This is a genomic window from Saccharopolyspora sp. NPDC049357 (assembly GCF_040677225.1).
Taxonomy (GTDB): Bacteria; Actinomycetota; Actinomycetes; order Mycobacteriales; family Pseudonocardiaceae; genus Saccharopolyspora.
The window spans coordinates 1-45,607 of record NZ_JBFAQJ010000052.1 but is presented as its reverse complement, the minus strand read 5'-3'; the positions used below and the strand labels follow the sequence as shown (position 1 = coordinate 45,607).

The 45,607-nt window shown below is 68.8% G+C and carries 60 protein-coding genes; 30 read left to right on the top strand and 30 right to left on the bottom strand.

Features of this window, described 5'->3' with window-relative positions; translation table 11 throughout:
- Positions 1 to 61: 61 nt before the first annotated feature.
- Both AB0J91_RS29580 and AB0J91_RS29575 read right to left on the bottom strand, forming a co-directional pair.
- Positions 62 to 319 (bottom strand): hypothetical protein, encoded by a 258-nt coding sequence (locus tag AB0J91_RS29580; protein ID WP_363875397.1) that lies wholly within the window; start codon positions 317 to 319, stop codon positions 62 to 64.
- On the bottom strand, positions 320 to 1,219 hold the full coding sequence (locus AB0J91_RS29575) for a helix-turn-helix transcriptional regulator (RefSeq protein ID WP_363875394.1): 900 nt from the start codon (positions 1,217 to 1,219) through the stop codon (positions 320 to 322).
- Between the two features lie 366 nt (positions 1,220 to 1,585).
- On the opposite strand from AB0J91_RS29575, the gene AB0J91_RS29570 reads away from it, so the two are divergent.
- The 6 genes from AB0J91_RS29570 to AB0J91_RS29545 all read left to right on the top strand — a co-directional run bounded on the left by AB0J91_RS29570 (position 1,586) and on the right by AB0J91_RS29545 (position 4,788).
- A complete protein-coding gene (locus AB0J91_RS29570) occupies positions 1,586 to 1,810 on the top strand; it encodes a hypothetical protein (RefSeq protein ID WP_363875391.1) in 225 nt (74 codons plus the stop codon).
- Positions 1,807 to 2,277, top strand: coding sequence for a hypothetical protein (locus AB0J91_RS29565; protein ID WP_363875388.1), 471 nt, complete (start codon positions 1,807 to 1,809; stop codon positions 2,275 to 2,277). The genes AB0J91_RS29570 and AB0J91_RS29565 overlap by 4 nt, the downstream gene beginning before the upstream one ends.
- 40 nt (positions 2,278 to 2,317) lie before the next feature.
- A complete protein-coding gene (locus AB0J91_RS29560) occupies positions 2,318 to 2,491 on the top strand; it encodes a hypothetical protein (RefSeq protein WP_363875385.1) in 174 nt (57 codons plus the stop codon).
- Positions 2,492 to 2,634: 143 nt separating this feature from the next.
- Positions 2,635 to 3,738: a radical SAM protein gene (locus tag AB0J91_RS29555; RefSeq protein WP_363875382.1), complete on the top strand. Its 1,104-nt coding sequence runs from the start codon at positions 2,635 to 2,637 to the stop codon at positions 3,736 to 3,738.
- Between the two features lie 6 nt (positions 3,739 to 3,744).
- Positions 3,745 to 3,876, top strand: a complete 132-nt coding sequence (locus AB0J91_RS29550) for a hypothetical protein (RefSeq protein WP_363875379.1) — start codon at positions 3,745 to 3,747, stop codon at positions 3,874 to 3,876.
- Between the two features lie 99 nt (positions 3,877 to 3,975).
- Positions 3,976 to 4,788: a hypothetical protein gene (locus AB0J91_RS29545; RefSeq protein WP_363875376.1), complete on the top strand. Its 813-nt coding sequence runs from the start codon at positions 3,976 to 3,978 to the stop codon at positions 4,786 to 4,788.
- A 65-nt stretch (positions 4,789 to 4,853) separates the two neighbouring features.
- Here the strand turns inward: AB0J91_RS29545 and AB0J91_RS29540 are convergent, their stop codons facing one another.
- The 13 genes from AB0J91_RS29540 to AB0J91_RS29480 form a co-directional block, all read right to left on the bottom strand.
- Positions 4,854 to 5,138: a hypothetical protein gene (locus tag AB0J91_RS29540; protein WP_363875373.1), complete on the bottom strand. Its 285-nt coding sequence runs from the start codon at positions 5,136 to 5,138 to the stop codon at positions 4,854 to 4,856.
- A 53-nt stretch (positions 5,139 to 5,191) separates the two neighbouring features.
- Positions 5,192 to 6,391 (bottom strand): ArdC-like ssDNA-binding domain-containing protein, encoded by a 1,200-nt coding sequence (locus AB0J91_RS29535; protein WP_363875370.1) that lies wholly within the window; start codon positions 6,389 to 6,391, stop codon positions 5,192 to 5,194.
- Between the two features lie 5 nt (positions 6,392 to 6,396).
- Complete coding sequence (locus AB0J91_RS29530) at positions 6,397 to 6,585, bottom strand: hypothetical protein (protein ID WP_363875367.1); 189 nt, start codon at positions 6,583 to 6,585, stop codon at positions 6,397 to 6,399.
- Between the two features lie 13 nt (positions 6,586 to 6,598).
- Positions 6,599 to 7,057: a hypothetical protein gene (locus AB0J91_RS29525; protein WP_363875365.1), complete on the bottom strand. Its 459-nt coding sequence runs from the start codon at positions 7,055 to 7,057 to the stop codon at positions 6,599 to 6,601.
- The gene (locus AB0J91_RS29520) at positions 7,054 to 8,289 is read right to left on the bottom strand and encodes a DnaB-like helicase N-terminal domain-containing protein (protein WP_363875362.1); all 1,236 of its coding nucleotides are present in this window, start codon (positions 8,287 to 8,289) and stop codon (positions 7,054 to 7,056) included. The genes AB0J91_RS29525 and AB0J91_RS29520 overlap by 4 nt, the downstream gene beginning before the upstream one ends.
- Positions 8,286 to 8,528 (bottom strand): hypothetical protein, encoded by a 243-nt coding sequence (locus AB0J91_RS29515; protein ID WP_363875359.1) that lies wholly within the window; start codon positions 8,526 to 8,528, stop codon positions 8,286 to 8,288. Before AB0J91_RS29515 ends, AB0J91_RS29520 begins: the two co-directional genes overlap by 4 nt.
- A 12-nt stretch (positions 8,529 to 8,540) precedes the next feature.
- Positions 8,541 to 9,056: a hypothetical protein gene (locus AB0J91_RS29510; RefSeq protein WP_363875356.1), complete on the bottom strand. Its 516-nt coding sequence runs from the start codon at positions 9,054 to 9,056 to the stop codon at positions 8,541 to 8,543.
- A 23-nt stretch (positions 9,057 to 9,079) separates the two neighbouring features.
- A complete protein-coding gene (locus AB0J91_RS29505) occupies positions 9,080 to 9,664 on the bottom strand; it encodes a GGDEF domain-containing protein (RefSeq protein WP_363875353.1) in 585 nt (194 codons plus the stop codon).
- 4 nt (positions 9,665 to 9,668) lie between these two features.
- Positions 9,669 to 10,097 carry a hypothetical protein gene (locus AB0J91_RS29500; RefSeq protein WP_363875350.1) on the bottom strand — a complete coding sequence of 143 codons (429 nt, stop codon included), beginning with the start codon at positions 10,095 to 10,097 and terminating at the stop codon, positions 9,669 to 9,671.
- Positions 10,094 to 10,303 (bottom strand): hypothetical protein, encoded by a 210-nt coding sequence (locus AB0J91_RS29495; protein ID WP_363875347.1) that lies wholly within the window; start codon positions 10,301 to 10,303, stop codon positions 10,094 to 10,096. Before AB0J91_RS29495 ends, AB0J91_RS29500 begins: the two co-directional genes overlap by 4 nt.
- A gap of 46 nt (positions 10,304 to 10,349) precedes the next feature.
- Positions 10,350 to 11,375: a peptidoglycan DD-metalloendopeptidase family protein gene (locus AB0J91_RS29490; protein ID WP_363875345.1), complete on the bottom strand. Its 1,026-nt coding sequence runs from the start codon at positions 11,373 to 11,375 to the stop codon at positions 10,350 to 10,352.
- Positions 11,372 to 11,746, bottom strand: coding sequence for a hypothetical protein (locus AB0J91_RS29485; RefSeq protein WP_363875342.1), 375 nt, complete (start codon positions 11,744 to 11,746; stop codon positions 11,372 to 11,374). The genes AB0J91_RS29490 and AB0J91_RS29485 overlap by 4 nt, the downstream gene beginning before the upstream one ends.
- A gap of 137 nt (positions 11,747 to 11,883) precedes the next feature.
- A complete protein-coding gene (locus tag AB0J91_RS29480) occupies positions 11,884 to 12,168 on the bottom strand; it encodes a helix-turn-helix domain-containing protein (RefSeq protein WP_363875339.1) in 285 nt (94 codons plus the stop codon).
- Between the two features lie 363 nt (positions 12,169 to 12,531).
- On the opposite strand from AB0J91_RS29480, the gene AB0J91_RS29475 reads away from it, so the two are divergent.
- Genes AB0J91_RS29475 through AB0J91_RS29440 form a run of 8 tightly spaced genes read left to right on the top strand, consistent with a single transcriptional unit; the run spans position 12,532 to position 20,465 of the window.
- Positions 12,532 to 13,002, top strand: coding sequence for a DUF6668 family protein (locus AB0J91_RS29475; RefSeq protein WP_363875336.1), 471 nt, complete (start codon positions 12,532 to 12,534; stop codon positions 13,000 to 13,002).
- Between the two features lie 2 nt (positions 13,003 to 13,004).
- Positions 13,005 to 13,292 (top strand): hypothetical protein, encoded by a 288-nt coding sequence (locus AB0J91_RS29470; protein ID WP_363875333.1) that lies wholly within the window; start codon positions 13,005 to 13,007, stop codon positions 13,290 to 13,292.
- On the top strand, positions 13,289 to 14,011 hold the full coding sequence (locus AB0J91_RS29465) for a hypothetical protein (RefSeq protein ID WP_363875330.1): 723 nt from the start codon (positions 13,289 to 13,291) through the stop codon (positions 14,009 to 14,011). Before AB0J91_RS29470 ends, AB0J91_RS29465 begins: the two co-directional genes overlap by 4 nt.
- A 1-nt stretch (position 14,012) precedes the next feature.
- Complete coding sequence (locus tag AB0J91_RS29460; RefSeq protein ID WP_363875327.1) at positions 14,013 to 15,317, top strand: hypothetical protein; 1,305 nt, start codon at positions 14,013 to 14,015, stop codon at positions 15,315 to 15,317.
- A 5-nt stretch (positions 15,318 to 15,322) separates the two neighbouring features.
- Positions 15,323 to 16,834 carry an SCO6880 family protein gene (locus tag AB0J91_RS29455; RefSeq protein ID WP_363875324.1) on the top strand — a complete coding sequence of 504 codons (1,512 nt, stop codon included), beginning with the start codon at positions 15,323 to 15,325 and terminating at the stop codon, positions 16,832 to 16,834.
- 3 nt (positions 16,835 to 16,837) lie between these two features.
- Positions 16,838 to 18,280, top strand: a complete 1,443-nt coding sequence (locus tag AB0J91_RS29450) for a hypothetical protein (protein WP_363875321.1) — start codon at positions 16,838 to 16,840, stop codon at positions 18,278 to 18,280.
- A complete protein-coding gene (locus tag AB0J91_RS29445; RefSeq protein WP_363875318.1) occupies positions 18,277 to 20,031 on the top strand; it encodes a TraM recognition domain-containing protein in 1,755 nt (584 codons plus the stop codon). Before AB0J91_RS29450 ends, AB0J91_RS29445 begins: the two co-directional genes overlap by 4 nt.
- The gene (locus AB0J91_RS29440; RefSeq protein ID WP_363875315.1) at positions 20,031 to 20,465 is read left to right on the top strand and encodes a DUF4913 domain-containing protein; all 435 of its coding nucleotides are present in this window, start codon (positions 20,031 to 20,033) and stop codon (positions 20,463 to 20,465) included. The genes AB0J91_RS29445 and AB0J91_RS29440 overlap by 1 nt, the downstream gene beginning before the upstream one ends.
- Positions 20,466 to 20,538: 73 nt before the next feature.
- Here the strand turns inward: AB0J91_RS29440 and AB0J91_RS29435 are convergent, their stop codons facing one another.
- From AB0J91_RS29435 to AB0J91_RS29425, 3 genes are read right to left on the bottom strand one after another with little or no spacing between them, the layout of a single operon-like run.
- Entirely contained in the window at positions 20,539 to 22,020 is a 1,482-nt protein-coding gene (locus AB0J91_RS29435) for a DNA translocase FtsK (RefSeq protein WP_363875312.1), read from the bottom strand.
- Positions 22,001 to 23,536: a relaxase/mobilization nuclease domain-containing protein gene (locus tag AB0J91_RS29430; RefSeq protein WP_363875309.1), complete on the bottom strand. Its 1,536-nt coding sequence runs from the start codon at positions 23,534 to 23,536 to the stop codon at positions 22,001 to 22,003. Before AB0J91_RS29430 ends, AB0J91_RS29435 begins: the two co-directional genes overlap by 20 nt.
- Positions 23,533 to 23,961: a hypothetical protein gene (locus tag AB0J91_RS29425; protein ID WP_363875307.1), complete on the bottom strand. Its 429-nt coding sequence runs from the start codon at positions 23,959 to 23,961 to the stop codon at positions 23,533 to 23,535. Before AB0J91_RS29425 ends, AB0J91_RS29430 begins: the two co-directional genes overlap by 4 nt.
- Before the next feature lie 198 nt (positions 23,962 to 24,159).
- Here AB0J91_RS29425 and AB0J91_RS29420 point away from each other — a divergent pair, with 198 nt between their 5' ends.
- Positions 24,160 to 24,531 (top strand): hypothetical protein, encoded by a 372-nt coding sequence (locus tag AB0J91_RS29420; protein ID WP_363875304.1) that lies wholly within the window; start codon positions 24,160 to 24,162, stop codon positions 24,529 to 24,531.
- 72 nt (positions 24,532 to 24,603) lie between these two features.
- Here AB0J91_RS29420 and AB0J91_RS29415 read toward each other — a convergent pair whose 3' ends face one another.
- Together AB0J91_RS29415 and AB0J91_RS29410 are read right to left on the bottom strand one after the other, a co-directional pair.
- Entirely contained in the window at positions 24,604 to 25,680 is a 1,077-nt protein-coding gene (locus tag AB0J91_RS29415; protein ID WP_363875301.1) for a DUF2637 domain-containing protein, read from the bottom strand.
- Positions 25,681 to 25,831: 151 nt separating this feature from the next.
- On the bottom strand, positions 25,832 to 26,905 hold the full coding sequence (locus AB0J91_RS29410; protein WP_363875298.1) for a hypothetical protein: 1,074 nt from the start codon (positions 26,903 to 26,905) through the stop codon (positions 25,832 to 25,834).
- Between the two features lie 228 nt (positions 26,906 to 27,133).
- Between AB0J91_RS29410 and AB0J91_RS29405 the strand changes: the two genes are divergently transcribed.
- From AB0J91_RS29405 to AB0J91_RS29395, 3 genes are read left to right on the top strand one after another with little or no spacing between them, the layout of a single operon-like run.
- Positions 27,134 to 27,412, top strand: a complete 279-nt coding sequence (locus tag AB0J91_RS29405; RefSeq protein WP_363875295.1) for a hypothetical protein — start codon at positions 27,134 to 27,136, stop codon at positions 27,410 to 27,412.
- The gene (locus AB0J91_RS29400) at positions 27,409 to 27,816 is read left to right on the top strand and encodes a type II toxin-antitoxin system VapC family toxin (protein ID WP_363875292.1); all 408 of its coding nucleotides are present in this window, start codon (positions 27,409 to 27,411) and stop codon (positions 27,814 to 27,816) included. The genes AB0J91_RS29405 and AB0J91_RS29400 overlap by 4 nt, the downstream gene beginning before the upstream one ends.
- 34 nt (positions 27,817 to 27,850) lie before the next feature.
- On the top strand, positions 27,851 to 28,432 hold the full coding sequence (locus AB0J91_RS29395) for a hypothetical protein (protein ID WP_363875289.1): 582 nt from the start codon (positions 27,851 to 27,853) through the stop codon (positions 28,430 to 28,432).
- Positions 28,433 to 28,860: 428 nt separating this feature from the next.
- On the opposite strand, the gene AB0J91_RS29390 is transcribed toward AB0J91_RS29395, so the two are convergent.
- Positions 28,861 to 29,442 carry a hypothetical protein gene (locus AB0J91_RS29390; RefSeq protein ID WP_363875286.1) on the bottom strand — a complete coding sequence of 194 codons (582 nt, stop codon included), beginning with the start codon at positions 29,440 to 29,442 and terminating at the stop codon, positions 28,861 to 28,863.
- A gap of 169 nt (positions 29,443 to 29,611) precedes the next feature.
- On the opposite strand from AB0J91_RS29390, the gene AB0J91_RS29385 reads away from it, so the two are divergent.
- A complete protein-coding gene (locus AB0J91_RS29385) occupies positions 29,612 to 29,992 on the top strand; it encodes a GNAT family N-acetyltransferase (RefSeq protein WP_363875283.1) in 381 nt (126 codons plus the stop codon).
- A gap of 50 nt (positions 29,993 to 30,042) precedes the next feature.
- The gene (locus AB0J91_RS29380; RefSeq protein WP_363875280.1) at positions 30,043 to 30,327 is read left to right on the top strand and encodes a hypothetical protein; all 285 of its coding nucleotides are present in this window, start codon (positions 30,043 to 30,045) and stop codon (positions 30,325 to 30,327) included.
- A 45-nt stretch (positions 30,328 to 30,372) separates the two neighbouring features.
- Here the strand turns inward: AB0J91_RS29380 and AB0J91_RS29375 are convergent, their stop codons facing one another.
- The 4 genes from AB0J91_RS29375 to AB0J91_RS29360 all read right to left on the bottom strand — a co-directional run bounded on the left by AB0J91_RS29375 (position 30,373) and on the right by AB0J91_RS29360 (position 31,877).
- Entirely contained in the window at positions 30,373 to 30,732 is a 360-nt protein-coding gene (locus AB0J91_RS29375; RefSeq protein ID WP_363875278.1) for a hypothetical protein, read from the bottom strand.
- A gap of 171 nt (positions 30,733 to 30,903) precedes the next feature.
- A complete protein-coding gene (locus tag AB0J91_RS29370) occupies positions 30,904 to 31,236 on the bottom strand; it encodes a hypothetical protein (protein ID WP_363875275.1) in 333 nt (110 codons plus the stop codon).
- A gap of 119 nt (positions 31,237 to 31,355) precedes the next feature.
- Positions 31,356 to 31,646: a hypothetical protein gene (locus tag AB0J91_RS29365; RefSeq protein WP_363875272.1), complete on the bottom strand. Its 291-nt coding sequence runs from the start codon at positions 31,644 to 31,646 to the stop codon at positions 31,356 to 31,358.
- Positions 31,647 to 31,751: 105 nt separating this feature from the next.
- Positions 31,752 to 31,877, bottom strand: a complete 126-nt coding sequence (locus AB0J91_RS29360; RefSeq protein ID WP_363875270.1) for a hypothetical protein — start codon at positions 31,875 to 31,877, stop codon at positions 31,752 to 31,754.
- A 255-nt stretch (positions 31,878 to 32,132) separates the two neighbouring features.
- On the opposite strand from AB0J91_RS29360, the gene AB0J91_RS29355 reads away from it, so the two are divergent.
- From AB0J91_RS29355 to AB0J91_RS29345, 3 genes are all read left to right on the top strand, one after another.
- Positions 32,133 to 32,363, top strand: a complete 231-nt coding sequence (locus AB0J91_RS29355) for a hypothetical protein (protein ID WP_363875267.1) — start codon at positions 32,133 to 32,135, stop codon at positions 32,361 to 32,363.
- 617 nt (positions 32,364 to 32,980) lie between these two features.
- Positions 32,981 to 33,814, top strand: coding sequence for a ParA family protein (locus AB0J91_RS29350; protein ID WP_363875264.1), 834 nt, complete (start codon positions 32,981 to 32,983; stop codon positions 33,812 to 33,814).
- Positions 33,815 to 34,004: 190 nt separating this feature from the next.
- Positions 34,005 to 34,337: a hypothetical protein gene (locus tag AB0J91_RS29345; RefSeq protein WP_363875261.1), complete on the top strand. Its 333-nt coding sequence runs from the start codon at positions 34,005 to 34,007 to the stop codon at positions 34,335 to 34,337.
- A 79-nt stretch (positions 34,338 to 34,416) separates the two neighbouring features.
- On the opposite strand, the gene AB0J91_RS29340 is transcribed toward AB0J91_RS29345, so the two are convergent.
- The 4 genes from AB0J91_RS29340 to AB0J91_RS29325 form a co-directional block, all read right to left on the bottom strand.
- A complete protein-coding gene (locus AB0J91_RS29340; protein ID WP_363875259.1) occupies positions 34,417 to 35,442 on the bottom strand; it encodes a hypothetical protein in 1,026 nt (341 codons plus the stop codon).
- Positions 35,443 to 36,290: 848 nt separating this feature from the next.
- Positions 36,291 to 37,880: a hypothetical protein gene (locus tag AB0J91_RS29335; protein WP_363875255.1), complete on the bottom strand. Its 1,590-nt coding sequence runs from the start codon at positions 37,878 to 37,880 to the stop codon at positions 36,291 to 36,293.
- A gap of 378 nt (positions 37,881 to 38,258) precedes the next feature.
- Entirely contained in the window at positions 38,259 to 38,438 is a 180-nt protein-coding gene (locus AB0J91_RS29330; RefSeq protein WP_363875253.1) for a hypothetical protein, read from the bottom strand.
- A 125-nt stretch (positions 38,439 to 38,563) separates the two neighbouring features.
- Positions 38,564 to 38,776, bottom strand: coding sequence for a helix-turn-helix domain-containing protein (locus tag AB0J91_RS29325; protein ID WP_363875250.1), 213 nt, complete (start codon positions 38,774 to 38,776; stop codon positions 38,564 to 38,566).
- 202 nt (positions 38,777 to 38,978) lie between these two features.
- Between AB0J91_RS29325 and AB0J91_RS29320 the strand changes: the two genes are divergently transcribed.
- From AB0J91_RS29320 to AB0J91_RS29305, 4 genes are read left to right on the top strand one after another with little or no spacing between them, the layout of a single operon-like run.
- Complete coding sequence (locus AB0J91_RS29320) at positions 38,979 to 39,374, top strand: helix-turn-helix domain-containing protein (protein WP_363875247.1); 396 nt, start codon at positions 38,979 to 38,981, stop codon at positions 39,372 to 39,374.
- A 44-nt stretch (positions 39,375 to 39,418) separates the two neighbouring features.
- Positions 39,419 to 39,952: an ImmA/IrrE family metallo-endopeptidase gene (locus AB0J91_RS29315; protein ID WP_363875400.1), complete on the top strand. Its 534-nt coding sequence runs from the start codon at positions 39,419 to 39,421 to the stop codon at positions 39,950 to 39,952.
- Positions 39,949 to 41,091: an MAB_1171c family putative transporter gene (locus tag AB0J91_RS29310; protein WP_363875244.1), complete on the top strand. Its 1,143-nt coding sequence runs from the start codon at positions 39,949 to 39,951 to the stop codon at positions 41,089 to 41,091. Before AB0J91_RS29315 ends, AB0J91_RS29310 begins: the two co-directional genes overlap by 4 nt.
- On the top strand, positions 41,088 to 42,272 hold the full coding sequence (locus AB0J91_RS29305; protein WP_363875241.1) for an amidohydrolase family protein: 1,185 nt from the start codon (positions 41,088 to 41,090) through the stop codon (positions 42,270 to 42,272). Before AB0J91_RS29310 ends, AB0J91_RS29305 begins: the two co-directional genes overlap by 4 nt.
- Before the next feature lie 9 nt (positions 42,273 to 42,281).
- Here AB0J91_RS29305 and AB0J91_RS29300 read toward each other — a convergent pair whose 3' ends face one another.
- Complete coding sequence (locus AB0J91_RS29300) at positions 42,282 to 42,470, bottom strand: helix-turn-helix domain-containing protein (RefSeq protein ID WP_363875233.1); 189 nt, start codon at positions 42,468 to 42,470, stop codon at positions 42,282 to 42,284.
- Positions 42,471 to 42,621: 151 nt separating this feature from the next.
- Between AB0J91_RS29300 and AB0J91_RS29295 the strand changes: the two genes are divergently transcribed.
- From AB0J91_RS29295 to AB0J91_RS29285, 3 genes are all read left to right on the top strand, one after another.
- Positions 42,622 to 43,785, top strand: coding sequence for a hypothetical protein (locus AB0J91_RS29295; protein ID WP_363875230.1), 1,164 nt, complete (start codon positions 42,622 to 42,624; stop codon positions 43,783 to 43,785).
- An 8-nt stretch (positions 43,786 to 43,793) separates the two neighbouring features.
- Positions 43,794 to 44,522, top strand: coding sequence for a creatininase family protein (locus AB0J91_RS29290; protein WP_363875227.1), 729 nt, complete (start codon positions 43,794 to 43,796; stop codon positions 44,520 to 44,522).
- A gap of 174 nt (positions 44,523 to 44,696) precedes the next feature.
- Complete coding sequence (locus tag AB0J91_RS29285; protein WP_363875224.1) at positions 44,697 to 45,200, top strand: hypothetical protein; 504 nt, start codon at positions 44,697 to 44,699, stop codon at positions 45,198 to 45,200.
- The last annotated feature ends 407 nt before the right edge of the window (positions 45,201 to 45,607 follow it).

The window sequence follows — 45,607 nt, the reverse complement described above, 5'->3', positions numbered from 1 at the left end:
ACCCGCCCCCGCAACTTCCGTGCCGGCGCCGTTCACTGTTGGTCGGTTGCGGAGACCAGGTTCAGATCAAGTGGTCGTAGCGGCCAGCCTTGGCGTCCGCGACGAACGCGGCGAGTTCGGCCGGTGTGTAGACCTGGGTGCGGGCGCGGCGTTCTTCAGGGGCGAGCTTGTCGTCCTGGATGCTGATGTATCCGCCGGCGGCTGCGATGGTGATGCAGCTGCCGCTGTTGGCGCTGGCCACGGGTTTTGCGTGCTCGGCCTCGGTGAGCTGGAAGTACAGCTCATCCGGGACTTGCTGGTACGGGTTGTGGTTGTTCATCTACTCGTCCAATTTCTTCTTTGCTGCGGCGATGACGTCGAGGGACTCGCGAGCGCTGAGCGCTTGGGCAAGCGCGGCGCTGTGCGTGTAGGTCACTGCCTTGATCGACTCTTTGTCCTCGTGGATTCCAGCACCGAGGTCGCCGTCGACCTGCACCACTTCGGTGTCCAGCTCGTCGGGAAAACCGTAGATCACGAAGCCGCCGAAACCCGGCCACGGTGCAGCCGTGAAGGGCAGCACATGGACTGCCGCGGTGCCGTTTTCGGCGACGTCGCAGAGCTTCTGGAGTTGAGCGGCCATGACCGTCGGGCCGCCGACCTGGTGATGCAGGGTGGCTTCGGCGAGGACGGCAATGAGTCCTTCGAATCCGGGTTCAGTGAGGCGCTGCTGGCGGCGCATTCGCAGCTCGACCAGGTCGTCGACGGCTGTGGGGCGCACCCACGCCCTGCCTGATTCGACGACGGCGCGAGCGTAGTCGGGAGTTTGCAGCAGCCCTTGGACGAAGATCGAGTCGTAAGTCCGCAGGTTGGTCGCGTCGTCGCCGAGCTCGACCATCAATTCCAAGGTCTCGTGCAGATACGGCGCGTACTGCCGCCACCAGCCCGGTTCTTCCGCTTGTGCCCGGAGCTCTTCCAGCCTTTGGGCGATCGCCTCGTCCGCACTGAGCGCGGTCAGCACCCGCGCGAGCTGATCCGCGTCGAGCCGGGCCGTACCCGACTCGATCTTCGACAGCTGACCTTGGCTGATCGTTGCGGACCGGTCTTGACCAGCATTGATCGCCTCGCACAACTGACCTTGGCTCAGCCGCGCTGCTTCCCGCAGCGTGCGTAGTTGCCTGCCGAGCCGCCGGGCCCGAACCGTTTTACGTGCCACCTCGTCGCGCTCCTGCCGCCTGCCCACGTCGCACCCACTCCTGCCTGTCAACACAGATCACCCGGATGGCCGACTAGCCACCCTGGAATTATTCCGACATGATTCCGCATGTGACTGGAATGGGTTCTGGTCGCAACAGTAGCGCCGGGAGCGCCCGCCGCGGCATCCCCCCAGCTAAGCGGTGTGCGGCGCTCCCGGCCTTCAAAGGCCGCAGTGCCCCGGTCGGGGTCCCCGAACCGGCCGGGGCACTGCATCCCAGGAATAGGAAGAGTGCTCGTGTTCGGACGGTCGTGTCAGCCGTGGGTGCTGACATCACGTGGCTCGGGGACGTACACGGACCCGCAGCTGAGACACCGCGGCGGTACACCCTGGACAACGGCGAAGCCACGCAGGGTGTTCGGGCTGCACCTGCACGCCGGGCAGACGATGCTGCGCTGGTGGCAGCGCACCGACCATGAGGCCTACCAGCAGGAATACGCGCTGCTGATCTGTGCGTGCGGTCAGGTTCGGGTCTGCGTCGGCCCGGCGATGAGCTCGTGGCGGCTCCCGGACGCTGCTTCGACAGCGCTCCTTGATCGTGCCGTTGCCCGCGAGCCCGTCCTGGAGGCCGCGCCGTGAGCCGCATTGAGCAGCTGATTCAGGATCTGCTCAACGAGGTGATGTCCGAACAGGACCCACCTCCGGAGGCAGCCTCATCGGCGCTCGCGCTCGCCGCTGCAGCAGTTCAACTGGCGAAATCGGCCCTGCAACAGGACCTGACCGGGGCGGTGGTGCTGCGGATGGCCCCAAGCCCCCAGACCGTGCTTGCCAGCGCTGAGCTCAGCGGGACGCTGCTGGATCTGATCGCGCAGCTTGTCCGGGTGCTCGATCCGCTGGTGTGGGCACTGGACGGCCAGGCGCTGGTCGCACAACCCACCCGCCCCGGCGAGACCGGGAATGCTCGCGCGGTCCTGCTCAAACGCCATGCCGCAAACGCTCTGAACTCCATCGGCGCCGAACTGACCGATGGGACCACCCCGTGGATGGTCGCGCAGCTGCGGCTGCTGGCCGAGGTCGAGGTTCGAAAGGACGACGAATGGCATTAGCCGATGGCGTGCTGACAGCGCACCGCGAGGGCGGTGCCTGATGCACGGCTACGACAAGCGGACGCCCGGAGAGGCGATGGACACCGAGTGCATCCCCTGGCCGCCACCTCCACCGAACGGCTGGTTCGGAGACGCCGCCGAACGGCCAGAGGGCGAGGGAACGAGTTTCGCCGACTTCTTCAGCAAGGGACCGAGTTCGTCGTCGACGGACTGATCCCCACGTCTGGACCGAACTCGGTGCGGTCACCAGGAAAAGGCGCCTGCGATCGCACCGCAGGACCCGCCCTCACCCGCACTTCCCACCACTCCCGGTGCGGGTGAGGGCGGGTGCATCACCCGCCGATCCGAGGAGGACCCGTGTACGAGGTGATCGCAACACCCTTCCTGGAGGACTTCCTGGTCATGCGGCCGGGAAAGTCCGGGGGGTTCAAGATCCCGTTTCATCGATATCAGGAGCTGCGCGACACCGCGGGTGATCGCCCCTGCCCGGAGTGGCTGGCCGCGGCCACGCGGAAGGCGTGGGGCGTGGAGTTGAGCGGCCGGTCCGCGGATGCGGTGCTGGTCCGCGAGCCGTCGTCGTACGGCTACGCCCGAGCCAGCTACGAGCTCAACCTGGGCTGCAACTACGACTGCCCGTTCTGCTACCTGGGGAAAAAGGAGTTCGAGGGCCTGGACTGGGAGGGCCGGGAGACTCTGCTCGGTGTCATGCGGGATGCCGGCGTGGTGTGGCTCCAGCTCACCGGTGGCGAGCCGCTGATCGATCCGCTGTTCCGCGAAACCTACGGCCGGGCCTACGAGCTCGGCATGATGCTGCAGATCAGCTCGAACGGCTCGCGACTGCACGACGAGCGGAATCTGAACCTGCTCACGCAGTACCGGCCATACCGGATCACGGTCAGCGTCTACGGGGCAACGGAGGAGACCTACGACCGCACGACCCGGAGGCGGGGGACGTGGCGGCAGTTCCGGCGCGGGCTCGCCGCCGCGCGCGAGGCAGGTCTGCCGCTGCGGCTGAACGTGGTGGTCGTCGACGACAACGCCCACGAGCTCGACCAGATGAAGGCCCTGGCCGATGAGCTCGAAGCCGAGCACTTCGTCTACAGCAACATCAGCCCGACCATCCACGGCGGCCCGGAAGCCCTGTCGTCGCAGTCCGACGAGCACCTCCGGGCTCGCAAGCCGTTCACCGGCTGCAACGCCGGGATCACCCACTTTCACGCCGACCCGTTCGGCCTGGCCTCGATCTGCAAGGTCGGCCGGGACGAGCAGATCGACCTGGTCGCCGAAGGAGTCGAGGGACTCGCACAGCTCCCGCCGATCGCGGACAAGCTCATGCTCCGCACCGGCGGGTGTTCGGGGTGCGCGCTGCAGGACAAATGCGGGACCTGCAGGCCGCTCGCGAAGCGGTACCAGGAGGCAAATGCGCCCCTGGTCAGCTACTGCCAGCACGGGAGGAGGTGAGCCCACGTGACCGCTGTTCTTGTGACCCTCGAACCGCCGAAGGCGGAGGTCGACGAGATCGAGTTCGTGCCGGACCTGGACGTCCTGTCGGAGTCCAACCGATGCGCCTGCACGTCCTCGGATGACAACCCGTACTGATCCGCACACGAACGGGGCTGCACAGCGTGGTGCAGCCCCGTTCGTCGTGTCGCTAACCTGATCCTGACCAGCACCAACATCGACGGGAGGACGGTGCGGATGCCGCTGGATCGCCTCAACTGGGCGCAGCTGTCGCCGGCCGTGCACGCGGCGGTCGAGGCCTGCACCGGTCCCATCCGGTCGGCCCGCACGGTCAGCGGGGGCAAGAACTCCGCGATCGCCGCGGTCGTCGACGCCGCCGGCGGCCGGGTGTTCGTCAAGGGTTTGCATCGCGGGCACGGCGGGGTGGTGACGCAGGCTCGCGAGGCCGCGGTCGCCGAGCACGTGCACGACGTCTCGCCCCGCCTGCTGTGGCGACTCGCCGACGTCGACGGCTGGGACCTGCTGGGGATCGAGCACGTCGACGGCCGTCACGCCGATATCCGGCCTGGTTCACCGGACCTGCCGGCCGTGCTCGACGTGATGCGGCGGCTCGGCAACCTCACGTGCCCGGACCTGCCGGAGCTCAAGACACCGACGCAACGCTGGCGCAAGCACGTCGACGACCAGGCCGAGCTAGCGCTCTTCGACGGCTCGTCGCTACTGCACACCGACTACAACCCCGAGAACATCATCATCGATGGTCAGGGTCGAGCGCACCTGATCGACTGGGCATGGCCCACCCGGGGCGCGAGTTTCATCGACCCGTGCGTGCTGGCGGGCAGGCTGATCGCCGACGGTCACACCCCGACCAGCGCGGAGTCCTGGATCAGCAGCACGCCCGCCTGGACCACGGCCTCGTCGGCGGCAATCGCGGCGTTCAGCCGCGCCAATGCGCGCGTCTGGGACCAGATCGCCGGCGCCGACCCGAGCGCGTGGAAGACGAACATGGCCGCGGCCGCCCGCTCGTGGGCCGATCACTGCGCCCGCTGATCAATAGCGTTCAACGAAGCCCCCGGCAGGGACTGCCGGGGGCTTTGACTACGTTCGGAGGGCGGTCAGCTCAGCGAGACGGCCGGCACCTGGCGCACGTTGACTTCACCATTGCGCAGCGACACCAGTGCCGAAGGCTCGGTAGCCAGCACGGCGAGGAGTTCTTCGGCCGCAACCTCCGCCTTTTCGGGGGTCTCGAGCATCCAGAGCTTGCGACTCTCCGGTGCAGTGCCGGATGGTCGGTCGCCGACTCGGGCTTGGGTGATGTACACACCGTTTCTGCGGATCTCAACTTCGATGATCTCGCTGCCGCGGATGTAGGTGCGTCCGTCCAGAATCCACACGCTCATGATCGGCACGGTACTGCCTGGTGCAGACAGACCGGCTTGGCGTTCACTGCGCCTTACCGCTGTAGTTCGTCGGGTTTCGCTCGCTCGTGCGGCCTCGCGAGGGCGTGGTGCGGTTGTGTGCTCGTCGACGTCGACGCCGGTGTGCTGGTGGGGGCCGCGTTCGGTACGGCTTGTCGCGCCAGCTGAACCGCTGAGGTCGCAGCGGTGGGTTCGTTGCTGCGAGCTGTGGGGCCGGCATCGGCGGCCCGGTTGATGGCGGCAGCGGCATCACGGGTGGCGCGGGCCCGGGCCATCAGGTGCTCGGAGTCGTGCTCGGAGGTGTCGACGGCGGGCTGGATGTCGTCGATGATCGAGTGAGCGGTGCTCACGACCTTGGTTGCGGTGGCGCGGACAACCTCGGTGGGGTTGTCCTTACCGGCCCATCCCGCCACGTAGGGAAATGAGTTGTCGCTGGTGTCGTAGCCGAAGTGGGAGGCGATCAGGTACGCGACGGATTCGGCCTCGATCTCGCCGATTCCCCGGTGATGAGCGGGGTCCTCGGGCGCGCGGTTGTTCGGGTCGTGCATGAGCATGTGCCCGACCTCGTGCGCGAGGGTCAGTGCTTCCTGCGCGGGCGATTGGCCAGGGGTGATGTTGATGCGCTTCTCGTGGAACGCGGTGTAGCCGTCCTCACCGATGCGGGTGGGCTCGTGGGTGAGGGTGAAGCCGTTCTTCTCGACGATGCCGACGAGCCCGTCGTAGAGGCCTTCGGGCGCGGGACCGTCGAGGGACACGGGTTCGGGGATCGGGAGCTCGGGCAGCGGCTCACCCTCGGTTTGAGCGATGTCGAACACCTTGACCGGCAGAGTGCCGACCATGCTCCGGATCGGCTTCGCACCCTGGGGGACCTGGTCTTTCTTGATGGGCTTGGTGCCGGTGACCACCGTGCCGTCCTTCTCGCGCCAGCCGGTGATCGCCATCTTCGGCGCGAGGATGGTCATGCCCACCTCGCCCTTGCGGACCTGGCGGCCGAGTCCCTGCCACTGCCGATATCCCATGACCCGGGTGGCATCGGGCCGTTGCTGGGCGATCAGCACGATGTTGTTGAACGAGTAGGTGCGGAACTGGCTGGCCACAGCCAGCCAGTTCGCCCAGTCCTCACCGGTGGTGAGGTTCTCGACGTACTCGGTGATCTGCTGGTGGGCCGCGTTGAGTTTTTCCTCGCGGGCGGCGCGGGCCTGCTCGGGGGAGCGCCGCGGTGACGACTTGGCCATGATGGTCACTCCTCACGGTCACGGCCTGGGACGCCGATGCCGGCCTGGATGACCGCGGCGCGCAACTGGTCGAGCTCCCTGGTCAGGCGCGCGACGGTGGCGGTGAGTTCGTCGATGGTGTCCTGCTGGTCGTCGACGGTGTTCTGCAGCGCGAGCACGCTGTCGCCGAGCGGAGTCGGTTGCGGGTTGGTCATGGTCTTCTCCTGTTCAGTCCGAGCAGACGTGGACGTCCTGGCCCAGGCCGAGCTCGTGGGCGATGGCCAAGAGCCCGGCCAGTTCCTCAAGTACCTCCGGGCCGTGGGGTCCGGGGATGCCCCAGCACTGCAGACGGCTGCGGCCGACGGTGCCGCCGTGCAGGCGCAGGGACCGGGCTGGGGTGGCCAGGCCTGCGGCGATCAGGGCCTGGCTCAAGGCGTTTTCGACCTGGTCACGGCGGGTTTTCCAGTCGTCCACGCCAACGGTGGTGTAGAGCATCAGGCGCCGGCTGCCGTTGGCGTAGTCCTCGACCCGGGCCAGCTCGTGGTTGTCGACGTCCTCCGCGATGTAGGTGCCGGTGCGGGCCCGGAGCGCGTTAAACCAGCGGCGCAGGTTGCGAAACCAGGACCGGCGCCGACAGGGTGCGGGGTCCGGGCACGGCTGGGTGTGGTGCAGGGGCACGGTGATCACCTGCCGATCTCATCGCGCCGCGCTGCAGCTGTACGTCCGGGCCGCAGCGGCACGGTGTTGCACACCTGCTGTGTCGGTGCCGGCGGCTTGGTCGAGGCCGGCCTGCTCGGGCTGGCTTGCTGGGCCAGGCTCGCGGCCGGGGCCGCGGTGCGCCGGGCCATGTGCACGACTGCTTCGAGCGCTTGGGTGGAGGTGTGCAGCACGTCGCCGGGCTGCAGCCCGGGATGCTGGGCGGCCTCGGCGACGGACTGGGCGGCGGTTTCGGTGAGGCGGGACAGCGATCCGCGCAGCACGTCGACGGCGCAGCGGCGGGCGTGGTTGGCGCCCAGCGGGATGGTCTGGCCGAGCTCGTTGAGCTCGGGGATGGCCAGCCCGGGACCGTGCACCGGTTCCTGGCGCTGTTGCTGCCAGGCCACGGTGACGGCATCGACGGTGACGCCGGTCGCGGTAGCTTCGGCGTGCACCGAGATGATGGCCCGGTAGGTGTTGCCCAGGTGCTCATCGCCGAAGTCCTCCGGGCGTACCCGGTCGGCGAGCTCGTCGAGCACGGGCGGATTGGCCAGCGCTTCGGAGACCAGCCCGTACTCGGCGTTGCGCTGCGCCACGGTGTCGAGAAGCTCGTTGGGGATCGCCTCGTCGAAGACGACCGACTCGCGCGCCTGCGGCACGATCTCGTGCTCGTCCCCGGTCAGGCCGGGGGCGGGGTGCAGGTCGTCCCAGCGCTGCCGCACGGCGTCGACCTCGGTGAGGGCGGTCTCGACGACCGAGAGCATCGCGGCCAGGTCGGGGCTGGTCTCGGCGGCGGCGCCGACACGCATTCCGGCGGCCTGAACCTGCCGGCGGATTGAGGATTCGAGCACGATCATCGCGTAGGCCTGCGGTTGCGCGACCCGCTCCGGCGGGGCGGTTGAGAGCAGCTGGTGCAGGCCAGGGGCGGTCAGCGCCGACGAGCGTTGGACGGAGGGGTCGCGGTCGCGCTGCAGGCGCTGCAGCATCGTCACCGCGTTCAGGCTCGGAACGTCATGCGGGGCCTGGTGGTTCCTGGCGTCGACGGCCTGGGCCGCAACGGCGGCGTCGTGCTCGCGCACCACCTCGCCGATGGTGCGGTACAGCACCTGATATCCCTGCCCGCGGAAGTCCTCAGCCTGCAGCCAGCTGAGCTCGCGGACGTGGCCGGGGGTTTGCAGCAGCGTGCCGAGCAGTGCCCGCTCGGCGAACTCGCGCGCGTTCATCGCTCCTCCTGGTCAGTGCGGGTCTGTAGCGCCTTTGCTCCGGCGGCCAGCCGCTGGGCGAACTCGTCGAGACGGGCGGCGCGGTCGGCGTCGGCGGGCTGGTAGTCGTGGGCGTCTTCGGGGATGAGCCACCAGCGACCGGCGTGGTGGACCGGGCCGGGGATGCCCTCGGGCAGCAGGGGAGTGGCCTGGCCGTCGGCGAGGTGCTCACGCATCTGCTCGGCGGTGATCGTGGTCAAGGGTGTTCCTCCTCAGTAGGTGTTTTCGCAGTAGACGCCCTCATCGGCGGCTGCCGAGTTCAGCAGCTCCAGCAGGGCCTCGGGATCGTCCTCGATCAGCTCGCGCTGGTCGAGCCACCATCCAGCCCGGTCGATCGAGCGGGCGATCTCCTCGGCCTGGTCGTAGTCGTCGGGCGCGTGTCCTTCTTCGACGGCCCAGCGATAGAGGGATATGAGGGCCTGGTGGCGCACGCGGTTCGCCCAGGCAACGGCTTTGTCGCTGCCGGTGAGCGGGGGCATGTTCGCCTCGCGGGCCCACTGCTCGGCGGCTTCGGCTTCCTCGGCGCGCTTGGCCTTGAGCCACTCGTCCTTGTCCTCGATCCACTCGCCGCCGTTGTTCCTGTCCTTCTTGAAGCAGGCCTCGCACACGCGCTTTTTCTCCAGCCATCGCGCGAAACCAGCGCGCTCGTGGGGCTTCTTCTTGGAAAGGTCCGTGGTTTCGGTGTGGCCGCACTTCAACGTGAGCGTCCACTGAGTCTTGACAGCCATCTCGGGGTGTCCTTTCTTGCCTCTTACAGGGCGTGGCGTCGTTGGTGGTGTTTTGCCTGGTACATCGCCCGGTCGGCGTCGTCGACCGCCGAGCTCGGGGTGGGGTGGCCGGGACTGCTGATGCCGAGCGAGACGCCGATGTCCAGCTCGGTGCGGCCGAGTCGCACCGGCGCTGCCAGGACGCCCGGGAGCTCGCGGCGGTGGGCGTGGGCCCACCTGGTGACGAACACCAGCTCGTCGCCGCCGTAGCGGCCGAGCACGGCGATTCCGCCGAGTGCGCGGTTGAGGCGGGTGGCGACGGTGCGCAGGACAGCGTCGCCGGCCTGGTGGCCGTACTCGTCGTTGATGGCCTTGAAGTGGTCCAGGTCGGCCAGTCCGACCACGGAGTCGTGCCGGGACCAGGCCACTGCGGCGGTGTGTTCCCAGGCGCGCCGGGTCAGTAGGCCGGTGACCTGGTCGCGTTGGGCGTGCTGCAGCTCGTGGTTGCGGGCTCGGAGACGGTGTGCGGTGGTGGCCCACCCGGTCGCCGTGGCTGCGGCGACGGCGGTGGCCGCCGTCGCCAACAGCGGGGCGCGGTGGTGCACGGGGATGCTGCGGGAGTTCCTCATGCGATCACCTGTGGTGGTGCTGCCAGCGGTGCAGGCGGCGGTAGAACCGGTCGCGGGGGACGGTGGCCAGCTCGTGGTGCAGCACGCCGGCCTGTTGCCCGGTGTCGACGTTGATGGCGCGCGCGGTCCAGGTCTGGCGGCCGATGTTGGGTACGGCGCCGCGTTCGACCTCGATGCGCACCTGCTGACCGGGCAGAGTCGGTGAGGTGTGCTCGTAGCGCCCGCCGCGGCCGAGCATCGCGAGGTCCTCGGGCACGTCCGGGGCCAGCAGCTGCCAGGTGGCGTCTTCGAGCATCGCGATCAGGTACGCGGTGGCGAGCACGGGTTCGCCCCGGGCCGAGAGCAGGCTGCCGGGCAGGATGCTCGGCACGGTGTGCGCGTCGGTGATGACGCGCTGGCAGTGGTGACTACGGGTCGGGTCGGTGGCGGTCATGGCTTCTCCAGGGGTGCCGCGGCGGTCTGGCCGGGGTTTTCACGGAGTCCGGGCTGGTCAAGATCCCGCCAGGAAATCGCGCAGTCCTGGCAGATCCATCGCGCGAGCGGTTCCGACAGCCACCGGGTCGGGCGCTGGCATTCGGGGCAGACCGGGTTCGGCGGTGGTGCGCCGGTGCCGGTGGGGCGCGGTGCGGTGCTGGTCATGATGGGTTCCTTCCTGCTATGAACTGCCTTTCCGTGGAGGTACTGCTCACCCGCACAGAGGCGGGGCGCCTTGCTGTTGGTGCCAGCTCACCGGGTTGACCGGCTCGCCGTTGACTTCGACCTGGTAGTGCAGGTGCGGGCCGGTGGACTCGCCGCGGTTGCCGATCTCGGCGATCTGCTGGCCGGCGGTGACCTGCTGGCCGACCTGCACGAGGTTGCGGTTGTTGTGGCCGTAGACGGTCACCACGCCGTCGGCGTGCTGGACCTTGACCCACAGCCCGTAGCCGGAGGCCGGTCCTGCGGCGATCACGCGGCCTGCGGAGGCGGCGAGGATCGGGGTACCGATCGGGCCCGCGAGGTCCTGGCCCCGGTGGAATTCGCCCCAGCGGGCGCCGAATCCGCTGCTGCAGCGCGCGGCGGCCGGCGTGACCCATCCGCCCGGTGCAGCGGCTCCGCCGCCGGGCTGGGGCGCGGGCAGCGACATCTCGGCAGCGAACCTGCGGATTTTCCGCACGTAGTCCTGCGTCTCAGCGAAGGGCGGGATGCCGTTGTACTCCCGCACGCGCCCGAGGCCGGCGTTGTAGGCGGCCAGCGCGAGGTCGACGATGTCGCCGGGGATGTTGGCCTCCCGGACCCCCTTGACCTGGCCACACATGTAGGCCGCCTGGGACGCGATGGCGTCGGCCGGGTTGTTCGGATCGCGCTGCCCGTCGCCGTCGCCGTCGACGCCGGAGGATTGCCAGGTCTCGGGCATGAACTGGGTCAAGCCCTGTGCCCCGGCGTGACTGACGGCGTTTTCGTCCCACTTGGATTCCTGCTGGATCTGGGCGGCCAGCAGGGGAGCGGTGATCTCCGGGCAGGTCTGGGCGGCCTTGTTGATCAGCGCCACGTATTTCTCCGGGACCGCGCCCGGTTTGAGCTGATCCCCGGCGCCCACGGTGCCGATTCCACCGGCGGCCGCGGCCTTTTGCTGGTGGGCGGCGCCGACGGCCATGACGGCCAGGACACCGGCCATGAACAGGGCGAAGAACCCGACGGCACCGCAGCCGAGTCCGGCGCTGCGCGGGCTCATGACTGGCCCGCTTCGGTGAGCTGGAGTTCGTCGACCAGCCAGCGCTCGCCCTCGCTGCGGGCGGTGCAGTAGACGGTGACCTGGGGCAGTTCCTGGCGCCATCCGCCGTCGCCGGTGGCGGTGCGGGCGATCTGGATGGCGGCGTAGGCGCGCCCCGGTTCAGGCGGCGGCGCGGGTTCGCCGATGTAGGGCACCGGGCGGGCCTCGACGCGGGCGTGGTGGGCCGCCCATTCAGTCCATTGTGATGTCGGCCTGACCGGTGAGGAGGCGGCGAGACCGCCGCGCAGGGCGGTGGTGCCCCAGCGGTCGGCGGCGCGCATCCGGGCGGCTGCCGGGTCGGTGTCGGTGCGGGTGTCCGGTGACAGCCACACCTGGGCGGTCTGGGTGCAGACCTCGATGACCTGCTGCGGGGTGGTGCTCGTCGACGGCGCGGCCGCCGGGGGAGCCGGGGTAGTGGGGGTGTTCCCGGCGCACCCGGCGGTCGCGCACGCCGCCAGCAGCGCGGCGGCTACTGCTCGCCGGCGTCGTCCTGCCCGCTGTACTCCTCCTCGGCGGGATCCCGGATCCCTAGCTGGTTGAGCAAGTCGTGCTTGGAGAACCGCCACTCCTTGCCCAGCCGGGACGCGCCGTTGATGTGTCCCTCGGAGGCCAGCCGCTGCACCGTTTTCTCGGTCATGCGCAGCACCAGCGCAGCTTCCTTGGTTTTCAGCAACGGGGGCATGGCCGCAACGGCAGCGCGCCAGCGCTGCGCGGTCATCTGGTCTGGCGCCTCCTCGGGGGGCGGCTCGCTCATCTTGCTGGCTCATTCCTGCTCGACCTCACGGACGTTGGTCATTCTCACCCCTGCTGGTCGGGATGAGGTCGTCAGGCACACCATAGAGTCACTTGGCGGCGTTTAACAACTTTTAAGGACGTTTCGCGACTCTGAAGTTGTTTGCAGGCGTCTATGGGCTAGTATGGGCGTGTGACGACGAATGAGTTCCCAGTAGCCCCGGCGGTGCTCGCACCGTTTCGGTGGGCGGCGGACAAGTCCCCCGCGGACGTCGCCGCTACCCGGGCGGGTTTGGCCGGAGTGCAGCCGCCTCCGGCCTGGCGCCAGGTGCGTAGCTGGTCCGGCCCTGTCCCGCAGTGGCCGGATGCCGGGAACCCCAATCCGATGTATTGGCTGGTCGGGCTGCATGGCGGTGCGGGCGTGTCGACGCTGACCGCGGCCTGGCCGGCGGCCGGTGACGCCCGGCGGCTTCTGCCGTCCGGCCAGCCGGCCCAAGCGCCCTACGCGATGGCCCAATCCCCCTACGCGGTGGCGGTCGCCCGCACCCACCGCGAAGGCCTGACCCATGCCCAGGACTTCGCCCGCCAGGTCGTGTGCGGGCTGGTGCCGAACGGCGTGCAGGTGCTCGGCCTGGTGTTGGTCGACGACGCCGAGCGGCGGCCCGACAAAGAGGTCCGCCAGTTCGCCCGGGTCGTAGCCAGCGCCTATCCGCGCTGCTGGCGGGTGCCGTGGCTGCACGAGTGGCGCAACCAGCGCCCCACGCCGCCGAATCTCCCGCGGGCCGTGCAATCGATCGCCGACGATCTTGACGAACTCACCGGCCACGCACGACCGGCCAACGGAAAGGACAGCTGACCATGCTGGTGCACACCTCGATCGAAGTGCTCACACAAATCCCGAACCCGGGAAGTCCTATCGCTCCTCCCGGATCGGGCGGAGTGATGACGATCCTGCGCTGGGTTCTCTGGTGCGTATTCGCCCTCTGCTTCGCCGGTACCGCAGTCATCGCCGGGAAAATGGCGCTGGACCACAACTCCCCGCACGGCGGCGGGCAGGCCGTGGCAGGCCTGTGGAAGCCCCTGGCCGGGGCGATCATCGCCACCAACATCACCGGCATCCTGGCGGGGGTGGCGACGTTCGGATGAGTACCTCGCCGTCTTCTGACCAGCGCCCGCGCCTGGGATGGCGCCACATCGGCGGCATTGCCGCCGTGGTGTTCCTGGCGGTGATCGCGGCCGTGGCCGTCACGGTCGCGGTCATCGGTCCGTCGAACTCGGAGCAGCAGCGGCCGGCGCCCCCGTCCCGGCCGAGTGCTCCGGCACCGCCGGCCGACCGGCCTCCGCAGGGCAATCAGGCCCTGCCCACCGCCGCACCGCCGGTGCAGTGGGAGCTGGTGCAGCGCATCGCTGTACCCGTCTCGGCCGAAGCGGGCCCGTACGTGCACAACGGCGCGGTCGCCTCCGGCTTCCAGCGCTCCCCGGTGGGTGCGCTGGTGGCGGCTACGCAGATCAGCACCCGTTACCTGGTCTCTCCGGGTGACGGGTGGCGGCAGGTCACCGAGCAGCAGGTCCTGCCCGGTCCCGGCCGTGACCTGTACATGCGGGCCCGTGCGGCGGCCGGCGACGACCTGGGCGATGCCATCACACAGCTCGCCGGGTTCCGGTTTGTCACCTACAGCCCCGACGTCGCGGTGATCCAGCTGGCCAGCAAGGCGCCCAACGGCGGGCTGGTCGGCACGACGGTCACCGTGCGCTGGGCGGGCGGTGACTGGAAGTTGGAGCTCCAGCCCAACGGCGGCGTCTCCCCGGCCTCCGCACCTCTGGCCGATCTCACCTACTACACGGCGTTTTCGGGGGTGAACTGACATGGGCATGTGCGACACCCCGGAAATGGCGGTCGTCTGCGCAACCAACCCCGCGGTCGCGGGCGCCAATCTCATCGGGCAAGGCGCCGCGAGCGTCGCGGGCTCGGCGTTCAACCAGTGGGTTCAGGGCATGGCCGATGCGCTCCTGGACGCGATGGGCAAGATGCTCGGGTTCCTGTGGACCTGGTGGGTGCACATCCCCACCCCGGGGATTTCGGCCACCGCCGGGCCCGTTTCGCAGGTCCAGCAGCATCTGGCCTGGTACATGATGGTCGCGGCCGGGATCGGTCTTCTCGTCGGCGCCGGGAAACTCGCGCTGTCGACCAACGGCGGAGAGCAGCTGCGCGACACCGGGCTCGGCTTGGGCCGGTGGGTGTTGCTCTCGACCGCCGGCACCGCCGGTGTCGGACTGCTGGTGCAAGCCGGGGACGAGTTTTCGACCTGGATCATCCAGCGGGCCGCGGGCAAGGACCTCGCCGCAGCCGTCGGTTCCTACCTGGCGTTTTCCGCCCCCGGCACGCCCGGAATGACGCCCACGCTGGTGATCATCCTGGCGATTATCGCGATCTTCGCCGCGTTCATCCAGGCGGCGCTGATGTTCGTGCGCGCCGGGATGCTGGTGCTGTGCGCCGGGGTGCTGCCGCTGGCAGCGGCCGCCGGCATCGGCGGCGGAGCCGCGAAGAAGACCCTCGACAAGCTGCTGTCGTGGATGATCGCGTTTGTCCTGTTCAAGCCCGTGGCCGCGGTGGTGTACGCGGCCACGTTCTGGACGATCGGCGCCGCTGACGCCAACGCCCAGATCGCAGGGCTGTTCATGCTCGTGCTGGCGTCGTGCGCTCTGCCCGCGCTGATGCGGGTGATCACCCCGCAGGTGGAGAGCCTGACCAGCTCCGGCGGTAACAGCGGTGCGGGCATGGCCGCCGGGCAGGCCGCCGCCAGCGGCGCTCGGATGCTCACCTCCGGATCCGGGCGCACCAACGGCGCTTCGGCGCCCTCGCGGGGCGGCAGCTACCAGCCGGGCCTGGCCTCCCCAGGCGGCGCCAGCGGCTCCGGCCCCCGCGGTCCGGTCGGTCCGGCCGGAAGCGCCGGCCTCGGTGCCGCCGGTGGCGGAGCAGCCGGTGCAGGAGCCGGTGCCGGCGCGGCCGCCGCTGGCCCGGTCGGCGCGGCCGCGGCGGGCGGTGCGAAGACCGCCGGTGCGGTCAAGCAGACCGTGCAGGGCGCGGCCGAACGCGGCGCCAATCCCAATGACCAGCAGAACCCGCCCTCCGGCGGGTCGCAGAACCCGCCCGGCGGGTCGAGGAGGTAATCCCGATGACCACCACCCACAACGACACACGCGCCGCCGCGGTGGCCTCCGAACCCCGCTATGGAAACTGGCGCAAGCCCCGCAGTTTCGGGCTCCTCGGGCTCTCGTTCGCACCCACCATCGGGGCGTTCGTGTGGCTGCTGACCAGCTTCGTGGTCATGATGATCGCGTTGCCGCTGGGCTGGGCCATGCTCGGCCTCGGTGCGCTGGTGCTGGCCCCGCTCGCGGTGCGGGTCCGCGGCCGCACCCTCTACTCGCTGCTGCTGGCCCGGGTGGCGTTCAACCGCGGCCGCCGGCACCGCCAGCACCTGCACCTGGCCGGGCCGCTCGGCGTCATCCCGGGTGCGACCCACCGGCTGCCCGGCCTGCTGGCCAGCACGAACCTGCACACCGCCCAGGACTCCTACGGCCGCGAGTTCGGGCTGCTCGAACACGTCGGCACCGGCCAGTTCTCCGCCGTGCTCCGCGTGGACCCGGAAGGCTCCGGGCTGGTCGACCAGGACACGATCGACCAGTGGGTCGCCGGGTGGGGCGACTGGCTGGCGCGCCTGGGCCAGGTGCCCGCACTGGAGGGCGTCCAGGTCACCGTCGAAACCGCCGGTGACTCCGGTCAGCGCCTGGCCGCCGAGGTCGACCGGCTCACCAGCCCCGACAGCCCGCAGCTGGCGCGCGACGTGCTCACCGAGACCGCCACGTCCTACCCGTCGGCGGCCGCGGCCGTGCACACCTGGGTGGCCATCACCTGGCGTGCGGCGGTCACGCCGGGCGCCAAGCCGCGGCCACTGGCCGACATGGCTGCCGAGATCGGCGCGCGCCTGCCCGCGCTCGGCCAGGACCTGGCCTTCACCGGTGCCGGGTCGGCGCGGCCGATGACCGTCCGCCAGCTCACCGATCTGGCGTTCGTGGCCTACAACCCCGAGCAGGCCGATGACCTCGACCGCGCACGCGGCGAGCACGACATCACCTGGACCAGCGCCGGACCGGCCGGCGTCGCCGTGGAAAAGCGCGACCGCTACCTGCACGGCGGCGCCGTGAGCTTCGTGGAGACGATGGAGGAAGCCCCGCGCGGCGCGGTGCTCTCCAGCGTGTTGAGCGATCTGCTGGCTCCGCATCCGGACTTCACGCGCAAGCGAGTCGTGCTGCACTACCGCCCGCACGACCCGGGCACCAGCGCCCGCATCGTCGAGCGCGACCTGCGCAACGCCCGCAGCAACGCCACGCAGCGCAAGAACATGCACGCCCGCGACGACGCGGACGTCCGCGCCGCCCAGCAGCAGACCGATGAGGAAGCCTCCGGCGCCGGCCTCGTGTCCTTCGCCCTGATCGCGACCGCGACGGTCCTCGATCCCGACCAGGTCAGGGTTGCTGAGGCGACCCTGCACAACAACGCCGCCGCGTCCCGGCTTGCGCTGCGGCGGGCTTACGGCGCCCAGACCGCCACGTTCGCCGTGGGTCTCGGCCTGGGCCTGCAGCCCGACGCCGTGGCCACCCTCGGCGGCCTGACCGAGGGGGAGTAACCGATGCCCACCACGATCCAGCCGACCCGCACGGGTTTCCGCGGTCCTCTCGCCGGTCGCGCGTCCTATGTGGAAGCTCCGCCGATGTGGCGCGCAACGTCGGTCCAGGCGTGCGGCTTGTGGCCCTTCGGTGTCGCCTCCGGCGCGCCGACCATCGGCACCCCGATCGGCCGCCACATCGACAACGGCGCCACGGTGTGTTTCGACCCGATCTCCTGGTTCTCGCGTGCGCAGCTGATCTCCACGCCGATCGAGTACATCCTGGGCAAGCCCGGTTTGGGCAAGTCGACGTTCGTGCGCCGTCAGGTCATCGGCGCCGCAGCCCAGGGCGTCACGCCCCTGATTCTGGGGGACCTGCGCCCGGACTACGTCGACGTCGTCCGGGCGCTCGGCGGCCAGGTGCTGCAGCTCGGCCGCGGGCTCGGCTCGCTCAACCCGTTGGATGTCGGCGCGCTCGGCGCGATCATCCCGCAGCTCGACGAGCGGGCCGCCGACCAGGTCCGTGCCGAAGTGCACGGCCGCCGGCTGCACATGGTCGCCTCACTGGTCGAGCTGGTGCGGGGCAACCGCGTCAGCGACCACGAGGAGACGATCCTCTCGGCCGCGATCCGCATCCTCGATCGCCGCTTCGAGGGCCACTCCGCGCCGCTGCTGAGCGATCTGATTGCCCTGATCGACGAAGGCCCCGACGAGCTGCGCCGCTACACCCTCTCGCGGGGTTCCGATGAGGCCTACCGGGCGGCGGTCGATCCGCTGCACCTGTCGCTGCTGGCCACCATCGACGGCGCGTTCGGCGACGTCTTCGCTCGCCCGTCCACGGTGCACATCGACGCCGACGCGACCGCGGTGTGCATCGACGTCAGCGCGCTTCCGCTGCACGACAAGCGCCTCACGGCCGCGGTGCTGCTCGCCTCCTGGAACCACGGGTTCGGTGCCATCGAAGCGAGCAACAAGCTCGCCGATGCCGGCCTGGCCCCGCAGAAGCGGTTCTTCGTGGTCATGGACGAGTTGTGGAGGGTGCTGCGACACGGGCTCGTGCAGCGCCTGGACGAGATGACTCGCATCAACCGCGAGTGGGCGACCGCGTGCGCCTACATCACCCACTCCTCGCTTGATGCCGAAACCGCAGATCGTCCCGAGGACCGCGCGGCCGCGCGCGGGTTCATCGAGCGCGCCGGTGCTGTCGTCGAGTTCGGGCTTCCGCGCCGCGAGGTCGACGACCTCGGGCAGATCGTCGACCACTCCAGCGCCGAACGCCGGCGCCTGACCGAGTGGTCCGCTCCCGGGGCGTGGAACCACGCCGAAGGCACCCAGGAACCCCCGCCAGGCCAGGGGAAATGCCTGATCAAGGTGGGATCGAGGCCAGGGATTCCGACGCAGGTCATGCTCACCGAGGCCGAGAAGCTCGCCGGGGTGCACAACACCAACCGGAGGTGGCAGGAATGAACGCGCGGCGACCCGCGACCCCGGGGCACCCGATGGTGCCCCTGGCGCTGCTCGGCACCTACGTGGCGATCTCAGGCCTGCTGTGGCTGGCCGCCGGGCTCGGCGGCCTGCTGGCCGGCACCGGCTGGACCGGCGGCACCCCGATCACCGTCGTCGTCGACCTGGCGCGGGGCACCGCCACCTGGCCCGGCACCTACGGCTGGATCGCCCTGGCCGGAATCGTGCTGGTGCTGGCCGCCCCCGCAGTCCTGATCGGGCTGGGGATCGCGCGTCGCCGGAAGGGCCGCAAGCGCGTCGACACCGCCACCCGGCACCTGGCCACGTCCGATGACTTCGCCGCCTACTCCCCGGCCGGCGTCGCTGACTCCGCTCGCCGACTGCGTCCCTCCTCCACGATCAGCGACGACCCGGCCGACCACGGCATGTTGGTCGGCGACGCGCTGCCCAGCAACACCGAGATCCGCTCCAGCTGGGAAGACGTTTCCACCGTCATCGCTGGTCCCCGAACCGGTAAGTCGACCTCGCAGGTCGTTCCCCAGATCGTCGAGGCGCCCGGGCCGGTTCTGGCCACCTCGAACAAGCGTGACATCCACGACGCCACCCGTGGAGTGCGCGAGCAGCACGGCACTTGCTGGGTCTTCGACCCGCAAGGCGTCGCCGATGCGGAGCCGTCGTTCTGGGTCAACCCGCTGCGGCGGGTCACTGGACCGCGCAGGGCCGCCGAGCTCACCAGTCACTTCGCCGCCAACAGCAGGTCGGCCGATGCCAAAACAGACGCCTACTTCGACGGCGAGGGTGAAAACCTCTGCTCGTACACGATGCTCGCTGCTGCCCGTGCCGGCCTCACCTTGACCGAGGTCTACACCTGGTGCGCCGACCACCGCCGTGCCGAGCGCGCCGTCGAACACCTGGAAACCGCCGGTGACAAGCTCATCGCCGTCAAACTCCAGAGCTTGATCGACGCCCCGGAAAAGCAGCGCCAAGGTGTTTTCGCCTCCGCGCTGAAGCTGTTGAAGTGCCTGGAAGAACCGGACGTGCTGCGCTGGGTCACCCCACCAGCAGACGGCGAGGAACGCCCGGAGTTCGACCCCTACGCCTTCGTGCGCTCGCGCGACACCGCCTACCTGCTCTCCCGGGAAGGCGTCGGATCCGCTGGGCCGCTCACCGCGGCCATGAGCGCCGACATCCTCGAAGCCGTCAACGAGATCGGTGCTCGCTCACCCGGCGGCCGCATCGACCCGCCACTGCTGCCGATTCTCGATGAGGCCGCGAACGTCGTACGCATCCGCGAGCTGCCCGACCTCGTTTCTCATCTTGGGTCGCGCGGCGCCCCGTTGAAGATCATCCTGCAGAGCTGGGAACAGGGTGTGGAAGCCTGGGGCCGCTCCGGGATGCAAAAGATCTGGGACGCCTCCAACGTCCGCATCTACGGCGGCGGTTCCGCCGACGCCGAATTCCTCGAGAAGCTCTCCAAGCTGATCGGACCCTACGACGACATCGTGTGGTCGGTCTCGGTCGACCGCACTGGCGGCGGCACGAAGTCCAGCTCGGTCCGGGAACGCCGCATCCTCGAAGTCAGCGACCTGCAATCACTTGAGCGCGGCAGAATGATCGCGTTCCCGTCCGGGTCGCGGCCGATCCTGCTCGCGACGCGGGCGTGGATGAACGGGCCGCACGCGGGAAGCATCCGCTACAGCTTGGCCCGGTACGAACCTGGCCGCGCCGACGATGACGCTGAGGGAGCAGCCTGATGACCGACGAGTGGGACGAAGCGCTCATCGAAACCGACGACGACGGCGGCGGCGGCGAGGAAGCCGACTCCGGCGACCAGCCCGAACCGAAGTACCCGAACGTCGAGGAGTGGGTCATCGGCTGGTTCGCGCCGATCATCCGGCGGCGGCTCACTGGTGACCACTGCTGGTGTCCGCAGTGGTGGCAGCATCCCGAGGTCATCAGTCGTCTCGACGCGCTGTGGCGCTCATGGGAAGCCCTGCGCCTCGACCCGACCACGGGGATGAGCGTGTGGTGGCGCGATCACTTTGGCCCGCACTGGGCCGAGCTGGTCGACCGTGACCGTTCGCCCATGAGCAGGTGCGGCACCGAGGCCGGCCACGTCGGTGAACACCCGGAGCTGGTGGTCGAGCGCGCTCCCGCCGGCACCTGGGGCCCAGACACCGAAGCCTGACCGACCTCAGTAGCACCGAACGTGACTGCGCCCCTCGGGAGATGTTCCCGAGGGGCGCAGCGCTGTGCGGGGGTCAGTCGCCGCGCTCGTGGTCGTGCAGGCGGTTCATCCACGGCCGGTGCCGCGGGTGTCGTGCGCCGTCGCTGCCGGTCGCCGATTCGGGTAGCTGCTGGCGGGTGAGGTCCAGGTCGTCGGGGGCGGCTTCGCCGGCCAGCCGGGCGGCTTCGGATCCGCCTGCCCACCGATCGCCCTCGGTGTTCTTGGCGGCCTCGTCGACGTCGGCCGCGGTGGTCGGGTCGACGTAGATCGTGCTGCCGCCGTCGCCGGGATCGACCTCGACGACGTCCTGCTCCGGACTCCCGTCGGCGGGGTCCGGCCGTTCGATGGTGATCCGCGTGTGCGTCACCGAGACCTGGCTGGTGTCGGCTGGTGCCGGCGGGGCGCCGTCGAGGTGACGATCCACGGTCGCCGGGGTCACCAGCACCTCGCGCGCCCGAGTTCCGTCCCGGGGCCCGACGATGCCGCGGGCGTGCAGCGCTTCCATCAGCTGGTCCGCCTCGGAGAAGCTGACACGGAGCTTGCGCTGCAGCATCGAGGTCGAACCGAACTGGCTGTGCGCGACCAGCCGTGCCGCATCGCGCACCAGCGGCGGCTCGTGGGACTGCTCGACCGGCTGTGTGCCGACCGGTTGTGTCCCGGCCGGTTGTGTCTCGGCCGCCGTCTGCGGACTCGCTGCGGCGATGCGCGCTTCGAAGGCCTCGGGCGTCAGCGTCGCATCGGGTGCCGGGTGGGTGTTGAGGTGGCGTTCCATCCGCCAGTGCAACACCGCGCCGATGTCCTTCGCCTGCCCGGCGACGTCGGTGGAGTCCAGCGGGCGCTGCTGGCGCACGTGTTCCAGCAGCAGCTCCGGGCTGTATCCGCTGTCGGCGGCCCGGTCCATGCTCTGCTGCAGCGCACCCCATCCCTCGGAGTGCAGGACCTGCTCGGCCTCGTCCTCGTCCAGCGCGGCGGCCACGCGCTGCACCTGGAGATCAGTGACCGGGTCGCCGGTGGCGTAGAAGTCGGCGAGGTCACCGCCGGCCTCCTGGGTGTTCGCAGCCTTGCCGTTCTGCTGCTGGCGGGTCTCTTCCTCGCGTTGAAGCAGCAACATCATCGCGGCGTAGTCGTCGCTGGTGCGCTGGTGCTCCTGGTTGGGCTGCCAGTGCACACCGACCTTTTTCAACTGCTGCTGCACGCCGGTCACCGCGCGGGCCGCACGGGTGTCGAACGGTGCCCACACCGCTGCTGAGGCCAGCGCCTGGCCGAGCTCGCGAGGGTCTCCTTCCAACGTGCGCAGACGCCGCCAGCTCACGGCAGCCATCTCGCGCTCGGCGCGCAACCGCTGCTGCATCTCCCGGGCTCGGGCTTCGGATTCAGCCGCGGCTTCCTCGGCCCGGCGGGCCTGGATCTGCATCGCGATCTCGGCCGCCGACAGCGCCATCGAGGCGACCACCGCGACTTTCCGCGCCGTGGTGCCGACTGCTTCGGTTGTCTCGTCACCGACCATGTCCGCCATCCCTTCCTCGGTCCTGGTCGACGCCGCGGGGCTGTTCGCCGCGACGTTCGCGTTCCTGTCGTTCGCGCACTTCCCGTTCCTGTCGTTCGCGCTCCTGCTGCTCCCGTTGGGCCTGCAGCTGCTGCGGCGACGGTGTGCGGCGGATGTGCTCCAGCATCTGCTCTGCGGCGCGGGCGGTGCGCTCGGCTTGCTCACGTCGACCGGCGAGTTCGTGCGCCCGTTCCAGGGCCTGGACCAGGCGGCCCAGCTGCATCGTCACCGTCGCGATTGCGATCGGCGCGCTGTGCGAAACCAGGGCGGCATCGGCCACCGCGCGCGCGACGCCGGCCATCGGCGCGAGCACGTCGACGCGGGGCGGCACCGGCTCCTCGTCTGCGGTCTGCGCGGCCGACGCGAGCGCATCAGCCGCGCGCGACAGCTGGTGGCGATGTCCGGGCTCGACCCGGTGCGCCAAGGCCGCGAGCACGCCCGCGGCTTCGCGGGACGCGCTGCTCCAGGTCGCGGCATCGGTGGGCTGGATCTGCTCCAGCCGCGTGCGCATCTCGGCGATGCGCTGCCCGGTTTCTTCCCATGCCTCGGCGCGCAAGCGGCGGTTCGCCAGCTGACGCCCGGTTGGCATGTCCCGCCAGCCTGTCGGGTGCCATTCCCGGCGGTCGTCGGCGACCTGCTCGGAACCGGGTTCGGGCCATGCTGTGCGAAGCGCGCCGAGCGAGAGGTCCTCGGCCAACTTCGCACCGCCGAACCACACCGGCTTTTCACCGGTGGGCGGTTTCAGCGCGACGCTGTAGCCCACCGGCAGCTCCTTGCCGTCCTCCCACCGGGCACTGACCAACACCCCGGACCGGCGCAGCCGCTGCAGGAACTCCGCCTCGGTGCGTGCACCGGCGGCGGCGCCGCGGACCTCGCGCGCCAGCTCCGTCCGCGCGGGCTCGTTCCGGCCCTGCCGCTGCGCGGATTCCAGTTCCGCCCGGGTGACGCCGGGCATCCCCGCGCCGCGGCTGCGGCCGGTCCGCAGTCCCCATTTCGCGGCGAAGTGCTCGCGCACCTCGCGCCACTTGCCGTAGTCGCCACGGATGTCCGGAACGGTGCCGTTCTCGCGGCACAGTGACGCCACAAAGTGAATGTGGTCGTTGCCGTTGGTGGACTTGCCGTGCCGCATCGCGATCCACGGCACGGCCGCCTGACCGTCCGCATCGGTGAAGCCCAACTTCTCGGCGCCGGCACGGGCGACCTCGGCCCACTGCTCGTCGGTCAGCTCGCCGTCCGGCGCGTCGATGGACACCGAGACGTGGTAGACGTGCCCGCCGGATTCGCGGCCGAACAGCCGCAGCGGCGCCTCCATCTCACGGGCCAGCAGGCCACGCTCGAACGAGTCGAGCTCCTGCTGCAGGAAGCTCTCATCCCAGGCCGCCACCATGTGCGGGTTGGTGTGCTCGTTGTGCCGCCCCGGGCCCCACAGGTATTCCAGCAGGCCACGTGTCCGCGACCCGCGTTTCGGCGAGACCTTCGTAATCATGTGCGCGGCTTCAGTTCCGGGGCGATCGAGGCGAGGACGTCGTCCAAGCGCTGCTCCATGCGCGCGATGCGCTCGGCGTGGCGCCACGCTTCCGACGGGATCTCGCCGGTGGCGTTCGCGCTCTTGGTCAGTTGGTTCAGGTTCGTTGACGAACCGCGCAAGATGCGCTTCACCGCGTACAGCTCAGCGACCAGCGCACGCGCTTGCGCCGGTGACATCGAGGGACCGTCTGCGCCAGCGGCGAGGCTCTGCATTCCAGACAGCACGAGATAGCTCGGGACGGTGAGTCCGCACGCTGCAGCACGCGCTGACAGCTGCTCGTACTCGTCGTCATTGACGAGCACTTTGATGGGCTTCTTGCGTCCGCCGTCGTGGCGGACACGACGGCGAGCTGCAGGCGTCGACTGGTCGTCGGCGGCGGTCACGAAACCTCCCAGAGCGCAGCGACTGACACACCCCAGTGTGTCCATCTGACTGCCCCCAGGCAAGTCAGTATCATAGATCAGGTTACCTGATCTACTATCTTGCTCGGCGAAAAGCCGGTGCCGAGCTTCAGCTACGGACAGGTGCGCATAACTGCGCGTTGGCGGCGTTCGCGCGCTGCTCGCGCTACGCTGGCCGGCATGAGCGTGGACCCGATCAAGGCGGCCCGGGACATCGAGGCCCGGCGGGCTGACGAACGCCTGCAGCACATTCGAAACCTCAAGTCGGCGATCGACTCAGACGAACAGATCGCCGAGCTCAAGAGCAACGCGAAACGGGCGCTGAACGCCCTCCCTGAGCAGCTCTCGGGCCCGGCAAAGACGGCTTTGGATGCCCTGACCACGCTGCGGTCAGCGGCGCATCAGCAGGTCAACGATGCACGGAAGGCGGCTGTGGCCGGCGGCTGGACTCCGGCTGAACTGGCCGAGCTCGGCCTGGGTAAACCCGCCCGGAAGCGCACCACCTCCACCAAGCAAAACCCGCCTTCGACGACGTCCTCGGACGCCTCCTAACCGCAGGTCACAGACAGCACAAAGGGGCAGGACACCTAGGCGTGTCCTGCCCCTTCGTCGTGCGCTGTGGTGTCAGCTGGCGGTCAGCCTCAGCTGCCGCTGTTCGGCGCGCTCGACTTCCTCGCGGACCTCGGCGCGGCGCAACCGCCCCCACCGCTCGCTGTAGCCGAACTCCTCGCCGAGCGCGGAGCTCGTCCACCGGTTCGGGTCCTGCCGGACCAGCCGCCGGGCCCGCTCGTTCACATCATCCGTGACCGGCACATCGTGCCGATTGGTTTCCGGTCGGACGACATGCCGTTCCGCATCGACCTTCGCTTCCGATGCCGTTCCGGGGTTCGTTCCGCCGATTCCGGCGGACCGTCCACGCGGCCGAAGGCCGGCCGCGGTGCGCGTTACCCGCTGCACCCGGACGACCGGGCGCGGGCGACGGCGACGGGTGGGTGAACCGGGCTGGTTTCCGGTCTGCCGTTCCGGCACCGGGGCTGCGCTGACGTCGCCGGAACGCTCCGGCACCACGTCGTCGTTGCCCTCATCAGCGGAGTCGTATCCCGCGGTGAGCTGCGCGGCTGCGTGTGTGTGGGGCCCGCTCGCGCCGGTGCCGTCGTGGCGGTCGTCGTGCGTGCCAGTGAGGGCGGTTCCGGCAACGGTCGTGCCGACCAGTTCCGGTACCGGAACGGACAGCAGCTGTGTCCGGAACGCCTCGACCGTTCCGGACCGGTCCGCCATGCACCGCAACAAGAGCAGGCCCGGGCGGAACCGGAACCGGCGTGCGCCGTTCCGCTGCTCGAAGTCAGCGCGCATCTCGGCGAGCACGACGTCGAACACCGCGACCGCCGCGATCGGCAGTCCAGCGGCGACCAAGCGGGCTTCGGGAGTGAGCTGGTGAATCCAGTTGATCCACGATGAGATCGCGGTGAACGTCCACATCAGCAGGCGGCCGCGCATGGCGCTGCGTCCGTAGAGCGACGCGCGGTAGGTGATGAGGGTGGCGCCGAACGCGGCGCCGTCGAACGTGGCCGGGATCAGCCACGCGGACCAGTAGCTGAAGCCGCTCATCTGGTCTTGGCCGTAGGCGTGCAGGCCGACGAAACTGGCGCCCCAGCCCATCAGCGCGGCCAGGGCGACGAACAGCAGCGACGCCGTCGACAACCACCATCGTGCCGCATCGTCACCGTCGCGACGTGCTGCATTGCCGGTCGATAGCATGGTTCCTACCTCGTTTCAGGGGTGCCGGCGGGCGGACTTTCTTGGTCGGAGGGCCGTCCGCCGGTTTCATTTCCGGGTTGGTCGAGCGGTCGATCTACTCGGTTTGCTCCTGGCCGGCTGCCGCGGCCTGCCGGATCGCGTCGATCCGGGCTTCCGCATCGGCACGGATCCGGTCCGCCTCGGAACGGGCGCGGTCGAGGTCGTCACGGTGTTGCTGGCGAACCTCGGCAAGCTCGGCACGGAGCCGCTCCACTTCGGCACGCAGCTCGGAACGCTGCTCGCGCAGGTCCTCGGCCAGCGCCTTCGAATCCGCCGCGGCCTGTTCCGCGCGCGCGGCCTGCTGGCGTGCTTCCTGAACCTGCTGGTCCGCCTCAGTGCGGACCTGTGCCAGGTCGGCGGCGTGCTGTTCGGCTCGCTCGCTGAGGATGCGGTCGCGGTCGGCGCGGACCTGGCGGCCGTCTTCCTCGGCGGCCTGCTGCACCTCGGCGACCCGTGCCTCGGCGTCGGCTCGTACGCGCTCGGTTTCGTCCTGGGCGGCCTCGGCGGCGCTGCGGGCGTCCTCGGCCGCCTGGCGCGCTGCTTCGGCGGTTGCTTCGGCGGCCGCCTGAGCTTCGCGGGCCTCGTCAGCCTCGGCATCGGCGTCCTCACGGGCGGCCCGTTCGTCCTCAAGCTCAGCGCGGGCCTGGTCGCGTTCGGCTTCGGCCTCGTCGGCGCGGTCGTTGGCGGCAGCGATCTCCCGCTCGGCCCGGCGGCGGGCGGCCGCGACCTCGCGACCGGCGGCGTCGACGTCGGAGGCCACCGTCAACGACTCGGCGTAGTCGCCCAGGGCCCTCTGCAGCCCGGTGACCAGCTCGGCGATCTTCTGCGCCTGCTCGCTGGCGCTCAATCGCGCGAGGTCGAGCGTCAGCTCCCCCTCGTCGTCCTCGGCGGCGGCCGGGGCGGCGGTGGCGGCCTGGCGCCCTGCGACCGCCCGCCTGCGGTTGTTGGCGTTGATCCGGTTGTGCTCGACGCCGTCGACCCGCTGCCCGCAGTAGCGGGCGGGCCGGCCGGTGCCCTGACGGCGCGGCACCTCGTTCGTGCACCCGTCCGGCCAGTGGCACCTGGCCCGAGCGTCGCCGGCATCGGCGGCGGGCGCGGCGGCCGGGCCGTCGCTTCGTTCATCGGTCATGCCGATCATCCTACGACGTTTCGTCGTTTCGAGTCAATTCGTTTCAGCGTTTCGTATCGATGTTTCGTGTCAACTCGAAACGATTTGATATGCGATTGCACACGATCGAAACCGCGCATAAGGCTACTTATGTGCGGCTCGGGATCTGGAGGTAGTTAATGGCGGCAGTTAATGACGTCTGCTGTGGCGCCGTTGAGTGGCGCACCGTGTGCGGCGTAAGATGAGGGCATGGATGAAGGCAGGATTACCGTGCGGGACCTCGATCCCGCCGACGTCGACGCGCTCAAGGACGAAGCGGCCCGACTGGGGACCTCGCTGAACCGACTGGCCGCCGACACGCTGCACCGGCGCGCGCGCACCGCGCGCAACCGGCGCCTGCTGCGCGCGGTCGGCACCGCCGGCCACGCCCCCGTCGAGGTCGACGCCGTCGCCGAGGTCCGGGCGCTGCGCGAGGGCCGCGACGAGCGGGCCGCGGAGCTGGCCGACGACCGCGAGGTCAGCCGGTGACCACCGTCGTCGTCGACGCCAGCGTCCTGATCGACGCCCTGCTGCCCGGTCCCCGCCAGCAACCCGCCCTGAGCGCCCTGGAGGGCGCCGAAGTCCTGGCCGGCCCACAGCACCTGCCCATCGAGGTGCTCTCGGTGCTGCGCAAGATCTCGCTGCGCGAGGACTCCCCGGCGCTGCTCACCGCCCGGCGCACCCTCGCCGAACTCGACCTCGACCTGGTGCCGCTGTCCGAGATCGGCGAACGAGTGTGGGAGCTGCGGCACGCCCTGAGCGCCTACGACGCCGCCTATCTCGCGGCCGCCGAACACCTCGGCGGCACACTGCTTTCCGCCGACACCGCACTGCTGGAACACCCCGACCGGCGCTGCGCCGTGCACAACCCCCGCAGCGCTGCGCGACCGTGATCACCACCGCAGCACCAGGCCCCGGAGGTACCTGATGACCAGCAATGCCGCGGACTCGATCAGGCTCAACCGCTGGGCCAGCGCAGCCCATGACGCGCTGGGCGACTGGCTCGGCGAGCACCAGGCTGAATACGTCGGATGCGCGGTCGACGACGACGGCACCCGGCAACTCCGCTGGCAGTGGCCGACCGGCGAGCTCGGCGCGAGCCCCGGGCGCCGCCGCGAGCTACTGGTGCGGTCGCTGGCCGGCGACCTCGACGGGTGGGAGCTCGTCTTCCGCGAGGTCAAACACAGCCCTCGTGGCGGGCGCGTGCGCCACTACGCCTCGACCTCGACGACCGGGCTCAACCTCGACCAGCTGCGCCACGCCGTGATCGAGCTCGTCGACGCCGGCCTGGAACACCTCGGCTCCCCCACCGCCACCTGCGGGCACAACGGCGGTGACAACGCACTGTTCATCACTGCGCTCGGCGCGCTCGTCCTTGCCGTGCTCACCGCGCTATCGATGGCGCTGGGGTGGCCGTGGCTGATCCAGATGCTCCTGTTCCCGGCGACCCTCCTGTGCACCGGCGGGTTGATCGTCCAGGCCGCCCAACGGTGGTTCCTCGGGTACTGACCAGCGAACGGAGCGGCGGGCCTGATCGACCGTCAAGACCGGAGGTTCCGGTGGGTTTCACCGGTTACCCACAGCCACGTCGAACAGTTTTGCTACACTTACGGTGTCGGAAGTTGAACACCAGGAGAGCACCACCCCTATCTAGATTGGTGTTCAACCTTTGTTGCTGTTCACAACTCTGACTGTTGGGGCACTCTGCTTCGTCGCCCTACTCGCCCGACTCGTTCCGGTGCCAGTAGTGATGCTGTTCGTGATCGCCCTCGTCAAACCCGCGGAATCAGTCCGCGCCTTCGGCGACACACTCCACCGCTCCCCGAGCGGGACAACGAACCAGGACGAACCTTCGCCAGCAGCAGACGATCAGTAGTAGCACTTCGACGTCGGATCCATATAGATAATCCCTGTTATCTATCCACTGTGGAGGGAGGCTAGGGGAGGATGACCGGCGGCATCTGGCCGGTCGAGATCCAGGTGAAAACGTAGTTGCCTGCGACGCCGACGACGAGCGCCAGGATGACGCCGCTGAGGACGAGCGAGATGAGGGCGCGCGACCGGCTCTGCCGCTGTAGGCGCTGGACCAGTTCCTCGTTTTTGCGCGCGAACATGGTTTCCACGGCGGCGGCGGCATCGGCGTGAATCGAAGCCAGTCGCTGTTTTTCCTCGGCCTCCGCTGTCAACTCCTCCAGGCTCGCCTTCTTCGCGCGGACCTCGGCCGTCAGCTCCTCGATGAGCTTCTGCGACTGGTCCAGGTGGCGACTCAGCTCCGCCATGCGGCGCTTGAACGCCGTCTCCTCATCCTCGATCGGAGAGGAGGTAGTCGAGCCCAATCGCAGGTCGATCCATGAAGCGGCTACCCCAGCGATGCTCGCCGCCGCCGCTAGCAGCCCAACAACGAAGGTCCCCACCAGCACCGGGATGGGGGAAGGCTCATTAATTGCGACCGCGGCGACCCCCGCCGCCGCTGCGAGAAGCATTGCGATACCGGCTGAGGCGCGGAGGCGGTTATTCATCGAGCACAGGGTAGCGGGGTGATCACCCGGCTCGGAGTCGTTATCCATATGACCTCGCCGAACGCCGCACTCGGGCACCGGTTCCGGATGTGAAACCCGATGCCCCGGTTCGAGATCACAAAGCGAAACCGGGGGCGTCGGCGAGCCGTCGTCGGTGCCCGGACCGATGATGGTCGCCGTGGAGTGTGTGCAGCAGCGGTCGGCGGTCGTGGAGATCGTGCGCATACCTGCCCGGGTGCCGGCGGGCATCGACCGTCTCGACGTGCTCGTCGACGGCCTGCCAGTCGGCGATCTCCTGCTACGGGTGTGCGAACCGTGCGAGGTCGCGGTGATCGAGCACCTGCGGATCGATCGCTGGTACACCCGGCAGGGGCTGGGCCGGCGCCTGGTCGAGGCCGCAACTGCCGAGCACGCAGGCTATGCCTGGTCCACCACGGAGATCTCAGACAACCCCTCGGCGCGCGGTTTCGCTGCGGCCGGCCTCTGGCCGGGCCCGCCTGTACCGGCGTGGTGCGAGCACATGCGCGAGGCCGACGCTTTGATTCCCTGACCAGCAGGAAGCGCTGGTGACCAAGTGCACCGCCGCGCATCCTGAACCTCGTGGAGTCGCGGATTCGAACCTGCCCGGGGTGCGGACTCAGCATCTCGGCCTACACCAGCGGCGTGCTCTACCCCCACCTGGACCTGCGCGGCCAGCCCTGCCAGGGCTGCGACGACGCCGCCGACACCGATGATCAGTGGATCCTGATCCTGCGGGAAGAGCTCGGCTACGACTTCGCCGTGATCGGCGATATCTACGGGCTCACCCCCGACGGCGCCTGCAAGCGCTACCACGGCGCCCGACGCCGGGAGAATGCCCGCGTCGAGCGCCGCGGCTGGGCCTGACCAGAACCGTGCGACTGGCCGCGCCATTTCGTCACGGTGACTTTGCTAGTGCGGCCGGCGGACCGCGGCCAGCAGCTCGTCGCGCTCGTGCTCCGGCATGTCGCCGGGCAGCGCGAACCGCAGGTCGGCCGTCAGCTCGTCGAGCGTGACCGCGGGTTCGATCTCGTGCGCCTGGCGGTGGTGGGTGCGCAACGCAGCCAGCAGGTCGGCGACCAACTGCCGTGCCGGCCCCTCCCCTCGTTCCCGCCAGGTCCAGGCCAGCACGCGGCCGAACCCGTCGCCGGGGTGCAGCAGCCGCGGGCTGTCCTGCCGCAGCAGGCGGGCAATCATGAAGTCGGCGGTATCCCGCACGAACCCTGCGGACAAGGACTCGAACGAGTCGCCGGGAACGGTCACCGTGTGCATGAGGATCTCCCTGGTGCTCCGATGTGGACTGATCAGGCGCAGTGTGCCCGACCGTCCAGACGGCGCGCTTGGGATTTAGACCAGCCCGAAAACCCCTGGCCGCGCGCCCGCTCGGACCTGTCCGGACCTTGTCCGCCAGCGAAGCGGACCGGTCCGGCACGGGCGGACAGCTCACGGTTGAGCTCTCCGCTCGCGCGGCCGCACAGCGGCCTCCGGCACCCACATCTCGGTCGTCAGGTACCCGCGCCCGTTGCGGGACACGAGCTCGACTCCGCGCAAGTGCGCCCACCGGTCACCGGTGGCAGTGAGGTGCCAGGCGATGAGTTCGGCGTTGACCTGGCGGCCGTTGTCGATCCCGCCGGCACGCACGATCAGCGGCGTACCGGGCTGGACTCCGATCCGCTGCGGCGGCAGGGCGTACCGCAGGTCCACCACTACCGGCACCGGTGGTTCGCGCACGTCGCGCGTGCCGCTCCATCCAGCCTCACCACAGTCATCGCTCACGCGTTCGATTATGGCTTGTGAGCTCGCGGTCGACCAGCTCCGACCACGGCACGACCAGGGCATACAACGACGAGCGGGGCGACTCCAGCGCTGGAGTCGCCCCGCTCGTCGGACTCGGTTCACGCCTGCGCGCCTCCGCAGGCCTCGATACGGCCGAGTTCGGCCCACAGCTCGTGGTCTTCGGCCCGCTCGCTGAGGCGAGCGGCGGACCAAGCGAGATCTCGTGCTCGTCCGTCTCCGATGTTCGCGGCTTCGGCCCCGGCGGCGCGATAGTTCGCGGCCGCGCCGAGCAACAGGGCGACGGCACGGAGGTGGTCGCCGATCTGCCAGGTCGAGCCGCAGCGGCGGTCGAGCTCGCGGTACCGGTCAGCGTGCCGCTGGGCGGCCGCGAGGCGGGTTTCGAGGCTCATCGGCTCTCCCTTTTCGCATCTCCGTGGGCGTTGGCGAGTTCCTGCGATTCTTCGACGGGCGAGTCGACGAACCAGTCGATCAGTTCCTGCGGGACCGGTTGCGAGTCAGCCATTGGACATCACCCGGAACCGGGTCGCGCACGAGAGGCAGAACACGCCGCTCGTCGGCATCGTGCACTGCGCGCACGGCCCGATCGGCGGCTCGTAGGACAGCAGCATCGCGATCACCACCGGTTCAGGACGTCGACCGCGTCGGCGAGGGCTTCGACGTCTTCCTCGTCCGGGAGGTGCGTGACGGGCGTGCTAGACATAGGTCATCTCCTGTTTCAGGGGATCCACGCCCGGTCGGATCTGGTTTGCGAGTCCTCATCCGGCCGGGCGCACAACATCTGATCTATGCCACTTTCATGTGGCCACTTTAATGTGGCATTACTGCTGGCGACTGTCAACTAGGAGTGGCCACACGAATGTGGCATGATGCTCGGCATGGAGGATCCCGTCGAGCAGGCCCGGGCCGAAGTCCGAGCGGCGCGAGAAGCGGCTGATGCCGCCGCCGATGCCGCCCAGCAGGCCCTGCTGCGCTATCACCACGTGCTCGCCGAAGCGCAACGGCAGAAGATCCTGAAGCAGTCCGAGCTCGTGGATCTCACCGGCTACGGGCGCGAGCACCTCCGACGCATCGCGCGGGCGGCTGGCGTACCCTCTCCGCGCGCCTAACTGCGCGCCGTAGCGCTCAAACTGGGATCGCCCAGGGATTGCTCCCATCCTATTTCGTCACGTGACATAAATAAGCGCTGGTCAACGCCTTTCACGGATCGCCTGCCATTGGGCGCGCGCACCCGGCTGCATGCGCTGTCTCAGCTGGACTGAAACGTCTGAATCCACACGCGTTTTCACGCCGTCACTCACCTGGGTCCTCAAGTGTTCCTGCAGACCTATTGTCGTGCGTCTCCTCGGACGTCTGACTCAGCGTGCTGATAAGCGCAGGTCATAGCACGTGTGCACTTATGGCCTCACTTGGTAGTGCACACGTGGGTACACGTTGATTTCCACGTTTCGTAGTCAGTCTCGGTGCACGTGGTTTCGCACCTTGGATTACTGGCGTGTCTTCGTGTGTGTTGACACGTGAAGACACGCGCTTGATCAAGCGTTAGTGAGCAAGTAGGCGATCGGGTTCTTTGTCACCTTGCTGAGAATGCTTCTTCCCGGGCTGGTTTACGTGCTTGGCTACTGCAGTGTTCCTCCGTTGATCAGCGCGCTAGGGTGACCACGTTGCAAGCGACGGGCAGTCGTGCGCTGATCCCAGCGGGTTTCGAAGTAGGAGGAGTCACCTGATGGCGCGTAGAGCCGCAGCTGTGAATGACAAAGGGGGAGTAGGCCGTACCCTGCTGATACGTCTCTTTGCTGAGTATCTGGCGCGGTGGCATGACCTCAACGTGCTGATGGTCGACCTGGACCACCAAGCGATCCTCTCGCGGCGAGTCGGCTTCGATATGTGGGGCCGGGATGCCGAACTCCCGAACGCAGCAGGACTCTTTGACCGTCGCATTCAGGCTGGAGATGCGGCGGACTTCATCCACCCGATCCGGTGGGATCACGAGCGGTTTCCCTGGGCAGCCCGAATCCACATCATCCCGGGCCATGAGGCGCTGCAGGATGTCGAGGAAGACGGGCACGGGAACCCATCTGGCCGCGTTCGACGAGCCTTGGACGGTGCTGACGACGGCTACGACGTGACGTTGTTCGACACGCGGCCGGACTTCGGCAAGAGGTCTCAGGCTGCGTGGGCGGCCTCCCATGATCTCTTCGGCGTTACCGAGCCCTGGCGCGACGAGATGGAGGGTGTCGCCCGGCTCCTTCAGCGGGTTCTCGACTTCCGCGATGACTTGGACAACAAGGAATTGGACATCGCGGGGATCATCATCAACGAGTTCAACAACCCGTCCGAGCACATCCGGAACAACATCGCAAAGCTGGAACGTGCCGCGACTGCGCAACGGGTCTGGACTGACTGCCCTCTGCCGAACCGTCGCTTCATCACCGAGCAGATGAGCACCGGTGAGCCGTTCGCGGCGATGACGAACGTGAAGAACACGGCAGCCATCGATGCCGCTGTCGAGCCACTGATCAAAAAGTTCCTGGAGGTGACCGGTGTCGGTGACGCATAAGGATGACGAGCTGACAGTCCCGTCGTCGCGGCGGCCGCTTCCGCCTCCTCCGCCTGGTGCGAAGCGGGAGCGCAAGGAGTCGAATGAGGACGCCGTTGAGGCCACTCCCGATGTATCTCGCCCAGCACGGCGTGCATCTGCGCCGCGGAAGCGTTCCCGCCCACAGCTGACCTTGTACGTCTCGCCGTCCGTGCAGCAGCGATTCAAGCGCTACCGGGACGCCGGGGGCCGCAGGCGGACCAACGCCGGCGTGGTCTTGGAGGCGATCGGTACGAATCACGACCGGCTCGGTGAAATCATTGCCGCATCGCGGCGGTCAGCAGCTCCTGGAGGTGACCTGTTCCCAGTCGATCCGGCAACCGTGCGGTACCTGGGATCCGGAAGCGTGCAGATCCAATTGAGCCTCACTGAGGAGCAGCTCGACGTCATGGACCGCGTCACCGAGGAGTTGGGGTTCGCGAAGTGGGCGACATGGGTCGCCCCCGTCCTGAACGAGTTCTTGCCTGGAACCAAGGACTCCTGAAGCCGCTGGTGAGGAGCGCTCCGATCGAGCGTGACCACAAGGCACGAAGGGGGCCTATCCCGCACGGGGTGGGCCCCCTTCAACGTTCTCCACGGGCATGAGCACCGAGATCATCTGGAACGAGATCCCCGCGAACACGGATGAGCTGTGGCCGGTGGCGCCACCGGCCGAACTCGAAAGCGCCGTCGACGGCGATCTCAACGACAGTGTCGATCACCGTGGGTTGGTACCAAACGTCATCGGCCTGGCCAGGCAGACCGGCGACGGTGCCGGGTAGTTGGGTTGGGCTGCCGCTGGCGTGCAGGCGGCTTGTGAGCTCGGTGGCGAGGTTGTGGGGGAGGGGTTGGGTGATGCCGGCGGGTCGCCATCGTCCGGATCGGGTTGGGAGTCCGAGGACGAGCGAGGTCGCGGTGACGCCGAGAACCGCGGCCTCGGTGGTGGTGATGGTGCGGGTTTTGCGCCATCCACTGCGGCGGCCGGCAAGGTAGGCCGCGTTGCGTGGTTTCGCGACAACCCCTTCGACTCCTACGGCCGCCCAGGTGGGATCCAGCCATGTCAGTGCCTCTGAGCGCTCGGGGGTGGCTGGCACCGGTTGGACCAGGCCCTGGTGGCTGGTGCTGAGGAGTTCGTTCAGGGCGTCGCGGCGGCGGTGGTACGGCTGGGGCCGTAGGTCGACGTCGTGGTGTGCCAGTAGGTCGAACGCGACGTAGTAGACGGTGACGCCGGCCTGCTTGCGGTGCTGTGGGCTGTTCTGCAGAGCCGAGAAGTCCAGTCGGCCGGTGTCTCGGAAGGCCACGATCTCACCGTCGAGGACGGCGTCGCCGAGCTCGGCGACGGCGGCGACGATCTCCGGGAATCGGGACGTCAAAGCGCGTCTCGCGCGTGACCACAGACCTCGGCTCGATACGGCACCGCGCCAGCCGTCCAGCTTCGCCTCATAGCTCCAGTCATCGCCGGTCGGGACGTGGTCGACGGCGCGAGTCTCGGCGAGGTCGATCGGTAGCTGGAGGGGCATGGCCACCTCGATGTTGGAGCTGAGGCGGGCCGCGCCGGTGCAGTGGCCGGCCCGCGTGGCTGTGGCCGACCACGTTCCCCTCGTGTCCACCACAACACGCTCAGGCTAGCTCAGGTGTTCGAGTGATCGCCATCGGTCGAGGTCGCGTGTCGGCGTGGGACTGGGTCTTCCACCGGATGGGGTGGGATCGGCGGGCGAGTCGAGGTGTGCACCAGCGGTGACCGGCTCGATGTGATCGCCAGTGGTCCACGTTTGCACTACCGGCGTCGTGAACCGTATTTACGGTTCGCGGTCACAATTTGACGTGAATCCGCAGGTCACAGCTTGCGAAGGTTGCGCGATGACGATCTGCACCGTGTACAGTCATGGGTAGTTCGAACGACCGGTGCTGTAGAGCAACCTGGGTTTTGACACCAAAGTGCCAAAACCTCCGGTGGTCCGAACACCAGCAAGGCCGGCCCCCGCGAGGGAACCGGCCTGCTGAACCGCCGAGCCGGTCAGGATCGAGGCCACAGCTCCCCAGCTTTGAGAACCTCGATCACGACCTGAGCGGTACGGGAAAGCGCCCCGAGTGCGTCGATCACGACGACGTACCAGGGGCGTTTCTCATTTTCACGGTGATTCACCGCAGTCCTCCTCGATGTCAGGACGCCCGCGTCCGCGGGGCGACCCACGACAGGCCCTGTTGCCTGCCGAGCACGGGGAGGAGGACTCGATCCATCACCGCTTCGATCATCATACTGATCTCCCCGCCACGAAGAGGCCTTCGCACCTGGTCCGCCTCGCGCGCGCGTACGTACGCGCGAGCGCCTAGGCCCACCCCAAAACGGCCCGCAGCCCCGGAAAGTGGCTTGCATCACCCCCATTTGGCCCATCCTTTCGGCGCCCCAGAACACCGGCATCCCGGTTACAAGGCGGGCCGTCCCTGATCCCTCGTCTCATCGGCGCCGTCGTGCTTCTCGTCGTGCTCGGGCCAGCGCCCGCGCATGGCGTTCTTCGGGTGTGCTGGCGGATGCCGGCTCGATTGCGGCCGTGGCGGGCGAGTGGTCCTGGTGCTGCGCGTCGGTGCGCTCGTGAGCCTGGCGCACCAGCTCGCGCCGGAGTTCGTCGGCGCGGGAGCGAGTGGTGGCGCGCTGCTGGAGCTCGGCCGTCACGTGGGCTCGGGCGGCGGCGCGGGCCTGGTCGTCGGCGGCGAGTTCGCGCGGGGTCAGCGCGGTTTCGGCGTCGCGCTGCTGCACTCGGGCCTGGTGGGCGTGCTCGGTCGTGAGCTTCTCGTGGGCGCGTTGGCCGCGCTCGCGGATGGCCTCGGGGGTGAGCCGCTCCAGGACGCGGTCGAGGGCGAGGCCGGGCACGATGACGTCGGCGTCGACGGCGGCGCGGCCGATGGCCTGGATGAGTCCGGCGCGGCCGACGACGTGCTGGAGGCGGGCGGTGGTGCGGCCGTGCTGGTTGCGGCCGGGCAGGACCTGGCCGCGGTCGTTGCGCCATGCCGCCAGGCGTGCCTCGATCCACCGGGCCGGTGCGACGACGCGTTCGGCGGGCATCGACGGGAGCGGGGACCACGACGTGGGCCGGAACTGCAGGGCGTGCAGCACGTCGTCGTTGGTCCATCCGGCCTGCCAGTACGGGCGGCACAGACTCCGGACCCACTTCGCGGAGAGCCGGGCGAGCACCTCGTGCCGGCCACGCAGCTCGAAGGCCGCGGCGAGCATCTCCGCCCTGGTCACAGGCGCCCGACCTGCAAAAACCGAGGCCATCTCTTCGTCAAAGCGGGCGCGTAGCGCCTCAGTAATTTCAGTGCTAACTGAATCTTTCTGCTCGGACTTGTGGAAAACCTCTACGCGCGCGTAGGAACCACCTGCTTTCGTAACGCTCTCCCCTTGAGGGGAGAGCGTTGGGGTCCAGGTTTTATCCCCAGCAACTGGTGCGGTCGTGATGAACGGGCCGACCATCTCGGCTCGGCGGCGGGCGATGCGGCGCTGGCGGGCGGCTTCGAGGTCGGCCAGGCGCTGGAGGATGTCCGGTCCCTGCTCGGCGTCGACGTCGCCGGGGCGGACGGGGATGCGCAGGGCGTAGACGGCCGCACGGTTGCCCTCGACGTCGGCGCGGGCCATCGGCCGGAACCGCGGTGTCGAGCCGTGCTCGATGGTGGTGAGCCACCCGGTGACGCGGAGCTGGCGCAGCCAGCCGGCCATCGTGCTGCGGGCCCAGCCGGTGGCCTCGCACAGCCGCTCCCAGGTCGGCCAGGACTCCCAGTTCTCCCAATCGGCATGAGCCGCAAGGCAGTGCGTGAGCGCGTAGAGGCGCCGGCGGGTGCGCAGTTGCAGCGTCTGCACCCACTCCTCGGCGGCCAGGGACTCCAGCCATTCGACTTGCGAGCGCGGGTCGCGGTTGCCCAGGGCTTGGGTGGGTGTGGGCCCGATCTCGGCGGCCTCAGCAACGCCGCCCTGGGCAGCCCAGCAAGGACCGCAGTGAACGGTCCGCAGCGGCAGCGGACGGGGGACGCCCGGCCGATCACCGCAGGTCACGCACAAGTCAGCTGGCGTGTTCTGCGCACGATCGGACGCAGCGTGGTGCTCGGCAGCCAACGGCGCACACGCGCCGAGCACGACGTCATCGACGCGGCAGTCATGAACCTGCGGCGTGTCGATGCGAGTTGGAGTGGATTTTGGAACAGGGCGTGCGCTACCCTGAGAACGCCTCTGCAAGGCAGCGTCCTCCTGGTGGCGGGCGCCTGGCGGAGAGCGGATGGCGGTCCGCTCGGCCACACAAACAGCAGGTCGGTGATCCTGGCGGGGATCCGGCCTCGAAGACCGATCCGACGGCACCGGCCCTGGCGGGGGCCGGTTTTTGCTGTCCTAAGTGGAAGCCCGGCGCGTGTTCAGTTAGGCCTGTTCGCTACTGGTTCACGCTGTCTCGGGTAGCACCTCCGCTCGGTCTTCCTTGGCGATCTGCCGAGCTTCGTCCAGCGTCAGCGAAACGAGCGGCTTGCCCGGAGGACGCTCCAGGTCCAGGGCGTCAGCCAGCAGAATCGCTGCTGCATCTGACCTGCTGATGCCGTACCTCGCTGCGATGACGTCGACCACCCTGCGATGCTGGGGGGCGGTCCGGACCGTCATCGGCGCTTCCTCGGGCCCCCGTTTTGGAGCTGGCATGATCGTGAACCTATCTGAATCACGATCAATCTCGCACCCGACACGCCGAATCGAGTTCATGCCGCGCGTGAGGTGCTCAGGGCGTGGAGCGTTGCACGTGAGAAGCGCCAGCAGTCACCGAGGCAAACGCCGGGGATCGTTCCGCGCTCGGCCTCGCACAGCAGCTCGTCCTCGGTGATCTGCAGCAGCTCGGCCGCTTCCTCCGGAAGCAGTGGAGTGTCTATGACGGCGTTGCTCGCGCGGGTAGCGCTCGTGGCGGTGGTAAGCACGGTCTCCCCCTAGTGCGTCAGCCCCGCGCAAGCCGAACGGTGATCAGCTGCGTGTGAGCGTTGGCTACAGTGGACGAACGTAACTGGATGAAGACATCACGTCAACTGACACGCTAGCAGGGTGGGGATATGTCGCCCGATGATGACAGCGCGCTGTCATTGAGGCATCATGGTTCCATCTTGGGGTCAGGGAGGGCACGAGATGAGCGAGCAGGATGTGCCAACCGCAGCCTTTGCCACGCGGTTGAACCACTACATCCGAACCCGACGTCAGCCGGACGGGTCCGCTTGGTCAGTGCCGGCGGTGGCCGCCGCTATTGGAGTTAGCCGCCAGCACATGTGGAACCTCTCCAAAGGCTCGGCGAGCCCGAAGTGGGAGGTCGTCTGCGCACTGGCTGACCTGTTCGACACCAAGACCGACGCGTTCGCCGAGGGGCTCGACGAAGAAGAGCGTCGTCGTGACGAAGCGATGACGGTGTTCTCGCGCGCCGGTCGGGAGATGTCGGTCGAGCGGCTGGAAAGCGTGGTCTCGTTCATCCAGTTGCTGGAACACCAGCGCGGTCTCGACAAATCGGATGACAACGACACCGACTCGTAAGCAGGCGAAACTGCTGCGGTCGGTGAGACGCTGGGGTTGTGGACATGAAAGGTCGTTGGGAATCCTGGCGTGCCGAGCGTCGACTCGTAAGGCGTTTGCGGCGGCAGCTTTCGGAGCTGGGAATCACCGGCCCGATGGGCATGGAAGAGGTTGCCGAGCGGCTGGGCAAGCATCGGGGACGCCCCACGATGCTCGTCCCGTACCCGCTGCTTGCCGGCGAGGCCTTCGGCCTGTGGCTCGGGACGACCGGGGCTGACTACATCCTGTACCAGGAGACCGCCTCGCCGTTGCACCGCGAGCACATCATTGCCCACGAGATCGGGCACATGCTCTGCGGGCACGAATCCGATGAGATCGATGACCAGGTGATGGCCGATCTCATCCCCGGTGGCCGACCCGATCTCGTCCGCAGCCTGCTGCGGCGCACTCACTACGACCGCCCCAAGGAACGCGACGCCGAGACCGCGGCTTCCCTTCTCTTGACCGAGGCGCAAACCGCCAACCAGGTTTTGTTGCCATCGCGCACTCCTCGCGCCGAACGGATGCGCGCCACGCTCGTCGATCGGCCCTGGCTATGAGCGGGCTGGTCGAGCTGCGCACGGTGCTGCTCCTCGGCGTCATTGTGTTCTTCGGTGCGCGGCTCGTGCGCACGCCGCAGAACCGCGCGCTGTGGGCCCTGATGATCGTGCTCGTGCTGCACTTCTCGTCGGACCAGCTGCAGGACCTCGCATACGCGGCCGCCGCCAACGAAGTTGAAGCCGGCGGGCTGGCGAAGCTGATCCAGAACATCGTGCTGGCCGCGAAACTGGGCGGCATCGCCGCTTTCTTCCTGCTCTCCACCGGCGGACCAGACGCCCGTCGCCGAGCACGGTGGGAAGTGCTGCCGTTCCTCGCCGGCACGATCGGCATGACCGCAGCGATGTTCTCCACGCCCGCGCCGCTGCGAGACCACAGCTTCACCTCAGCCGATATGCAGGTCCCCGGCATCGCCAGCTTCTACCTGATCGCCGGGGCGTATTTCATCTACATCACTGCGGTCGGTGCTGGTTGGGCGTGGGCTTACGCGCGCGAAAGCGATCACCGCTTGGGCCTTGGCCTGCGCGTGGCCGCCTTCGGTCTGGCGTGCATGTTCATCGCGAGCGTGCTGCGGGCCGGTTTCGCCGTGGTCCGGGCGTTCGGGGGTTCGGTGCCGCCTGGACTCAACCGCATCGGGATGACCCTTTTGATCATCGCCCAGCCGGCGGTCATCACCGGGCTGATTCTGGGCGCGGTCCTGACCGTGATCGCACGGGCGTCGGTCTGGTGGCGCCAGCGTCGCCAGTGGCGTCAACTGCGACCGCTCTGGGCTCATCTGCACGCGGTGTTCCCTGATGACGCGCTCGATCACCAACACCAGCTCACAGACTCGCAGGAACGGTGGGCCGTCTCGCAGATCCGGCGGCGCTGGTGGCGTCGGGTCGTGGAGATCCGCGACGGACTGGTGCAGCTCAGCCCGTACCTGCACGCCGCCGGGTGGGACGACGCGCTCCCTCCGGACAACCAAGCCGCGATCCTGCGCACCGCAACCGAGTGGCGGCAGCAGGGTGCGACGGTGGAGCGTGCCGACACCGTGCCCGTGGCCGCGCCCCCGCGCGACGATCTCGCAGCCGACCTCGAACAGCTGCTGACCCTCTCCCGCGCGCTGGCAGAACAACCTCGAACTGCGGAGACCGCATGATGATTCTCAGTGCCGACAGGCTGCTGCCTGGTCCGTCCGGGCAGGTCGTCGACGACGGCGCACTGCTGATCGAGGGCGATCGCATCGCGGCCATCGGCCGGCGGGCCGACGTCGAGATCCAGGCGCCGGCGGGCACCGAACACCGGCGGCTTGACGGTGCGACGCTGCTGCCTGGCCTGATCAACGCCCACGTGCATTTGGCATTCGACAGCTCGGCGGACCCGGTCACGGCTGTGCAGGAAGCCTGCGATGAGGAGCTGCGGGCGGGAATGCGCGAACGTGCGCAGGCCGCGCTGCGCTCCGGCTGCACGACCCTCCGGGACCTCGGCGACCGCGGTGGACTCGCGGCCCAGCTGCGCGACGACATCAAGCGGGGCGACGTCCCCGGACCGCGCATCCTCGCCTCCGGCCCACCACTGACCACGCCGGGCGGTCACTGCCATTTCCTCGGCGGAGAAGTCGACGGCCCGGCCGACATCCGCCAGCGCGTCCGCGAGCTCGCCGAGCTCGGCGTGGACTTCATCAAGATCATGGCGTCCGGAGGACAGCTGACCCCGGGCTCACCACCGATGTGGCAGTCGCAGTTCAACGCCTCGGAGCTGAAAACGGTGGTAGACGAGGCCAGTCGGCTCGGCCTGCCGGTAGCCGCCCACGCTCACGGAACCGAGGCCATCACCGACTCCGTCCATGCCGGAGTCACCACGGTCGAGCACTGCACGTGGGTCGCCGGGGAAGGCCAAGAGATCCGGCGGGACGAGCAGGTCGCCCGGCTCATGGCCTCATCCGAGATCGCAGCGTGCGCGGCCTCCAGCCGCAACTGGCGGGGGATCATCGACAAGATGGGCAAGGAAGCGGCGGAGAAGATTTACGGCCGCCTGCCCTGGATGGACGCACTCGGGGTACCGCTGATCACCGGCACCGATGCGGGCCTGCCGAGAAGTCCCTTCGACGACCTTCCTGGTGCACTCCAGCTCTACACCTACCTGGGCTTCGAGGCCGCTGACGTCCTCGAAATGGCGACCACCGGCACCGCAACCGCGCTCGGCCTCGCCGAGCGCACCGGCAGGCTCGCGGCCGGCCTGGACGCCGACGTCCTGGCCGTCGACGGCGACCCTCGTGATGACCTGGCGGTGCTCAGCGCGGTTCGGCTGGTGGCTGCTCGCGGCGTCGTTGTCGAATAGCGACAGGCCCTACAAACCTGCCTGCCGCTTGAACTCCAGCACGGTCGAGCGCGCGAAGCGCCAGACACTTCCGAGGCAAACGCCGTGGACTTCGCCGCTGCGCGCGGCGGACAGCAGTTCTTCTTCGGTGATCTGCAGCAGCTCGGCGGCCTCACACGGGAGCAGGACTTGGTCGCAGAGCGTTGCTTCGGTGGTCATGTACTTGACTGTGCGGTCCGCGGAGGCGTGCGCGGAACCTGGCAGCACCTAGCACCACCTAGCACGTACCGTGCTAAGTCGTTGGTGAGCCGGGACGCGTCGGCGAGGATCAGGGGGCTAGGTCATGCGGCGGCGGATCCAGGGAGATCAGGTGCGCATCGCGGAGCTCAGGCGCCGACTCGGATGGAGCCAGGAACGGCTACTCGCCGAGCTGGAGCACCACGCCCGCCGCCTGGGGCGTGCAGTCCCAGCCCGAAATTCCCTGCTCACGAAGCTCAGCCGCTGGGAAAACGGGCACAACGTTCCCGACGACGTCGCCCGCGAACTGCTATGCGCCGCGCTCGGCTGCTCCGAGGACGATCTCGGGGTGGGGGAGAGCAGCGCGCCTGTCGGCGGGCTCGAACCGCCTGCCAGCACCACCTCGTCGGCGGCGATCACGCCCGACACCCTGCAGATCTACACGACACTTCTCGGGCAGTACGCCCAGCTTGATGCGATCGCGGGCCCTCGGGCTGCGATCGGCCCGGTGCGCGAGCAGCTGTCCACCCTGGAGGGACTGCTGCACCAGGCGAGCGCCCCGATGCGGCCGGCCCTGGCCGAGCTCGCCGCTCGATACGCCGAGCTCGGCGGCTGGCTGGCCCAGGACACCGGGGACGCCGCGGCGGCCGCGGCGTGGTCGTCCAAGGCAGCGGATTTGGCCGCGCTGAGCGGCAAGGTCGAGCTGACCAGCTATGTCGCGATGCGCCGGTCCAACGTGGCCACCGACGCCGGCAAACCCCACGATGGCCTCCTGCTCGCCGACGGCGCACTCGTCCATGAAGACCGCCTCCCGGCCGATCTCCAGGCCCTGGCCTACCGACAGCACGCCCACGCTCACGCATTATTGGGCGACGAGCTCCGCGCCGGCCGCGCGATCGACCTCGCCCTTGAAACCGCGGTGCACGGCACCGACGCCTCCGGGATCGCCCCGTACTGCGGGGTGTCGTACCTGCAGAGTGAAGGGGCCAGCGCGTGGGTGCAGCTGGGCCGCCCGGACCGCGCCGTCGTGCTCCTGGAGGACGCCCTGCGGACCTGGCCCGCTGATCAGGCCCGGGACAGGGGCATCGGACTGGCGCGCCTGGCCCGCGCCGTGCTGCTCGCCGACGACCTCGAACGGGCCTGCACGATCGGTCACCAAGCCGCGGACGCAGTTCAGGCCGCACCGTCTGCACGAGCCGTGAGCGAGCTGGAGCAGCTGCGCACCGCGCTGCGAACCCGCCGGAACCAACCCACCGTGGCCGAGCTCTCCGACCGCCTTCGACTCATGCACCTGTAAGGAAAGCCGTGATCCTGCCTTCGACGACCGCGACCGCCGCAAAGCACCAGGCCGCCGACGTCGCCCTACTGCCGATCGGGTCGTTCGAGCAGCACGGGGCACATCTCCCGCTCGCGACCGATTCGCTGATCGCCGGCCTCATCGCCGAGCGAATCGCCTCGGCCTACGACCTGTTGTTGCTGCCGACGATCCCGATCAGCTGCTCCCACGAACACGAAGGCCTGCTGGCCGGCACCACATCGATCAGGGCCTCGACGCTGTACACGCTGGTCAACGACATCGCCGACTCCCTGGAGCGGCAGGGCATTCACCGCCTGGCGCTCATCTCCGGCCACGGAGGCAACTACGTGCTGTCCAACGTCGCCCAAGAAGCGTCCGCGAGCCGAACTCGGCGGATGCTGGTGTATCCGTCCAGCGCGGATTGGAACGCGGCTCGCACCGCGGCCGGCTGCGAGCTGACGGCGAGCGAGGACATGCACGCTGGCGAGGGCGAGACCAGCATCCTGTTGCACGCTGCCCCGTCGCAGGTCGGCGACTACAAGCGTGCCGACCACCGCGCCGATCACCGCCCCGACCTGCTGCTGCACGGCGTGGAGGCCTACGCGCCGAACGGAGTCATCGGCCAGCCCTCGCTCGCATCAGCTGAGAAAGGGCGGTCGCTCCTGGACGCCCTCACGAATCAGTTCGCCGCGCGACTGGAACAACTGCGCGCCGCACCGATAGGCCACTCCACCTGATCAGTGTCGGCCCCGTTTACGAACCTACGAATTCCTACGAACCTACGAATTCTTACAATTTCCCCCGACTACATCACACCTCGGCCTAGCCTCCGGAAACTGTCGGATTTGTATGGTTTACTTGAGTCATACGGGCGACGGAACCATCCGGCCCTCAGCTGAAGGGAGTCCCTCGTGGGGCTCGATCGGAAGAATAAGCGCGCGCTGGACAGATTCACCAAGAACTTCGATAAGGAATTGCAAAGGTCCGCGAAGCGGAACATCAAGCCCATTTCGGCGGAGTTCTCCGGATCCTCTGGGGCGTTCGGGCCACCGCCCATCACCAACGTCTATGGCAACACGGTGCATGTTCACGGTGATGGCAACCAGCTTGCGGTCGGTAACGAGGGCGATGTTCAACAGTTTCAGGGCGAGCAGCCATTGGACTTGGCGAAGCTGCAAGATGTCCTTCGTGACCTGCATGCCTCGAACATCGAATTCGGAGATTCCGAGGTCGAGACAATGGTCGCCGAGATTGCCGAGGAAGTAAGGGGGGAGATCGAATCTGCGACGCCTGATCATGGTCGGCTTCGCGAGCTCGTGACCGCCCTCGCGAACTACCTGCGCACCGTGCCGACCACGGCTGTTGGGGGATTCATCGCCCAAGGACTCACGTTGGCACTGCTGCCTGCTGGTTGAGCATCCTGATCCTGTCGGGGACACATCGAGAACGGCCAAGAAGTGGAAGGAGCCGCACGGCTCGACCATTTCAAATGAGAGGCCCGTCTCATGTCCCACTATCACGGGGGAATCGACCCCGAGAACCGTTGGTCCCGCACTATCTTGATCATCGCGGCCGGAGTGATGCTCTGGGGCGTGTGGGATGGATCTGTGCCTGTGCAGGACCTGGTCGAGGTCGTGCTGATCCTCATCGGGACCTCGAGGTAGCCAGCCAGGCTGCACGCGGTTCCCCGACACGGGGCGGGGCCTGTCACGCTCAACCGACCAACAGTGAACGGCGGGGGGCCGGTAGGGGCGGGGCCGGTGGAGGGTGGGGGGGTGGGGGGGACCGGGTGTGTTGGAGTGGGCGGTGGGGGCGCGCGTTG

Bases quoted from the DNA above. Each gene is read 5' to 3' on its own strand.
- AB0J91_RS29580 (WP_363875397.1), bottom strand. From the start codon at position 319: ATGAACAACCACAACCCGTACCAGCAAGTCCCGGATGAGCTGTACTTC.
- AB0J91_RS29560 (WP_363875385.1), top strand. From the start codon at position 2,318: ATGCACGGCTACGACAAGCGGACGCCCGGAGAGGCGATGGACACCGAG.
- AB0J91_RS29545 (WP_363875376.1), top strand. From the start codon at position 3,976: ATGCCGCTGGATCGCCTCAACTGGGCGCAGCTGTCGCCGGCCGTGCAC.
- AB0J91_RS29540 (WP_363875373.1), bottom strand. From the start codon at position 5,138: ATGAGCGTGTGGATTCTGGACGGACGCACCTACATCCGCGGCAGCGAG.
- AB0J91_RS29535 (WP_363875370.1), bottom strand. From the start codon at position 6,391: ATGGCCAAGTCGTCACCGCGGCGCTCCCCCGAGCAGGCCCGCGCCGCC.
- AB0J91_RS29530 (WP_363875367.1), bottom strand. From the start codon at position 6,585: ATGACCAACCCGCAACCGACTCCGCTCGGCGACAGCGTGCTCGCGCTG.
- AB0J91_RS29520 (WP_363875362.1), bottom strand. From the start codon at position 8,289: ATGAACGCGCGCGAGTTCGCCGAGCGGGCACTGCTCGGCACGCTGCTG.
- AB0J91_RS29510 (WP_363875356.1), bottom strand. From the start codon at position 9,056: ATGGCTGTCAAGACTCAGTGGACGCTCACGTTGAAGTGCGGCCACACC.
- AB0J91_RS29505 (WP_363875353.1), bottom strand. From the start codon at position 9,664: ATGAGGAACTCCCGCAGCATCCCCGTGCACCACCGCGCCCCGCTGTTG.
- AB0J91_RS29500 (WP_363875350.1), bottom strand. From the start codon at position 10,097: ATGACCGCCACCGACCCGACCCGTAGTCACCACTGCCAGCGCGTCATC.
- AB0J91_RS29495 (WP_363875347.1), bottom strand. From the start codon at position 10,303: ATGACCAGCACCGCACCGCGCCCCACCGGCACCGGCGCACCACCGCCG.
- AB0J91_RS29490 (WP_363875345.1), bottom strand. From the start codon at position 11,375: ATGAGCCCGCGCAGCGCCGGACTCGGCTGCGGTGCCGTCGGGTTCTTC.
- AB0J91_RS29480 (WP_363875339.1), bottom strand. From the start codon at position 12,168: ATGAGCGAGCCGCCCCCCGAGGAGGCGCCAGACCAGATGACCGCGCAG.
- AB0J91_RS29475 (WP_363875336.1), top strand. From the start codon at position 12,532: ATGTATTGGCTGGTCGGGCTGCATGGCGGTGCGGGCGTGTCGACGCTG.
- AB0J91_RS29470 (WP_363875333.1), top strand. From the start codon at position 13,005: ATGCTGGTGCACACCTCGATCGAAGTGCTCACACAAATCCCGAACCCG.
- AB0J91_RS29465 (WP_363875330.1), top strand. From the start codon at position 13,289: ATGAGTACCTCGCCGTCTTCTGACCAGCGCCCGCGCCTGGGATGGCGC.
- AB0J91_RS29460 (WP_363875327.1), top strand. From the start codon at position 14,013: ATGGGCATGTGCGACACCCCGGAAATGGCGGTCGTCTGCGCAACCAAC.
- AB0J91_RS29455 (WP_363875324.1), top strand. From the start codon at position 15,323: ATGACCACCACCCACAACGACACACGCGCCGCCGCGGTGGCCTCCGAA.
- AB0J91_RS29450 (WP_363875321.1), top strand. From the start codon at position 16,838: ATGCCCACCACGATCCAGCCGACCCGCACGGGTTTCCGCGGTCCTCTC.
- AB0J91_RS29445 (WP_363875318.1), top strand. From the start codon at position 18,277: ATGAACGCGCGGCGACCCGCGACCCCGGGGCACCCGATGGTGCCCCTG.
- AB0J91_RS29440 (WP_363875315.1), top strand. From the start codon at position 20,031: ATGACCGACGAGTGGGACGAAGCGCTCATCGAAACCGACGACGACGGC.
- AB0J91_RS29435 (WP_363875312.1), bottom strand. From the start codon at position 22,020: ATGGCGGACATGGTCGGTGACGAGACAACCGAAGCAGTCGGCACCACG.
- AB0J91_RS29430 (WP_363875309.1), bottom strand. From the start codon at position 23,536: ATGATTACGAAGGTCTCGCCGAAACGCGGGTCGCGGACACGTGGCCTG.
- AB0J91_RS29420 (WP_363875304.1), top strand. From the start codon at position 24,160: ATGAGCGTGGACCCGATCAAGGCGGCCCGGGACATCGAGGCCCGGCGG.
- AB0J91_RS29410 (WP_363875298.1), bottom strand. From the start codon at position 26,905: ATGACCGATGAACGAAGCGACGGCCCGGCCGCCGCGCCCGCCGCCGAT.
- AB0J91_RS29405 (WP_363875295.1), top strand. From the start codon at position 27,134: ATGGATGAAGGCAGGATTACCGTGCGGGACCTCGATCCCGCCGACGTC.
- AB0J91_RS29395 (WP_363875289.1), top strand. From the start codon at position 27,851: ATGACCAGCAATGCCGCGGACTCGATCAGGCTCAACCGCTGGGCCAGC.
- AB0J91_RS29390 (WP_363875286.1), bottom strand. From the start codon at position 29,442: ATGAATAACCGCCTCCGCGCCTCAGCCGGTATCGCAATGCTTCTCGCA.
- AB0J91_RS29385 (WP_363875283.1), top strand. From the start codon at position 29,612: ATGGTCGCCGTGGAGTGTGTGCAGCAGCGGTCGGCGGTCGTGGAGATC.
- AB0J91_RS29375 (WP_363875278.1), bottom strand. From the start codon at position 30,732: ATGCACACGGTGACCGTTCCCGGCGACTCGTTCGAGTCCTTGTCCGCA.
- AB0J91_RS29365 (WP_363875272.1), bottom strand. From the start codon at position 31,646: ATGAGCCTCGAAACCCGCCTCGCGGCCGCCCAGCGGCACGCTGACCGG.
- AB0J91_RS29355 (WP_363875267.1), top strand. From the start codon at position 32,133: ATGGAGGATCCCGTCGAGCAGGCCCGGGCCGAAGTCCGAGCGGCGCGA.
- AB0J91_RS29350 (WP_363875264.1), top strand. From the start codon at position 32,981: ATGGCGCGTAGAGCCGCAGCTGTGAATGACAAAGGGGGAGTAGGCCGT.
- AB0J91_RS29320 (WP_363875247.1), top strand. From the start codon at position 38,979: ATGAGCGAGCAGGATGTGCCAACCGCAGCCTTTGCCACGCGGTTGAAC.
- AB0J91_RS29315 (WP_363875400.1), top strand. From the start codon at position 39,419: ATGAAAGGTCGTTGGGAATCCTGGCGTGCCGAGCGTCGACTCGTAAGG.
- AB0J91_RS29310 (WP_363875244.1), top strand. From the start codon at position 39,949: ATGAGCGGGCTGGTCGAGCTGCGCACGGTGCTGCTCCTCGGCGTCATT.
- AB0J91_RS29305 (WP_363875241.1), top strand. From the start codon at position 41,088: ATGATGATTCTCAGTGCCGACAGGCTGCTGCCTGGTCCGTCCGGGCAG.
- AB0J91_RS29300 (WP_363875233.1), bottom strand. From the start codon at position 42,470: ATGACCACCGAAGCAACGCTCTGCGACCAAGTCCTGCTCCCGTGTGAG.